The organism is Parabacteroides sp. HGS0025 (genome assembly GCF_000969845.1).
Lineage (GTDB): Bacteria > Bacteroidota > Bacteroidia > Bacteroidales > Tannerellaceae > Parabacteroides > Parabacteroides gordonii.
The window spans coordinates 2798753-2856423 of the sequence record NZ_KQ033902.1 but is presented as its reverse complement, the minus strand read 5'-3'; the positions used below and the strand labels follow the sequence as shown (position 1 = coordinate 2856423).

The window sequence follows — 57671 nt, the reverse complement described above, 5'->3', positions numbered from 1 at the left end:
ACGGAGCGTTGGGTAGGTTCGGTGACAAGCTGTATTAACAGGCCGTTATCTTTCCCTTTCTTTCCCAGTCCCCAGTGTTGGAACAGGTCGGTGGCAAACATGCGGGCGTCGTTATCACCGATACTTTCCACAGCGACAACGGCTACTTCTATTCCCAAGCTGTCTTCTACAATCTGCAAAAGGCGGTTGATACGGTCTACATCCTGCGGCTGGATGATCCCGTCCGGGTTGCTCACATGATTATACCGGTCGGAGAGGCGTACGTTGGGTATTGTCTCGACCGTATAATCCGTTGCAGCAGAAAGATGTAACGGGAAAAGAGACACCAGCAACAAACCCGTAAGCAGGAGAGCCAACAGATGCCGTCCTACCGGTATTTTATTCAGATTTTTCATTTGTTATCTGAACTTATCGGATTAAAATTCAACCTTTGGAGCTTTCTCCGCACCGCTTTCCGCACTGAAATAGGCTTTAGGCTGGAAACCGAACATTCCGGCCAATACGTTGGTCGGGAAGCTACGGATATATGTATTATAGGATTGTGCTGTTTCATTGAAACGTTTACGTTCCACAGAGATACGGTTTTCGGTACCTTCCAGTTGCGCCTGCAATTCGGAGAAGTTCTGGTTGGCCTTCAAGTCCGGATAACGTTCAATTACGAGCATCAGGCGGGAGAGGGCACTGCTCAGTTCGCCCTGTGCGGCCTGGAACTTCTTCATCGATTCTTCATTCAGGTTGGAAGGATCGATCGTTGTCTTGGTTGCTTCAGCGCGGGCACTCACTACACCTTCCAGTGTTTCTTTTTCGTGTGTAGCGTATCCTTTTACTGTATTTACCAGGTTTGGTATCAAATCCATACGGCGCTGGTACTGGTTCTCCACCTGACTCCAGGCAGTTTTTACTCCTTCATCCTGCGTAACCATTGTGTTGTATGTGCCTTTCACCCAGGAGTAACCGGCAAATAGAAGTACCACGACAATGGCAAGTGTAATCCACAAAGCTTTGTTCTTAAACATTTTCTTTTTGCTTTAATTGTTATACATAGTTCTGCAAAGCTATATAAAAAACAGGATAGTATAAAGTTTGGTTTTATAGAATTGAGGATTAGTTCGAATCTTTCATATCTAAACCTATTTGTGCTTACCTTTATAGACTCTGCCTATCTCCCGATAAATAAAACTTATCGCTTTCGTAAATATATCTTAATAAAATATATCTACATTTGTGCTAATTATAACTTAATCAACCAATAATTATGCGCAACACTAGTCTTACGAAGATGGCAGTATTTCCTGTCGGGCTACTTACGTTAGCTTTAACATTGCCTTCTTGCTCGTCTAACGACTACAAGAAACATGAAGGTGATAAGGCAAAACAGGTAGCATCTATCATTCGCAACAACGGATGTCTGGAATGTCACTCAGCCACCGCAAACATTCCTTTTTACGGTAAACTTCCGATCATCGGCCCGGTTGTACAGGCGGATATGAAAGAAGGAACGCATTATCTGGATCTTACCGCTATGATGACTGCCCTCGACAACGGACAGCCTGTTACCGAAGTGGATCTGGCTAAAGTGGAGAACACGGCACTCAGCGGCTCAATGCCTCCTGCCAAGTATTACACCATGCATTGGGGTACAAACCTGAATGACGATGAAAAAGCGGTTATTATCTCCTGGGCTAAAGAAGCCCGTAAAAACAAGTATGTATCGCCTACTGTAGCTGAAGAGTTTGCCAACGAACCGGTTCAACCGCTGATGGCTTCCATCCCGACCGATCCGGCTAAGGTGGCTTTAGGATTCGACTTGTATCACGATACCCGTTTATCGGGTGATAACACAATCTCTTGTGCTACTTGTCACGGTCTGAATACTGGCGGAGTAGACCGCAAACAATATTCAGAAGGTATCGACGGACAATTCGGTGGAGTAAATGCACCGACTGTCTACAATGCCGCACTTAACTTCGTGCAGTTCTGGGACGGACGTGCTGCCGACCTGAAAGAACAAGCAGCCGGCCCTCCATTGAATCCGGTTGAAATGGGTAGCCATTCATTCGATGAGATCTGTGCCAAGCTGGCTGACGATAAAGAACTGAGCAAACGTTTCCTTGAAGTATTCCCGGAAGGTTTCACAGAATCGACTGTTACCGAAGCAATCGCTGAATTCGAAAAGACATTGCTTACTCCGAGCCGTTTCGATAACTACCTGAGAGGTGACAAGAACGCTCTTACAGCTGAAGAACTGGAAGGTTACCAGTTGTTTAAAGACAACAAATGTGCCACTTGCCACGTAGGTATGAACCTCGGCGGACAGTCGTACGAATATATGGGTATCAAGGATAATTACTTCGATTACCGCGGTACCGGCCTGACGGATGGTGATAACGGACGTTGGTCTGTAACGAAGAACGAAGCTGATCGTCATAAGTTCAAAACACCGACTTTGCGTAACGTCATGCTGACACCTCCGTACATGCACGACGGTTCGATCACTACGATTGAAGATGCTATCCAGGTAATGCATGAATTCCAGATCGGAAAACATATTTCGGATGCTGAAACAGCTAAGATCGTTGCCTTCCTGAATACGCTGACCGGCGAATATGACGGGAAGTTGCTTCAATAATACAAATTAGTTATTATATTTGCACATGCCCTTTCGTCTGATCCATATCGCTCTCCTGTTTATTGCTTTGCAAAGCATAGGGGGAGCGTGGGGGCAGGAGGAAGGGCTTGCTTCTTATTATCATGAGCGTTTTCATGGCCGTAAATCATCCAGTGGACGCATTCATGACAAAAACGAACTGGTTGCCGCCCATCGTACGTATCCTTTCGGTACTTTCCTGCGTATCACCAATCTGGATAATATGAAGTCTGTGATCGTTTGTGTCACCGATCGCGGCCCGCACCGTAAAGGAAGGATTATCGATGTATCTGCCAGTGCAGCTAAATTACTGGGATTTAAGAAGAAAGGAATAGCCCGTGTCCGCCTGGAAGAGGTGCCTTGTGCAATCGATCTTCGTTACCTGGATCTGATCTATCCCAAATGTCCGGCTTACCTCGACACCGACCATTTGCAGCCTACGCCACCTTACCGCATGAAAATAAGACGCTAAAGGGCTTCTAATCAAAATCTAATTTCATTTAAGAGTATTCTAATCGATTACATAAGGCCAAAACACGGCCTGCTTATACCTTTGCTTCCAAAAAACAGAAGCAAATGGACAAACGAGTCATTCTCTTATCACTTCTTTTACAGGTATTTACCTTTACCTCCGGTGCTGAAAACCAACTAGTAAAACTTAATTTACAGGAAGCCGGACAGCGTTTTTCTACCTGCAACTTGGAACTGATTGCCGAACGTTATAACATCGACATGGCCGAAGCCGAAGTCATCCAGGCACGCCTCTTCGAGAACCCTGTTATCTCACTTGAACAGAATGTCTACAACCGCCTGAACGGCAAATATTTCGATATGGGACGCGAGGGGGAAGCGGTTGTCGAGGTCGAACAGCTTATCTATATTGCCGGACAGCGCAATAAACGTGTCCGTGTAGAAAAGCTGAATAAGGAAATGGCTGTCTATCAGTTTGAAGAAGTGCTTCGAACCCTACGAAGCGAACTTAACACCAAGTTCATCGAACTCTACTACACAGAGAAGTCTCTTTCCGTATACGATAAAGAGATCGACTACCTGCAACGGCTGCTCGGAGTAATGAAAGAGCAGAATGAGAAAGGAAATATATCATTGTTGGAGAAGTCGAGAATACAGGCGCTTCTTTTATCGCTGCAACAGGAGAGGAACGAGACTTCCAACCGGGTCATTTCCCTGCAGGGCGATATGAAGTTATTATTGGGACTGAATGCAACCGAAGTGTTCGAGCCTGTTTTCGACGAAGCGGTATTGAAGCAGGTGGATATTGCCTCTATTCCTTTTATCGAACTGAACAACCGCCTGGCCGAACGTCCTGATATAAAGATGGCACGCACCAATATACAGGTTTCCCGTGCCAATGTAAGTTTGCAAAAGTCGCTTGCCTTTCCTGAAGTCAGCCTGAAAGGAGCTTACGACCGGGCAGGTAATTTCTGCGACAACTACTTCGCTATCGGTTTGAGTGTCTCTGTCCCGATATTCAACCGTAACCAGGGAAATATCAAATCTGCCCGCCTTTCCGTCCTGCAAAACACGAACAGGGAAGAGTTGGCGCGTAAGCAGGCGGAGAACGAACTTTTCACCAGTTATGCACGTCTGGAGAAGGCCGTCAAGCTCTATAATACATCCAACTACGAACTGGAACGTGATTTTGAAAAGATCATCGACGGAGTGAACAGCAATTACAGTAAACGTAATATCAGCCTGCTCGAATTCATCGATTATTATCAGGCTTATAAAGAAACCTGCCTGCAACTTTATCAGACACAGAAGGATGTATTCCTTGCCATGGAAGATATCAACACTGTAACAGGTAGCGATGTATTCAACTATTAACGGATAACAAGATATAAATATGAAGAATAAGAATTGTATAGCATTAGCACTTTTACTACCCCTTCTTGTTGCCTGTGGCAGTAAGACTACCGGGGAAGAAGCCGGCACGGCCCCCCTTATGTTGACCGACAGCCTACAGAAAGTCGTATCTGTCGAAACCGTGCATGAGATCCCTCTCAACAACGAACTGATCCTGAACGGCCGTGTCAGCTTCAACCCCGAACAAGTGGCAAATGTGTATCCTATCTTCGGTGGAAATGTATCTGCTGTGAATGTGGAAGTAGGCGACTATGTGAAGAAGGGCGATATACTCGCCGTGATCCGCAGCAGCGAGGTGGCCGATTACGAAAAGCAACGCAAAGAGGCTGAACAGCAATCGATCCTGGCAAACCGTAACCTGGAAGCCGTAAAGGATATGTTCCGTAGCGGCATGTCGTCCGAGCGTGATGTGCTTCAGGCGGAACAGGAAGTGAGCAATGCGCGTGCCGAGCAAAAACGGATCGAAGAGGTTTATTCCATCTATCATATCTCTGGCAATTCAGTGTATGAGATAAAAGCGCCTGTATCCGGTTTTGTGATAGAGAAGAATGTAAGCCGTAACATGCAGATACGTTCTGACCAAACGGAGGAGTTGTTCACGATCTCCGGTCTGGACAATGTGTGGGTGATGGCCGATGTGTACGAAAGCGATATCAGTAAGGTACGCGAAGGAGCTCCGGTACGTATCACCACGCTGGCATACAGGGACAAGGAGTTTACCGGAACGATAGACAAAGTATATAACATCCTGAACGACGAAAGTAAGACCATGAGCGTACGCGTCAAACTGAAGAACGACGACTATATGCTTAAACCTGCTATGTTTACCAACGTCTATGTACAAAACAACCAGGAAGGGGAGGTGATGCCCTGTGTAAATTCCCGCGCCGTCATCTTCGAGAACGGCCGCCATTATGTCGTATGTATCGACGCAAATAATGAACTGCATGCCTGCGAAGTGACCGTGTTCAAGCAGACAGAGAAGAACTGCTACCTGCAATCCGGGCTGAAAGAGGGCGACCGTATCATCGACAAGAACGCACTTCTGGTTTATAACGCTTTAAAGTAACCGAACCATGCATAAATTCATAGATAACATAATAGCCTTCTCGCTGAAGAATAAATTCTTTATCTTCTTCTGCACCGTTATTGCCATTATCGCCGGTGCCGTCAGCTTTATCCATACCCCTGTCGACGCCTTTCCCGACGTGACTAATACCAAGGTAACGATCATAACCCAATGGCCGGGACGCAGTGCAGAAGAGATAGAGAAGTTTATTACCATCCCCATCGAGATAGCCATGAACCCGGTACAAAAAAAGACGGATATCCGTAGTACCACACTGTTCGGGCTCTCGGTGATCAATGTGATGTTTGATGATGATGCCGACGATTTCTACGCCCGCCAACAAGTATATAACCTGTTGAATGACGCCGACTTACCGGAAGGTGTTACACCGGAAGTTCAACCTCAGTACGGCCCTACGGGTGAGATATTCCGTTATACCTTGCGAAGCGATAAGCGTTCCGTCCGTGAGTTGAAGACATTCCAGGATTGGGTGATCGAAAGGAAGCTGCGTGCCGTTCCCGGAGTGGCGGATATCGTGAGCTTTGGCGGTGAAGTAAAGACCTTTGAAGTGAGTGTCAATCCGAACCAACTGATTAATTATAACGTAACAACACTGGAGCTTTACGACGCTATTGCCAAGAGTAATATTAATGTAGGGGGCGACGTGATCACCAAGAGTTCGCAGGCCTACGTTGTTCGTGGTATCGGCCTGATCAACGATACGAAAGAGATCGAGAACATTGTCGTGAAGAACATTAACGGTACGCCTATCCTGGTGAAACATCTGGCAAGCGTACACGAGTCGAGTCTGCCGCGTCTGGGTCAGGTAGGCCGGATGGATGAAGACGATGTTGTGCAGGGAATCGTAGTCATGCGGAAAGGGGAGAACCCCGGCGAGGTGATCGCGGCATTAAAAGATAAGATAGCCGATATACAGGAAAACGCCCTGCCGGAAGACGTGAAGATCGTCGCTTTCTATGACCGTGAAGACCTGGTAGATCTTGCCGTACGTACCGTAACGCATAACCTTATCGAAGGTATTTTACTTGTGACTTTCATTGTGTTGATTTTTATGGCAGACTGGCGTACAACGGTGATCGTATCCATTATCATCCCGTTGGCGCTGCTCTTTGCCTTTATCTGCCTGCGGGCCATGGGCATGAGTGCCAACCTGCTTTCGATGGGGGCGATCGACTTCGGTATTATTATCGACGGGGCGGTCGTAATGGTGGAAGGTCTCTTTGTGGCACTCGACAAAAAAGCGCGCGAGGTCGGTATGCCGGCATTCAACGTGATGAGCAAAATGGGATTGATCCGCCATACGGCAAAAGACCGGGCAAAAGCGGTATTCTTCTCCAAATTGATTATTATTACGGCTTTAGTTCCCATCTTCGCTTTCCAAAAAGTAGAAGGGAAGATGTTCAGTCCGCTGGCTTATACGCTAGGATTTGCTTTGCTGGGGGCTTTGATATTTACGTTGACGCTGGTGCCTGTGCTCTCGTCGATGCTGTTGAAAAAGAATGTGCGTGAAAAACATAACCCGTTCCTGTCGTGGGTAAATCGGGTATCCGTTTCTATATTTGACCGTTGCCATGCCCACAAGAAAGCGACGATCGGCATTGCTTCCCTGGTGGCTGCTGTCGGCTTGTGGAGCTTTACGCTGTTGGGTACAGAGTTTCTTCCCCAGCTGAACGAAGGTTCGATCTATATCCGTGCCACCTTGCCGCAAAGTATCTCGCTCGATGAGTCCGTCAAACTGGCCAACCAGATGCGTCGTGAACTGGCTTCTTATCCGGAAGTGCGCCAGGTTCTTTCGCAAACGGGACGCCCTAACGACGGTACGGATGCTACCGGCTTCTACAACATCGAATTTCATGTAGACATCTATCCCGAAAAGAAATGGGAAAGTAAACTCACCAAAGCCCAATTAATAGAGAAGATGGAAGACAACCTGGCAATCTATCCGGGCGTCGACTTCAACTTCTCCCAACCTATTACCGATAATGTGGAGGAAGCGGCCAGCGGCGTAAAGGGTTCTATTGCCGTGAAGGTATTCGGTAAAGACCTGTATGAGTCGGAGAAGAAAGCAGTGGAAGTCTACAAAGTCCTGCAAACCGTTGAAGGCATCGAAGACCTCGGGGTGATCCGTAATATCGGACAACCGGAGTTGCGTATCGAACTCGATGAGTCGCGCCTGGCCCGTTACGGTGTGGCCAAGGAAGATGTGCAGTCGATTATCGAGATGGCGATAGGCGGTAAGAGTGCTTCCCTGCTTTATGAAGATGAACGGAAGTTCAATATCATGGTTCGCTACGAATCCTCTTTCCGCCGGAGCGAGAACGAGATCGGAAAGATACTTGTCCCTGCCCGCGACGGCACAATGGTTCCCATCAAGGAACTGGCTGATATCCATACAATCACCGGCCCGCTGATCATCTACCGTGACAATCATGCCCGTTTCTGTGCCGTGAAGTTCTCTGTCCGTGGACGCGATATGGGAACGGCGGTAGCCGAAGCCCAGCAGAAAGTGAACAAACAGGTAAAACTCCCCGACGGCTATACGTTGAAATGGACGGGAGACTTCGAGAACCAACAACGTGCCACCAAACGGCTGGCACAGGTCGTTCCCGTCAGTATCGCCATTATTTTCGTGATCCTGTTCGTGCTGTTCGGCAATGCCCGCGATGCAGGGCTGGTGTTATTGAATGTGCCTTATGCAGCGGTAGGAGGGATCATCGCCCTTTTAATTACCCGCTTCAACTTCTCTATTTCGGCCGGAATCGGTTTCATCGCTCTGTTCGGTATCTGTATCCAGAACGGGGTTATCATGATCTCCGACATCAAAGGGAACCTGAAGGCACGAACGCCTTTGCCGGATGCCGTCAAACTAAGTGTGAAAGACCGGGTGCGTTCCGTATTGATGACGGCTTCAATGGCAGCAATCGGACTGATGCCGGCAGCGCTCAGTCACGGTATAGGTTCCGAAAGTCAGCGTCCGCTTGCCATTGTGATCATTGGAGGACTGATAGGGGCTACTTTCTTTACCCTCTTTGTCTTCCCGCTGATGGTAGAAGCTTTTTACAGCCGGATGCTGTATGATAAAGACGGAAAGTTATTACAACGTAGATTGTAAATAGTATATTTGCAGACGAAAGAATAAGTAATAAAAGATCAGATGGCTAAGATTTTATTGGTAGAAGATGAAGTGAATATCGCCTCATTCATAGAGCGGGGCTTACAGGAGTTCGGGCATGAGGTCAGCGTTGCCTACGATGGCATGGCGGCCTGGGAGTTACTGCGGAATGAGAATTTCCAATTCCTGATCTTGGATATTATCATGCCCAAGATGAACGGCTTGCAGCTGTGCCGCCAGTATCGCCAATTGTATGGATATCAGTCGCCGGTCATCATGCTAACAGCTCTGGGGACGACCGACGATATCGTTAACGGCCTGGATGCCGGGGCCGACGATTATCTGGTCAAGCCCTTCAGTTTCCAGGAACTGGAAGCCCGCATAAAAGCTCTTTTACGCCGGTCGGGAACGGATGCAGGTACAAGTACCCTGCAATGCGGCGATCTGAGTCTCGATCCGAACGGACACCGGGCAATACGTGGAAATACGGCGATCGACCTGACCGTAAAAGAATATCGCCTGCTGGAATACTTTATCCTGAACCAGGGAACAGCCTTGAATCGTCTGACCTTGTTGAAGCATGTCTGGGATAAGGACTTCGATACGAATACGAATGTCGTGGATGTCTACGTAAATTATCTCCGAAGTAAAATAGACAAGGATTTCGACCATAAACTGATCCGTACCGTTGTCGGTGTCGGCTATATGATGGAAGCATGAAGACAGGAAACAAGATCGCATTCTTTTATACGGCAATAACGGTCGGCGTCATTGCCATCGTCACGGTTGCTTTCTATTTCATCGCCACCAATTATATCAGCCGCCTGTATTATTCTTATCTGACGGAAAAGGCTTATGCCACCGCAGAGAAGCATTGGGAAAAGGATGAAGTAGACGAGGAAAGTTATGCCCGCATACAAAAACGGTATGAAGATACGTTGCCGGTAGCGACCGAGATACTGCTGAATGCCGATAGTATTGCCGAAACGCGCACTACATTATCGATCTATATGACGGAGAAAGAGATTGCCCGCCTTTATTCCGGCGAAGTGATCACTTTCCACGAAAAGGAGAAGATGGGGGCTGCCCTTTACTATCCGGATAATGAAGGCAACTTTATCGTCCTGGTGATATCCAATAACCAGTATGGCGGTGATATCCAGCAGCATATCGGCTGGCTATTGCTGGCTTTGATCGTTATAAGTGCCGTCCTGATCTATTTTGTCGGCAAGCTATATGCTACCCGCATGGTAGACCGTATCGATGCTGCCTACCAGAGTGAAAAGGCATTTATCAGCAACGCTTCGCATGAGTTGAACAATCCGCTTACGGCCATACAGGGAGAATGTGAGATCAGCCTGCTGAAGGAGCGTACACCTGCCGAATACCAGGCTGCATTAAAACGTATCGCATCCGAAACCAAACGCATCATCCAGCTGATGAAGCATCTTCTTTTCCTGTCCCACGGCGATAAGGAGATACTAAAGAATGCGACTGAAACGATCATGTTGGCCGACTTCCTGATGCAATTTGTCGGTAACCGCATCCGGTTTACTACCGATACTTTCGCTTTTTGCCTGAATGCAAATCCGCATCTATTGAAGATGGCAATAGGCAATATCCTGAATAATGCCTGCAAATACTCCGGAGAAGAACCGGTTGAAATGCGTCTGCGTGGTTCCGTCCTCGAAATCAAAGATACGGGAATAGGTATTCCACCGGAGGAACTGAAGCGTGTTTACCAGCCTTTCTACCGTGCCACCAACACCCGCGAGTTTGCCGGACATGGGATAGGACTGAGTTTATCCCTGCGCATTCTATCTACATATGGTGCTAAAGTAGACATCGATTCCGAGGTAAATAAAGGTACAAAAGTAACTATAGACTTTGGATAATAATAGATACCTTATTATTTGTTTGTTGGGAAATAATCTCTATCTTTGACGCAGTATTTAACAACTAAAACCCGGTTACTATGAGTGTAAAAGAAAATGCAGGAGAGTTTTTCCTTGATATTGCTAAATTGGTATTTGGAGGAATTATTCTCAGTGGTATTGTAAATGAACCTATTAATAAATGGGTTATCTATAGTTTAGGAGTATTCTTCTCATTTTTATTAATAATGATTGGATTTGTTTTGATTGATAGTTCTAAAAAGAAGGAGGTAAAGTCATGAATATCTATGTATATATGATCCTTTCGGTTATAATTGTAACCGTGTTATCTTTTGTCAAGTGGGTAGATATAAGGGATCGCAAACTGGAAGAAAAGAAACGGGAAAAAGAGAAACAAAATTCTAACGAATAATTTCATCGGGCCCTGCTAAATAATACTTAGCGGGGCCTGTTATTTTCAGATCTTCGGGACGTACTCCTTCCGCTTCTTCGGTAATCATCGATCTGCAATTTACCTATGATTACATTGTAGAAAAGTAGTGCTTTTATTTATAATTGTGACTGTCTTTTCAACATTCGGTACATTTAATCTGTTTTAATAAAAAACAAATAATATGTCATATAAGATCGCATTTTTTGGAGCTAAACCGTACGATATAGCTTCTTTCGATAAAGTAAACGAAAAGTATAATTATGATATCCGGTATTACAAAGGGCATCTTAATCCCAATAATGTCGTTCTGACTCAGGATGCCGATGCTGTTTGTATCTTCGTCAATGATACAGCCGATGCAACGGTTATAAACGCATTGGTCGAGAACGATGTCAAGCTTCTGGCATTACGATGCGCCGGTTTTAATAATGTAGACCTGGCAGCAGCAAAAGATAAGCTTCCGGTTGTACGTGTCCCGGCTTATTCGCCCTATGCAGTGGCCGAGTATTCACTGGCATTAATGCTTTCGTTAAATCGCAAGATACATCGGGCCTACTGGCGTACCCGCGACGGTAACTTCTCATTAAACGGCCTGATGGGGTTCGATATGCACGGTAAGACGATTGGTATAATCGGAACAGGAAAGATCGCAAAGATATTGATCAAAATACTGAAAGGTTTTGGTATGCGCATCCTAGCTTATGACGTCTTCCCGGATCATAAATTTGCCGAAGAAGAAGGAATCACTTATACGACACTCGACGAATTGTACCGCGAATCGGATATTATTTCGCTGCATTGTCCGTTGACGGAAGAAACCCGTTATCTCATCAACGACAGTTCGATCGATAAAATGAAAGACGGTGTGATGATCATTAACACCGGTCGTGGACAACTGATCCATACCAATGCACTGATAGAAGGGCTGAAAGAAAAGAAGATTTCGGCAGCCGGACTGGATGTGTACGAAGAGGAAGGTGATTATTTCTACGAGGATAAATCCGACAAAATTATTGACGATGACGTACTGGCACGCCTGCTGTCGTTTAATAATGTGATCGTCACTTCGCATCAGGCCTTCTTTACCAAAGAAGCCATGCAAAATATTGCAGAAACGACCTTACAGAATATCGAAGACTTCCGTCTGAATCGTCCGTTAGTGAACGAAGTTATTCTATAAACAGACTATTTTTTTATCGCTGATTTATTATATTTTTGTGGCCATTGTCCGGTGTGAACCGAGCAATGGCTTTTTAAATGAATGAATTATGGTAGTAGATAATCAGACAGGACTTGTATTGGAAGGCGGGGGGATGCGTGCCATCTTCACGGTCGGTGTATTGGACTATTTTATGGATCATAATATCTGGTTTCCCTATACGATCGGCGTATCGGCAGGAGCCAGTAATGGCATTTCGTACGCTTCCCGGCAACGGGGACGTTCGCGTTACAGCAATATAGATCTGTTGAAGAAGTACAACTATATCGGCTTGCGTCATTTCCTGAGTGGAAGAGGGTATATCGATATGAAATATCTGTTCTATACTTATCCGGAACAGGATTATCCGCTCGACTTCGATACCTATTTCAAGTCGAAAGACCGTTTTGTGATGGTCACCAGTAACTGTCTGACCGGGAAAGCGGAATATTTTGAAGAAAAGAAAGATAAAAATCGCCTGGTAGATATCTGTTGCGCTTCCTGTTCGTTGCCTGTATTATGCCCAGTGGCGTATGTGGACGGTATTCCGATGGTGGACGGCGGTGTTTGTGATGCCATACCTATCCAGCGTGCCATTGATGATGGTTTCCATAAAAACGTCGTTATCCTGACCCGTAATAAAGGATACCGCAAAAAAGACAAAGACTTTTATCTTCCCGGCTTTATCTATAAACAATATCCGGCTATACGCGAACAGCTTAAAGTAAGATACAAGCGATATAATGAAGTACTCGATTACATCGATCAGCTGGAAGCGGAAGGGAAAGTATTCGTGATCCGTCCGGAAAATAAGATAGAGGTAGGACGCACGGAAAGTAATACGGAGAAACTGGAAGCCCTGTATGAGGAAGGATATGCGCTGGCAGAGCGTTTAGTAGGGGCAGCCATTACGGCCGCCCGCTAATATATCATTATTCCTTACATTCTTTGTGTAAGTCTTTGCTCAAACGCATAGCACAGAAGTTTGGGCCACACATCGTACAGTATTCACCGTCAGTAACAGCACTTTCTTTATAATACTGCAAAGCACGTTCCGGGTCGAGCGACAGGTTGAACTGGTCTTTCCAACGGAAGTCGAAACGCGCCTTACTCAAGGCATTATCACGAACCTGGGCTCCGGGATGTCCTTTGGCCAGGTCGGCAGCATGAGCAGCAATCTTATAGGCGACAACTCCGTTACGCACGTCTTCTTTGTTAGGCAGTCCCAAATGTTCTTTAGGCGTGACATAACAGATCATGGCTGTTCCATGCCAGGCAATCTGTGCCGCACCGATTGCAGAGGTAATATGGTCATAGCCGGGAGCGATATCCGTAGTGAGCGGGCCTAATGTGTAGAAAGGTGCTCCGTGGCAGGCATATTGTTGTTCTTTCATATTCTCATGGATCTTATTCATGGGAACATGGCCGGGGCCTTCTATAATAACCTGAACGAATTTCTCCCAGGCAATCTTTGTCAAGTCTCCCATTGCATGTAATTCGGCAAATTGTGCCGCATCGTTTGCATCATAGATAGAACCGGGACGAAGACCGTCGCCGATAGATACTGCCACGTCATAGCGGCTCAAGATATCACATATCTCGGCAAAGTGGGTATACAGGAAGTTTTCCTGGTCATGTATCTGCATCCATTTGGCCATAATCGAACCTCCGCGTGAAACGATACCGGATAAACGGGTAGCAGTCAGCTCGATATGTTTTTTCAATAATCCTGCATGGATCGTAAAATAGTCGACTCCCTGTTCGGCTTGTTCGATCAGTGTATCGCGATAGACTTCCCAGTTAAGCGCTTCTACATCCCCATTTACTTTTTCTAAAGCCTGGTAAATAGGAACAGTACCCATTGGAACCGGACAGTTACGGATGATCCACTCACGGGTTTCATGGATGTTATCGCCGGTAGAAAGATCCATCAAAGTATCACCCCCCCATTTGCAACTCCAAACCGCTTTTTCTATCTCTTCACTGATACCTGACGACAAAGCGGAGTTACCGATATTGGTATTGATCTTTACCAGAAACTTTTTCCCGATAATCATCGGTTCGGCTTCCGGATGATTAACGTTAGCCGGAATAATAGCACGGCCGGCTGCAATTTCCTTGCGGACAAAGTCGGGAGTGATATATGATTTCAATCCCAATGCTTCGATCTGCTGGTTCTCACGGATAGCTACATATTCCATTTCCGGGGTGATGATACGGCGTTTGGCATAGTACATCTGGGTGATATTTTTGCCTTCCTTTGCCCGGTAAGGCAGATAATGTTTCGGGAAACGTATTTTATCCAAGCTTTTGTCTTCCAAACGGCTACGGCCATATTCCGACGACAGTTGGCTTAACTGTTCGATATCCTTGCGTTTGCTGCACCATTCTTCGCGGATACGTGGAATACCGGCTGTTATGTCGATATTTATCTTCGGATCGGAAAAAGGGCCACTCGTATCGTAAACAATCACCGGATTGTTTTTCTTAAAGGTCTTTTCACCGTTCTCTTCAACAGTAACCGTATCCAGCAATTTGATCTTGCGCATTCCCACCTTGATCTTATTGATCTCTCCCGGTACATATATTTTCTCCGATGACGGATAGGTTATACGCATCGTGTTCTTCTTGTTTGCCATTGATGTATATTTTAATATTTATTTATTTCGTTAATAAAGCGGCGTGTCTCTTCCACAGGATCATCCGCATTGATAATTGCTCCGGAGACAGCGATACCTGTTATACCGGTTTGCATCAGCGCCCCGACATCTTCCAGGCAAATACCTCCGATTGCAAATATCGGTATATTATAGCCGGCATCCTTACATTGTTGTATTATTTTTTGATATCCTTCCAATCCGAGGACAGGACTTAGTTTCTTTTTTGTCTCCGTGTGGCGGAACGGGCCCAATCCGATATAGGAAGCTCCTTGTTTGATAGCCCGGCTAATGTCTTCAAACGTGTTGGCCGTAGCTCCGATATAAAAATTCTCGTCCGGATAAAGCAATTCGTCTGCTTTCTTCCAGGCTTCGGCTACTGTAATATCTTCTTTTCCCAGATGAACAGCAGTTGCACCGCATCGCAATGCAATTTGTATATTATCGTTGATGCAATAAGTACATTTCGTTTCATGGGCACAGATTAATTGTGATATCTCCCGGGCAGTGAAGATATTCATATTATCTTTCATACGAAGCTGAACCCACGAACACCCTCCGTCTAAAACCATTTTCACTTCCTCATACTCTGTATATTTGGACGTACGGTGAGTAATGAACATCAGGCGTTCACCTTTTTCGCGGGGGATGAAACATCCTTTCTTATCCTGTTCATGTAATTTGAAATCTATCGCCATATATTTAATTGTTTGTATCGTTCAATAATAGAGCCTGTTTCTTTTTCTGAAGGATTATCACCCCATAAGGCTCCGAGCACTGCAACACCTCCGAAGTTGAGTAGTTCTATCAAGGGTATAGTTGTGTTGTCCATACCACCAAGAGCTATCACTTTTTGATTGATAATACCATCAGAAGACGCTTTATGTAAAACCTCCATCGGAAATCCGCTACCGTAACCTTCTTTTGATATACTCTGGAAGACAGGGCTAAGGAAAACATAATCCAGTTCACTGTTTCCCTGTACTTCCTCTAAAGAATGACAAGAGCGACTGATGCTTCCTTTAAATCCTTCCGGTCTCGTATGATTCCTGCTGTTCAGATGGATACCGGCCAGTTGGAATTCTATGGCCAGTTCGAAATGATCGTGCAGGACGATACGGGAATGGTATTCTGACGGTATTGCATCCAATAGCATACGCAATTCATCCATATTGCTTTGTGGCTTGCGTAGATGCAATCTCTCCATTCCTTCCCGGAAGAGCCGGGATATTATCCGGCTTTCGCCTTCAAAGAAATAAGGGGTGGTTATAACGATCAGTTTCATTGCTCCTTCATTTCTAATTTAATCAAAGGCACCGGGGAGAAGAAATGGTTCAAGGGTCCGTGTCCATGACCGGTTTTCACATCCTTTCCGGCAAGAATAGCTTTTGTAATATAGTCCTTAGCTGATTTTACAGCCTGTGGCAAGTTGTTTCCCAGTGCCAGGTAAGCCGCGATAGCAGAAGATAATGTACAACCGGTTCCATGACCGTTCGCTGTTTCAATCGTTTCTGCCGAAAGTCGGAGAGGAGGCCTATCTTCCGTGTATAAGATATCGGTCATTTTATCTCCCTTCAGATGACCGCCTTTCATCAGGATGGCACGGCATCCCATTGCCAGTAATTTATCGGCGGCCTGTCCCATCTCTTTTTCTGAAGTGATCTTCATCTCTGAAAGGAATTCCGCTTCATCTATATTGGGCGTTACCAACGTAGTACGTTTGAAGAGTTCGCGTACAATAATGTCTATGGCATCATCCTGCAACAGCTTATTGCCGCTGGTCGAGATCATGACCGGATCTAATACTATATAGGAAGGGGAATAGGTATCTATCGTGTTTACTACAATCTCTGCTGCTGTCTTATTATGTAACATGCCGATCTTTACGGCATCGATCGTTATATCTTCAAAGACAGCATCCAGTTGTCCTTTCAGTATCTCAGGAGAAATGGCCTGAATACCTCTGACTCCCTGTGTGTTCTGGGCAGTAACCGATGTTATGACGGAAGCGCCATAAACCCCTAATGCAGAAAATGTTTTAATATCTGCTTGTATACCGGCTCCACCGCCACTGTCTGAACCGGCAATTGTAAGTGCTACCGGATAGCGATACATTGTATCTGTTTTCATTATTACACGCAAAAGGAGGGAAAAGCCTTTATCTGTCTTTCCTACGGCGGCATTACCCGCATCAGGTTCACAGGGTATAATCTCAGCCCGTTTACAGTATGGCACCCCCTTTTCGTGTACAAAGGTAACAAGATTGGTAGGAGAAAACAAAAGTGAATTGTTAAATTTAAGAGAGATTTTATAGCCATAACGAAATAAACCCTTATATTTGTCCATGCAATCCGGGTTTAATATTGCTTTTCTTCCGGGTTGTAGTTTCCAATTTGCCATAATAATTAAATAGACAAATCATGCTGAAACAAACAGGTTTGTATGTTATTACGGGTGGACCAGGCACAGGTAAAACATCACTAATTGAAGAACTCGAAAGGTCGGGATTTAAAGCGGTAGAAGAGGTTGCACGCGAAATCATAAAAGAGCAGATGCAACAAGGCGGAGAAGCCCTTCCGTGGAAAGATACGGCATTGTATACTGAATTGATGCTGGAACGTTCCATTGACTCGTATCTGGCTAATGCCGGAAATGATGGTATATTATTCTTCGACAGAGGAATCCCCGATACGTTGGCCTATGCTGCGCTGATCGGGTTGCCGGACAAGGAGAATATAGAACAAGCAGTAGCTAAATACAGATATAGCAAACAAGTATTTATACTGCCCCCTTGGGAAGATATATATTGTACGGATAAAGAACGAAAACAATTGTTTAATGAAGCGATAGATACTTATTATGTAATGAAAGAGGTTTACGAAAAAGCAGGTTATACATTAATAGAAATACCTAAAGTTCCGGTAACGGAAAGAAGAGATTTTGTTATTGATAGTATAAGATTGTTTTAATTATTCTATACAGAAAGTCTTTTTAATGAGATTTGTTGTCAATTGGAATATATTCGGTGCAATTTGGAACATTAAGAAAGAATAATCTGTTATAATTTTGCGGAGTCTTAACGAGAGAGTTAATAAAAAGTGATGGGGAAAAAGATTGTTTTTATTCTGACATTTGTAATAATAGCTTTTGCTTCAAAAGGTCAGAACACTATAATAAATGGAGTTGTAACGGACTCAATTACAGGAGAATCGTTACCGTATGTTTCGGTTATACTTAAAGGTACAACGATAGGGGCAACAACTGATGATGATGGTAAATTCACATTGACTACATCTTCTAATGCCCGTACCTTATCCGTATCCTACCTCGGATACGAAGAAAAAGAGTTTAAAGTAGCCGTCGGGAAGAAGAACTATTTCAAAGTGGCTCTGGCTCCTTCCAGTATACTTCTTAATGAAGTATTCATCAGGCCGACAAAAGAGAAATACAGCAAGAAAGATAATCCGGCTGTTACTTTCGTGAAGAATATGATCGATAAACGCGAAAGTAATAACCCGCGCAATCATGATTACTTCAGCTACAGTCAGTATGAAAAGATGGTATTTGCCATGAACGATTATCACCCGAAGCCTAAAAAGGAGAACGGCAAAGGAGGTAAGTTCGACTTCCTTATCGATTATATCGATACGCTGGATGTCGGTAAGACAATCCTTCCGGTATCTGAGAAGGAAAAGGTAGAAGGTGTATTTTACCGTAAAGACCCGAAAGTGGAGAAAAGAGTCGTGCTGGGAGCAAAGGCAGCCGGTGTGGATGAGATCTTTTCACGCGACGGTATGCAACAGTTCCTGGGAGAAGTATTCCGGGAAGTAGATATCTTCAAGAACGATATACCTCTCTTCCTGCAACGTTTTGTAAGTCCGCTCTCTACGATGGGGCCAAACTTCTACAAATATTATCTGCTCGATACAGTCCAGGTAAACGGGCAACAATGTGTTGACCTGGGATTTGTTCCGTTCGTATCCGAAGGCTTCGGCTTTACCGGACACCTGTTCGTTACACTCGACTCCACTTTCTTTGTGCAGAAAGCTATTTTGAATGTTCCGAAGAACATCAACCTGAACTTTGTCAGCGGAATGACCATCGAACAGACATTCAAGCGAACGGAAGACGGTACGCGTATTATCACCAAAGACGATATAAATGTAGACTTCAAACTAACGGAGAAGTCGAAAGGTATGTATGCCCGAAGGTTGAATATTTATAGCGACCATTCGTTTCTTCCACCTGAAAAAGATGATATATTCAAAGAAAGCGCTCCGGTGATTACTTTGCAGAATGCTTATAAGCAACCGGATGATTTCTGGGATCTCAACCGTCCGGAAGAAGCCGGCACACGAAAACAGAACACAGTCGAGAAGCTGATGGCTAAACTGCGTGCCGTCCCTGTCTTTTATGTGACAGAGAAAGTTATCACTATCCTTACTTCAGGCTATGTCGGTACGAGTACCGATCCGGTAAAGAATAAGTTTGAGTTTGGGCCAGCCAATACCTTTATCAGTGGTAATGCTATTGAAGGTGCCCGTTTCCGTGTGGGTGGAACTACTACTACGGCATTCAGCAAGCGTCTTTTCCTTGAAGGATATGCTGCATACGGAACGACTGACAGAAAACTGAAGTATGATGCATTAGTGGAGTATTCCTTTAATGATAAAAAGGAATATCGGAAGGAGTTTCCGGTTAATTCTCTCCGGTTACAATATACTTACGATATCAATCAGTTGGGACAGCAGTATATGTACACCAACAAGGATAACATCTTCCTTGCCTGGAAACGTCAGAGAGACACCCGTGCCACTTATCTGAGAAATGCAGAGCTGGCATATTACCGGGAACATTATAACGGGATCGCTTATGGCGTGACTCTCCGTAATAAGAAAGAATACTCGACTGATTATGCCGTGTTCGACAGAATAGAGGAAGACGGTCGTATCACACCGATCAAATCGTATTCGATGACAGAAATGGAGTTTAAGTTCCGCTTTGCTCCGAATGAGAAATTCTATCAGACCCGTAACTACCGGTATCCGATCACTTTCGATGCTCCGGTAATTACATTGAGCCATATCACTGCAAGAAAAGGGGTGCTGGGGGCTGATTATACTTATAACCGTACGGATATCGGTATTCAGAAACGTTTCTGGTTCTCTGCTTTCGGATATCTTGATATTATCGGTAAAGCGGGTAAAGTATGGGATAAGGTGCCTTATCCGTTGCTGATCCTGCCGAATGCAAACTTATCCTATACGATCCAGCCCGAGTCATATACCAATATGAATGCGATGGAGTTTATCAGTGATGAATATGCATCATGGGATGTGACATACTTTATGAACGGGCTTATTCTGAACCGTCTTCCTTTGGTAAAGAAACTGAAATGGAGAGAAGTATTGTCATTCCGTGGAATGTGGGGAAATCTGACTGATAAGAACAATCCGTATTATGGGGGTAAAGATCTGTATCTGTTCCCGGAAGGTTCATATACGTTAGGTAATACTCCTTATATGGAAGCCGGAGTCGGTATAGAGAATATCTTTAAGTTCCTTCGCCTCGATTATGTCTGGCGTCTGACTTACCGTGATAACCCGAATATACAGCGTAAAGGTATACGCTTCTCGATGAAGCTATCGTTCTAAATAAAGACAAATAAAAAAAGATCCGTTGTCAATACTTCCAAGTTAATGACAACGGATCTTTTTTATGTAATGATTGCTTCTAGGATATTTTGAGTGCTTATCCTGAAAAAGTTTCACCTAGAAGAAACAAGTGTTTCACTATGATGGAACAACTGTTTCTTCTAGGTGAAACACTTGTTTCAAGCATACGAAATAGGTGAAACTCTTAAGAGATCAATGAAGGCAAACGCTAAAGCAAAAAAGTTAATTAGAATGCTTCCGTCATATTCATATAAACCTGTACTCCGTCGAGTCCCGGCTCTTTTCCTATATCCAGCCTGAAGTTCTTACCCGGTTGCATTTGTACACGTAATCCTGCGCCGAAGTTTAGCTTCCATTTATTCCAATCGAACGGTGTATTTCCGATCGTTCCGGTTCCCAGCCAGGCAACAAAACCACATTTAGCCCAAAAGTTTCCGCTTCTGTATTTTGCCGGGGAACCGAACATATGACGGTATTCAAGGATGCCATAGGCCATCGATTTATCCCTGTATTTGCCCCAGTAATATCCGCGCAGGTCGAAAGGGGAGCCGAATGAAGGTAATTCGGAATAAGGAACATCCCCCATGCCGATCTGGCTCTTTGCTATCCAAGCCAGCGTACTTCGCGGGCGAAAGACATTTGCAAAGTGACGGTATTCTAGTTCCAGTATTTCGTAATTGTATGCTCCTCCGAAATATTTTCCGAAAGCTTTGAAGTTTCCGCTTAACAATACCCCTTTTGTCGGAGTTGCCACATCGTCTCTCGTGTCGTACTGTATCAAACCTCCGAGGCCTACATTCAGATATTTTAGTTTGAATTCATTGAAATAAGGATCTTTATCCATCACTGGGTTAATATCCGAAGCTTTGGTGTAGTTGATGTCGAATAGTCCTCCTAAATAGAAGTGAGGACGAATTTCCCAGACAAAGCGAGGATACAACTGGAAGTAACTTCGGTGATAACGGGTCGTGGAGTCGCTTCTGTCGACATGCTCGATCGTCTCATACCCTTTACCGTAATAGTGAGCAGGTTCGTTCCTGTATCCGTAACTGGCATAAATGCGGAATTTGTTCTGATTGAAGAAGAAAGTACCGGCACCCGCCACGACGATTGTCCCGTTCAATGAAAGATTTATACCTGCCGGCAGAAAGGAGCGTTGCGAAATGGTATCATTCTTATTCAGTCTGAAACTGGCCAGCACTGCACCACCAACGCCCAGGGACGCTTCTGGCGTATAAGAAGGCCCTCCCAGGACAGACCACCATATTCTCTTTTGTGCACGGATAGAATCTTTGCGTAACTGTTTATGATAACGCTTCAACTGTTTCTCATTCAACTGCTGTCCATCAATAATAACAACCTCTTTAGGGACAGTATCGGATGGCACTGTATTCTGTGCCTTCCCAGGCAAAGCAGAAACAAGCAGGATAACTCCTGCGAAAACTATTACATGTTTAAACATCGACTGTTTTGTGTTTTAGGTTGCAAAAGTATGAAAAAGAAAACACATAAACAGCCTTTTGGGTTTGCAGCCTTTGGAATTTTTAAGGTTTCTGCACAGGAATTTTCAACCAGAACAGGGAACCTTCTCCTACACAGGACTCTACGCCAATACTTCCTCCGAATTTTTCTGCGATCATTGCACAGATAGGAAGGCCCAGGCCTGTACCTTGTGCAAAGGTGTTTAACTTTACAAAGCGATCGAAGATTTGTTTTTGTTTATCCTCAGGTATGCCTATTCCAGTGTCTTTTACATAGAAACGGATTTCTCCGGCAAGCTCATCCAAAGTATAACCGAATGAAATAGAACCTTTCTCTGTAAACTTTAGCGCATTGGTAAAGAAGTTGGTTATTACCTGCATTAAACGGTACGGATCTGTTTCGATCACGCAATGGGGGAGTTTCTGATCGAAAGAAATGTTGATTGCATCCGATTTGTTTTTAAGTTTCATCTGACTGCAAATATCTTCCATCAGTTCATTGACATCAGTTTGGGTATATAGGAAGTCCAGCGAGCCGGACTCGATCTTTGCCATATCGATAATATCATTGATCAACTGAAGCAAAAGCTCGTTATTAGCTGATATAATATGAATAAACTCCTGTTTCTCTGCCGGATCTTCTGCCTCTATCAGTAAATTGGAGAAACCGACGATTGCATTCAAAGGAGTACGGATCTCATGGCTCATATTAGCCAGGAACGCAGACTTCAAGCGATTGGCTTCATCCGCCTTTTTGACTTCATACATCAGATGCTCGATCCTTTTCTTGTCGGAGATATCTTCTATCTTCATTAATCCGCCCAGAATATTGGTTTCGGTATCGTCAAAAATAGGAATGGCACTGATTTCAACGGTTGTGTCTTCTTCTGTAAATTCATGACGGACAGCTTCTTTTTTAGTTATAGCCTCGCTTAAAGCACAGCGCGGGCAAGGCTCCTTACGTCCAAAAACAGTTTCATAACAGATTTTCCCGGGAGTATATTGCCGCCCTTTGGCAATCCCTTTCAGATTGGCTGTTGATTCCCATTGTACCTTATAATTTTTATCCGTATAGATCAATCCGAAGTTTATGCTGCTGAGTACCATATTCTGGGTTTTGGCTGCTTCTTCCAATTCCTCTTTAGCCTGGAGAAGTTTCTTCTCATATTCCTTCATTTGTGTAATATCCCAGCGGACAACCAGGAGCCAACGATTTCCTCCGTGGGAGACGATCGATTTACTTACTATGGTATTATGTGATACTCCGTCGGGAGTTGTATATTCTTCTTCTGCCCTGTAATTCTCTCCTTTACTGATTAGTTCTTCATCTATTTTGCGATATTTCATGCCCCGTTCGGCACCGTAGAGTTCGATATCGGAAATTCCAAGAACCTCTTCGCGCCTGGTACCGGATTGTATCTCTGCTTCTTTATTCCAATAGGTATATTTATAATTATCATCTATATTCTTTACAAAAACGGGAAAAGGAAGATTATCCAGGATATCCAGGCTGAAAGGATGTTCCTTGCCGGTTTCCTGTTCTTCCGACAATCGGACTTTATACGCTTTGTTCTCACGAGTAAGCCTGCGATTTGTAGATAATAGTAAGATTATTATAATGAATAAGACTAGAAGGACCGAAATATAAACGCTTATTTCCGGAGCAAACATCAAGAGAAAAAGATCTGTCACAATGAGTATTCCCATAACGATTTTATTATTCTACCCTTTATAATTTCATTGGCAAATGTATCATTTATATTTCAAATATTTCTTGATTATTATTGAATTTCATAATAATTCGCTATCGAAACACTATTTCTTAACACAATAAGCGACCGACTCTCCTTGTAATGTGAGAAAATAACTTTACTTTTGAAGATGTAAACAGAGAAGAAGTAAGTATGAAGAAAGTAGCTATTCTGGTAACCTTTTTGTTGATATTCTTACAACTGGTCAACGCACAAAAAGTAGGATTGGTTTTAAGTGGTGGAGGAGCAAAAGGTGCTGCACATATAGGAGTCATAAAAGCCCTCGAAGAAAATGGCATACCTATCGATTATATAGCCGGTACATCCATTGGCTCCATTATTGGCAGTTTATATGCTATGGGGTATTCTCCTGAAGAGATGCTGGAGTTGATGTTGTCTGAAGAATTCGGCTACTGGCAGACCGGGACAGTGGAGAATGAATATAAATACTATTTTAAAAGACCTGATCCGACTCCCGAATTCGGCCATTTCTCTATCGACATGACTGATTCGTTACAGATAAAAGCAAACTTCCTGCCGCAGAGCCTTATCAATCCGATCCAGATGAATCAGGCATTCATGGCACTTTTCTCTCAGGCGACAGCGAAAGCCGGATGGAATTTCGACAATTTGTTTATCCCGTTCCGTTGTGTGGCTTCCGATATTTATAGTAAGAAAGCGATCATATTCAAGAACGGTGATCTGGGTGATGCGGTGCGTGCTTCAATGACCTTTCCATTCTTTTTCCAGCCTATCTGGAAAGATAGTATTCCTCTGTTTGATGGCGGTATTTACGACAACTTCCCGGTAGGCCCGATGAAAGAAGCTTTCCATCCGGATTTTATCTTCGGATCGACTGTTGCCGGTGGGAATAACAAGCCGTCAAACAATGCATACAACCAGCTGGAAACGATGATCATGCAAAAGACGGATTACGACGTACCCGAGGAAGATGGCATGATGGTAAAATTCAGTTTCCCGACAGTTTCATTGCTCGACTTCCAAAAGGCCAAAGAGTTGATGGATATAGGTTATAAACGTACTATGGGGATGATAGACTCTATCAAACAAAGGGTTCCCCGCAGAGTTCCGCTTGCAGAAGTCAATATGCGAAGGGCGGCTTATAAGGAAAGTTTGCCTCCGTTGATCTTTCAGAATATATATGTAACAGGCGTTTCTGAATCGCAACGAAAATATATCGAAGCACAGCTGCATCGTGATATGAACCATGAATTCTCGATGGAAGAGTTCAAACGGGCTTATTTTAAAATGCTTACTTCTTCAAAGATCAGGGAGATTATGCCGCATGCGGTTTACAATCGCAGGGAAAAGAAGTTTGATCTTTATCTGGACGTTAAAATGAAAGAAGAGATCACCGTAGGTTTTGGGGGAAATATATCCTCGCATCAGGCAAACCAATTGTTCCTGGGATTGGGTTATCAATATCTGGGACGTTATGCAGCCGACGTAAACGCTAATTTCCAGGTTGGAAACTCTTTCAGCGGGATTATGCTGAGCGGACGAATTTATCTGCAAACCAAGATCCCGACTTACCTGAACTGGCAAGGAGTCTATTCCGATAAGAGATATCAGGAAAGCCAATCGCTATTTTATGAAGATGTGTTGCCTGCCTTCATCAAGCAAAAAGAATTGTATACGAAGATTAAGTTGGGATTCCCATTCCTGAACAGGGCTAAGTCTGAAATCGGATTTGCATACGGACAGTTAAATGATTACTATTTTCAGAGTAATAACATGTTGTTTCCTAATTCTAAATTTGACCACAGTTGGTATAACCTGTTCAGCGGTTCACTTAGTATAGAGCGAAATTCATTGGATGCCAAACAGTATCCGATATCCGGGCGGAAGCAGTTCCTGATAGCCCAGTATGTTACAGGGACAGAAAATTATGATCCTTCCCCTACATCGCAGAGCCAGTCGATCAGGAAAAAAGTACATAGCTGGTTACAATTGAAAGGGGAGTGGCAGCACTATGAAACATTAAGTAACCGTTTTAACCTGGGATTTCAGGGTGAATTGGTTATCTCCAGCAAAAACCTGATGAACAACTATACGGCATCGGTATTGCAGGCCCCGGCATTCACGCCTACACCGCATAGCCAGATTGTTTTTAATGAGGCTTTCCGGGCTAATCAATATTTTGCTGCAGGTGTTTCACCGATCTATAAGTTTAGCAAATTACTGCATTTCCGTCTGGACTTGTATGGTTTTGCCCCTTTGTATGAAATAAAGAAAGAAATCAATGAGGAAAACCCTTATATAGCGGTTCCTTATTATGGAAAATTTCTTCATTCATTTAAGTACATGGGAGAGGCTGCTCTGGTTCTTCAATTGCCTTTTGCCTCTATCAGTCTGTATGCCAATGGGTATAGTTATCCGGCAAAGAATTTCAACTTCGGGCTGAACATCGGTTACCTGATCTTCAATCCAAAAATGTTAGATTAAATTGAAAAAAAGATGTACTAAAGTCTTGCAGGTTTAAAAGAAAACACTACCTTTGCACTCGCAATCACGAAACAATGGCCGCGTAGCTCAACTGAATAGAGTAGCTGACTACGGATCAGCCGGTTACAGGTTTGAATCCTGTCGCGGTCACGGAATAATAAAGAAAGCGTTGAAGTAGTAATATTTCAACGCTTTTTATTTGTTAGGGTTTATGTTTGTTACTGGCCTATAATTTCAGCTTTTCTTTCTGTAGCGCATTGTTCAATATAGATTTATTGAGAGACTTATCCTTCTGATTTACCAGCGACAACGCACATCGCCTGATTACGTTGGTAATGGCGCCTCCTGAGAGTTCTGTTTCGGCTGCCATGATTATTAGTTCTTCATCTACACCACCCGGCCAGTTTTTCAACATCTTCCGCCATATTTCCGCACGCAGTTCTTCCGTTGGCATCGGGAAATAGATCACTGACTGGAAACGACGGGAGAATGCTTCGTCGATATTTGAACGCAGGTTTGTTGCCAGAATGATCATGCTGGGGAAATCTTCTATCCGTTGTAAAAGATAAGCGACTTCCTGATTGGCATGCCGGTCGTTGGAAGTGTTGGTAGAGGTACGTTTACCGAACAGGGCGTCCGCTTCATCAAAGAAAAGGATCCAGTTCCTGTTTTCGGCAAGATCGAATACTCTGGCGAGGTTCTTTTCTGTTTCCCCGATATATTTGGATACGATCATGGAAAGGTCTATCCGGTAAACATCCATATTATTTTTTTGACCGAGCAGGGTTGCTGCCAATGTCTTTCCCGTGCCCGGCGGCCCATAAAACAATGAACGGTATCCGGCTTTCAGGATACGGGACAATCCCCAGTCTTCCATGATGGTCTTGCCGGAAGAGATCCAGGTATTGATCTCTTCCAGCTCGGTTGCCACCTGGTAATCCAGTACCATATCGTCCCAGTTCAGTTCCGTAGTAATGCGTTTGGCGGGAAAACCGATATTATAGTCCGGTTTATATTCTTTATCCAGTAAGACACGGCTCAGAAACTCTTCCGATATCCGCAATTGTCCGCTCAGGAACGGTTCCCCTTCACCGGCACCTTCCAGACGGAGAATGTTTTTCGTATAGAACCAGTGATCCTTCTGAAAATATTCGATGACAGCCTTCCGCCTGTCCGTATTTTCCCCTGCAATAACGAATACAGCCGTTTCTCCGGTAGGAAGAAAGCCACCATGCGACAAGCCTTTCCAACCGCCAAACTCTGTGTATTGACGGTCGAAGTTCTTGTTCTGCACAAAAAAGATATCCAGTATCTGCGGACAGATGTGTGGCATCAATGCCAGCATCACGACAATCCGCTCCTGAAAGGTAATCTTTTGTACATCTGCCACTTTTTCCATCCAACCGTTGGAGGGTAGGCGAATCTGTTCCAGCGAAGTGTATTCACACTCCTGCTGGAAATAGTGCTGTATGGCAACCGTCAATACCTGATTGAACCAAACAATATATTCGTTCATCCTTTCCTTATCTTACAAGCTGTTAGCCTTTGAACCCATTACATCCGCTTCATGTTCCAGGCCAGCATTGTCGTTGACGGGCATTCCTCCGACTTCCGTTGTTGGTTCTACACGCCCCGCCATTTGTTGGGCTACATGCCAGGCCTCATGGGGCAAATGCTGTTCCTGCCCCGGAGCCACGTGGATATCCGTTCCTTGCGTATAGGCAAGGGCCTGTACTGTAGCCGGCTGGGATGAATTATAATGTACTTTTACATCATCCAGGGAATAGCCTGAAAGGTTTTCCACACCGGCTTTCAGGTTATCGGGCAGTCCGGTATTGTTCGGTTTCATTTGCAAGGATTCGTCCTCGTCCTCCTCTAGTTGGATCGCTTTGTCGAATTTGCCTTGAAGTGTGTCGTCCTCGTCTTCGCCAATCCGCTGCAATGGTAGATTCATTGAGCGGTTGTCGACAAATTGCAAAGATCCGCTACCATCCAGTTTTTGCTGGATGGTGCGGGCTGTCTTTTCCTGATATGCTTTTTCTGTTTTCATACCTGATGTTGTTTATTGTTGTACAAAATCTGTTTTAAAACGTTTGCTTATCGTGCCAGATAATTTGTATATAATTTTCCAACCAGGGATAACGGATCTGTTTGAATGACCATGGAACAGATTCCAGCAAGATATCATATCCCCGCTCTTCTATGGTCAGTAACCATTTTTCTTTCTGCTGTTCCAACCGCCCGTTGCGGTGAATAAAGGTTTCCTGAAAACCCCTCATAGAAGTACCGTCCATTTTCCTCCAGTTTGCTTTTACTGCCTTGATCAAACTTTCGGCCGTATCCTTTTCTTCTTGGGTCAATTCTAACTGTTTCGGTAGTGGGATGTGCATCGGCAGGTTGACAAGCAGGCGGTTAAACACCAGTTCCATTTCCTGATATGTCTTTTCTTCCAGACAGGTCAGGTATTGCAGCAGGAATACAGCACGGATTTGCGATGCCGTGTCCTTAAATGCTTTCTTATCTTTGTCCAAATAATCAAGCATAACAAATAAACGTGGAAACCACGGGTTAAACAGACAAAGCCCTGCGTTAGTGATAAAGAAGTTATTGGGAACTTCTCTCTGTTCTTCTTCATTAAAATAAGATCTTTCTTCCATAACATTTAATATTTGTTTAACAATATGTGTTGTTTCTTTTCTTTCAACTTCAGTTTTCTCTTGCTGGGTAGGAAGCGGTTGTGCGAACGAGCGCATTCCTTCCGTCATATTCGATGTTTCAGTAAGCTGTGTTATCGGTGTTCTATTCGATTTTCCTGTATAAACAAGATACAAATACGACAGAAATTTGTGTTCTGTTTCTTCCTTTGTAAAACTTCTTTTACCTAATGTGTCTGTGTCTTGCATATAGAGTAGAAGGGCTTGCGAAAAAGCTGTTGAAAGAACCATACTTCCTCTGGTCAGGAAAGGGTAATCGTCTATTTTGTCCTGTATCCATTGCATTGTCTGTAACAATACCGATGCCTGATAAAAATTCACCCGCGTAATGCTTTGCAAGAGTTGAGATACAGAGATATCGGCAGAAAGGAGAGGAATCATTTTGCTCTCTTTGGGTTGTTTTCGGAGCAAATGAATCCAGTCCAGAGGCTTTTCTACAGCCATCTTTTGCAACAACTCCCGTTTGCTGTCCTGAGAAACTGTTGTATCTTCCAGCCAATTGATAAACCCCTTATCAGTATTCCAACAACTTTCCAGCAATGTTTGAAGGATATTAAAATCGCTTTCGCGGTGTTCCTTGTCTTTACAACTTTTCTCCGCCAGATATAGTTCTGTCGTTACTAATTCGATGGCATCTTCATTGTCGGTATCTGTAATAATCTGATAGATCCATCGTAACAGTTGCCTGATATTATCCGCTTCGGTTTTGCCTTGACATCCGTTGCCTATCCAGAGAAGCACAGCTTTTCGAATGGTAAAATCCAATTGAACACTGGTAACCACATTCAGCCAGTCGATCTTCGGTGCATGGCTTTGTAGATAACTTCTCATTTGCTCCACCATTGCCATTGCAGTGAATGAAATGGAAACAAGCAGTTGGTTTATGATAGCCATACTGGTTATCTCTGTCAATGTAGAAATTAATGCATCCTCTTTGACTGCTACTGTTTGTAGCCAATGTGTCAGTTTCTCCGGATTCTTTTTTGCATACAGAGTAATCAATATCCGCTTGTCTGTATCGCTTCGCTGTGTATCTTTCAGGAAAGCAGCCAGGGTGGAGATATCTGCCGGATAGCGGTTTTCCTCCTTTTCTGATGACGGTATTTCTTTTCCTTCCTTTGCAAGCGGTAACCGAAGGAGCGACAGGTTCAGAAATATCCGGTACAGTTCCCGGTTGAAATAGCTGTCATGCATGGGCGAGCCATCGGGATTATGCGGCTGTTGGTCGTAGATTGCATTTAATACTTCTATATAATCGGTAGAACTGAATACTTCCAGCAGGAAACCGACAGTCAATTCCGCTTTGGAGAAGTAGAACGAATAGGTTTGCTTGTGGATAAACGTGAGCAACCGATGATGTAAGTGGCGGATAAAATCGCTCTTGTCGCCGAAGATAACGAGACCATTGAACGGATAATACCGGATAAGCCACTCGTACAGGTAATGCCAGTAGGGCGGAAGATCGACTTCGGCGTGTTCTCCGGCTTCAACCTCCATGATCCGTTGGACGGATATGGTATCGAGTAGTTCTGCCATACTTAGTAGTGCGGTATCATTTTCTGCTTCGTGGATGAAACGTATGGGAATATCCGGCTTTGCCACCAAAAGTCTTACCAGGAAACGGCGTTTCTCATGCAGGGTGGCTGCCGGTTCGGAAAGTGCAGCGACATAAAGCCGGAGAAATACCTCTTCGTTATCCGCTTGCCAGAACAGACGCTGCAGAGCATTCTCTTTATTCAGACACAACTTCGATATCTTATTGATGCAGGTTGATGATTGTGTCGCTATCCATTCCAGTTCTTCTGCCAGGTTGAAACTTTCGTCCGACCATTCCGCTTTCGGATAGCCGTACTCCAGATAGAAAAGCAGGTTTTGCAACCGGGAAATACCGGTACTTTCTTCCAGGTTTCCGGCAGATATATTCAACAAAGGCAAGGCTCTCTGTAATTTATCCCGGAGCCTACGCGGAAACTCCTGGTAGAAATCCTCTTCCAGGATATCGCCCAGATCGAGATCGAGTAGTTCTATCTCATGTAGTACCTTTTCCTTATCATAAACGGACAGGCATTCTTCAACCACTTTTTCCACACAGGCATGGCAAAAGTTGTCCCAGTTGGCATACAATCCGTATGTAAACTGTTCATCTACTGCAGTGAACCCAAACGATATGTTGTCAATACGTATCATCCAGTGTATTCTTATCTTTATCCTTTACCTTTTTTAATATTTCGTTCATCGTATCCTGCAGCATCTCTACGTCATCCATATATTGTTTAGCCAGCGCCTGTCGCCACAGTCTGTAACAGTCTTCGAACTCCTGCATGAAGGCAATATTCAACCAGTAAATAGTACCACTCAGATGGGCGGGTAATATGGAACGCAACAAATCACGGCAGACTTCGCGGAAACGAGGTGACCAGAAGCGAGCCGTCCACGAGGGCAATACGAGCGACAGTGTGAACGGATGGGATTTGGAAAGCACCGGTTCGACGATGTAGAGCGTTTCACATGCATGGTTGAGTTCCTGCAGGTAATAGCGCAGGATGTTGGCAAGCGAATTCAGTTCAACCTTTTTATTGGTTCTCCCGAGGTTCATCCAAATATTTTCCTCCCGGTTGCGGAATACCAGCATATACTCATTCTCATCGGCTAGCACGAGCCGGTAATTATCCAGGAAAATGCCTCCCCGGAACAGGCCGCTACTGATAAAGTTCTGGTTGAATACAGGCAGTTCCATGCGTAACCTGCTGTATTGTTCGAATTTTTCATTCTCGTCTTCCGGCTGCTTTTCATGAACAATAGGTTCCATATGGCAGTTTTCGAGTATTCGTTCATCAATCAGCCTGGCGTTTATGAAGTTTCGTGGAATTTTTCCTTTTCCGTTTGTTTTCATCAACATAAGATTATGGCTGGCCAGAACGTTTCCTACCGAACGGTTCTCGTTCCAACTGATGCCAAGCAGACGGCAGAACCATTCTTTCGCCACTGCTACATTTTCTTTTCCATCCGAATCGGTAATATTCCTTGCTTGGGCGCGATTCTTTGTCAGATAAGCGATATACCGGAGGAAACCTGCACGGCGACGCAGTATTTCTTCTTTTGTTTCACCATAGTTATCAAATTCCTCCATCCATGCCGGTTGGCTTTCCACACAGTACAACTGGTCGAGGAAATCCATATAGCGGCTTTTTAGTGCATATATATTATGGGAGACCGGGTAATCTATATCTTTTGCTTCAATGGAGAGTAGACGATCCAACTTTTTTACTTCAGACAATCCCTGCTCGATTGTCTGATCGTACAGTTTAAGATAGGCCTCGAAGGAAGTAAGAGGCTTCCGATCCGGGGAGAGGTTGTAGCATGCCGGGAAATCCCGGGCGATGGGGTAGTGAGTGAATATGTCGTGGTTAGTGCCTTTCAAGCCTGCCCATTGATAGTTCCGTTTTTCCTCCGGGATATATACCTTAGTATTATAAAGTTCACTTAATTGTTTTGTGAACTTCTCCATATCAACCTGTACCTGAGAACATCCGCAATAAATATCTACCTTCAAATCGTCTTTCTTGCGGGGTATTTTAAGACTATATCCTCCGGAGAAATTGGTCAGTGGCTCGTTGTTCTTCATCAGATAGCAGACGCTGAACGATTTGATGCCCTTCACCTGCCAGAGTTTATTATACAGTTCATATTCGGTATTCTGCTGCCGGGGGATTACAACACGTACGGTATCGTCTGAACCCTCCAGCCATTCTTCGAGCGGCATGCCGGAGATTTCCTGTTCTTCCGGGGTGGAGATACTCACTGCACCGGATAAATAACGCAGGATGATCTGATAGATTTCTACCAGCATGAGGGTGGCATCCTGTCCCGGCTCGATTTCGAATCTCGCATGAAACTCCAGTTCTTCGGGTTTCACGACAATGACCTGGTTAAGATATTCGCACAGGTTACGGTGTTCGTTGTAGACCATCTGAACCCTCTCCACCAAGGCCTCACTTTTTACTTCTTTATTAAAAGGAGGAAGAACGATCTTGACGGTGTAACCACCGGTAGCCGGGTCACACTCTACCCATACATTCTCCAGTTCGGGGATATGGGAGAAGAACAACCTGCGGTAATCTTCTGTCGTGACGGGAGCCGTGGTATAGACTTCGCCGGGAGGGAAGAGGCCGAAACGCTTCGGGTTGAAGTTTTCACCTTCCCCTGTCAGGTAGTCTGCCAAATCGAAGCCCAGCTTGTAGCTTGTTTCCGTCAATGCATAGTTGGCTATGTCTGCCAACGTCACACCGGGATCATGGACGTTGAAGTCCGTCCATACTTTTCCCGACAGGCGCTGCACTTCTTCCAACGTCTTTTTTTGCAGGTGTGAGTACAGGTTCTCACCTTCTTCCTGTTGCCTGATATATGGTTCTTTGCCATCCATCTTCGTATCTTCTCGTTAGTTACAACGTATTATCCTTTGTACATTTCTACAATCCGGCAATGTATTTCTCCGGAGGGCAACCGTTTCTTGCTGCGCATTTGCAGGCAAGGCTTACCGCCGTGATCTAACCAGCGAAAACGAATACTGCCCGACCAGCCCCACCAGTGCTTTTCCGGTGACTCTATCCGCTGCTCCATGAAGTTCAGCCAAATGGCGGTGACACGTGTCAACCGGCAAAGCTCCGTGCCCGGTTCGCGGAAAGAAGCGTAGATGCGGTAGACACGGCAGCCGAAACCTTCGCGGGAAACGTCGAGCGGCAGGTCGTGCCACTTTTTGTCGGCAGGGACGGTCAGGTAATCTTCGCCGGGGGTTACTCCACCTCCGCCTTTCGTTTTGTAAGCCGATGCGGTGACGGTCTCTTCCACCATCAAGTTGCCATGCAGGAGAAACGATTTATCCTGTGCTGCTTCCATCACCACTTCGGTTTGTCCATTCTTTATGACCAGTTTCTTCTCGGGTGTGACGGAGAGTGACCATACAGGCAGTTTCGTTCCGGTAGCGGACTTTTCCGTATAAAAGCCGATATCCAGGTTACCGTCCTGTTTCGGATAGAATGCCCAGCCTGTATCGGTTCTTATCACTTGCTCGTCTTCCACCAGATTCAGTGTGGAGTCGATCAGTTCGGCGAACTGTTCCTCGGTAGGGATATCGCCTTTTTTGAAGTATCCCTTCAAGGTGTTCCTGTTTTTACGGTTGTTCGGGTTCATAAGCTATCTTATTATGAAGTTACCCCCAATTTCGGCATTTTCGATGCCGCCGTGGGGAGATAGTAATTCTATTGTTATTTTCGGATGTAGCACGCTCCACGGATGTTCGCCTTTGAAGGCCGGATGCTTTTCGTCGATGATTACAAACGGCGTGCGCTCCAATTTGACGTTAAGTGCAATCAGTCTCATCAAATCTTCGTGGTTTGCCATGCGGGCATGCAGTTCATTGTAGGAAAAATGTTGCCGGAGAGCCGGTATTTCTCCTTTCCGATACCACGGTGCGAGGTAATTCTGTGCCAGCACCACCAATTGGCGGACGGTTTTGCCTTCATCCTGCACTTTGTCCCATAAAATAGCTTTGCAGTGAACCTTCACCTGTTCATAAACAGGGTTGATAACGCGCAGGGAAACAAACGAAGGCGTATATTGACGGATCACCCGCCGTATCTCCGCCAACTTCCAGGCCGGAGAAAGAAAATAACGGTTGTCTTCCGTACGGCTGAAAACGACGAGGTCGATTTCCGATATCTTTTTCTCCCTCGGTATGGAAAGGCATTGTACCTTGTCCACTTCGGGGAAGTTTTCCAGAACAAGACGTTCGTAATCTTTTATCGTGATAGCCCGATGACGGTTACTGATGCGTGAACTCTGGTGTATGGCTACATCGTTATTCGTTTCGGCAGGCCTGCCGCCGAAGCCGGGTAGGGGTTGTGCGATGCTTTCTATCCGCTCGTCCGGCTCGATTGTGCCTTGTATTGTTTCTGCAGGTAGTGGAGAACCGTCTCCATTCTGCGCTGTGAGCCGGATATAGTTCGTCCGGATATGGCGTATGGCAAGGCTGGACGACAAGTCACCTGTTACGGTGGCGCGAAGCCATGCACGACCTTGCTTATCTGTATGACTGTCTTTTATCTTTTCCGGCAGCCTGATTTCTATGAAACCGCTTTGTGTCAATCCCTGGGTTTCTTCGACACGGATAGCGTCGGTGGCGATGGGAGACCATACGTTCCCGTTCCAGAATTCCCAGGTTAGTTTGGTGGCTTTGCCCGGCTGAGGACTGTTGAACGATTTGTTTTCTTTTGGCAAGACCATGTCGAGGTACATCCGTACGGTTTGTTCTCCTTTTGCACGGAGGAAGGCGAAGTACAGTTGGTTGTCTGCTGCAAATGCCGGCAGGAAGGGGTGTTCTTTTACGTCGTTTACAGGGAATACCTCTTGTTCAGACAATGCCGTGATGCGGCTCAACCGGATGGATGAATTCGCCATATCGGTCAGTGTCGTTTCTTCCGAAGCGATGTACGAAAGTTCCACATCTGCCAGCTGGGGGGCAACGGGTTCGGGAGGTAACTCCTTAAGATCCTCCTTTTTGCATCGGCTGTTATGGATCATCGTTTCGGTAAAGAGGGTGCGGTAGGCATCCGTACCGAAGCCGATAGAGGGAGCCTGCAGGGTGGCACGGAAGAAGCCGTCACGGTCGCGGCGGTATTCGTAAGGGACAGATTCACTACGTGTCAGTAGCTTCTTCTCTGTTAAATCAAAGATTACCAGGGCATCATTGAACGAACGGTCTGCTTTTTCCCCGGATGTATCGATGGAATCGGGGGTGAACAAATGTTGCCTGATACCTTGGCAGGATTTCCATTTTCCGCCTTGTTGCCATTCGGTGGAGATGGTGAATGAGTTTATGTCGATTACTTGTCCGGCGGCAGCGGTATAACTTTTGTATAGTTTGTTGAACTCTGCTTCTGTTTCGGGCAGTTTCTTCCACTTGCCTTTCAAGCGGACTTCCTTCAACGGTTTGAGCCCCATTTCTTCGTTGCCGAAAAGGAACCAGGCTCCTTTTTCCGATTGCAGGCCGAAAGGCTGGAAGGGTTGCGAGGTGTCGACTTGCCCCAGCTCGTTGTAGAAGGTGAAGTTATGGATGGCAGATACGTTCGTCTCTATCTTTACGGCATCGAATTTTAGCTTGGTTGCCCAATCGTAAGGGCACGGGGTTTTGCTTGCCAGTATCCGAAGGGAGGGATGTTCGGTTGTCACGCCATGTGTATCTTCAGTGCAGGGAGCGGGGAGGATACCATCACCTGGAATTGTGATTTCGAAACATAACCAGTGATGGTTGTCTTCCATTTTGATCTTACAGGTGCACGATTGCTCTGTCCAGCCTTCTGCATTGCTGAATTGCAGGGTGAAACTTTTATCCGGTATACTGGGGAGCAGATCGGAAACCGTACCGGCAGTAATCCGGAAGTCGATGTTGACTTTCCTTTCGCCTTCGCCCAGGACGAACATAGGAGATTCTACTATCCAGCCCAGAGGTAATGTTTTACTACATTTATCGGAGAAGAGTGCTTGTGCTGTCGATATGTCCGGGTTACAGATTGCTTGTTTGCGGATAGAGATGTCTTTTCCGTCTCCCCGTTCGATAAAGATGGCGTTCGCTTCGGCGCATTGCATAGGGGTGATGTATTCGTTGCGCACGGTTTGATAAAGCAGGTCTTCGCCGGCGGTATTCTGTCCGGCCGGGAATGCCTGTTGGGCAGGTAGCGTGAAGCCGGCTGTGTTTTCTGCCGGGGTGACGATGATGTAGGTGTTGTCTTGCACCGTTCCTAGCGGGATAGCGTGCAGGATGTCGCGGAGGTAGAGTTCCGGCAATGTGGCGAAGCGGCGGTTGAATGTTTGGGTGATGCCTCCGTAATTACGCAGGTAGGTGAGCAGGAGGGACAGGGCACCGTCCATATTGCCATCGTTTTCGATCTGTGCCAGGTAGTAATCAAAATGTTCCTGTATGGAGCGGATGGTGTGAAGCGTCCGGGACTTCTCCAAGAGGTCTTTCAGTTGCCGGGCGACCTGGATAGAGGAAGAAGCATTGTTAATGGTTTTCCAATTTCTGTCGATATAGCGGTTAAGTCGGGCTATCCATTTCTTAACCTCGTCTAGCAGGCTTTGGGTATCGGTCGATGGTTGTTGTCGGGCAATGTCCACCAATACGGTCAACACATGGTCGGCCCACAGGCTAATGAGCATGCCCTCCTTGCCGTCGTCGTTACGATAACGGATGCCGTTGCTTGCTTCTGCCAATCGGGGAAGCAGTTCGCGCCAGTCGCTCTCCAATGCCGGGAAGTTGTCGAGGCGGGGAGAGGAGGTTTCGTAGGTGGGACGGAGGAGGCCGCTTAGCCTGTAGGGTGTTGCCATGTTCTGATCTGTTTTCAGGTTCTATTCAATTCTTATTCTATAACGGGACGATCATCTTCGCCACCGCCACCGGGAATGACAGGTTTGTCGTCACCGCCCGAAGCTGTGCCGCCACTGTTACTGCTGCCGGCAATTCGCGAATAAGTACCTACAAGGCCATTTATATTGGTGATGAAAGTGGTTATTGCATCCGAGGGTTGCACGATGGCATAAGCATTTACCGTCTGGATAATTTCACCGTAGAGCGTGTTGGCAGCCTCTACTGCATCGGCCGATTTGACATCACTTTGCGTCATGCGATCGCTCATTTCCGTTGTTTTACTCAGGAATGCATTTTCAAAAGCAATATTTGCTGCGCGAAGGGATTCCACTTCGGCTGTCAATCCCAGTGCTGCAATAGCCGCTTTGTTCTCCGGCTGATCCAGTAGAGTAAGCATACCCTTTACTTCGGCAGTCTGCTTGGTATACTCATGGTTACGAATCCCCTTATAGGGTGAGAGTTGTGGAGAAAGCAGACGTGCCGCCTTGCCGGTTGCTTCTACGGTAGAAGTGAGATAAGCGTTTGTAACATTGCTGATCACTCCTGATGCATTATCGCGTGTTTTATCCGCATTCTTCAGGTCGATAGTAGCAATGAAGGAACGTTGGCGGTTGACGATGGAGACAAGTGTTTCTACTGCCGTAGTGTAACCAACCGTTAGGTTTTCTATGTGTAAAACTGCCGGAGTGGCGGTAGTGATAAAACCAAGCACCTTGTTGTGGAAGTCGCTGCATGAGCCGATAGTCATCTTGCTCATACCAAAAGATCTGATCTGTGTTGCCATAATCATTATTTTTTAATATAAATACTTTGTTCTTTTGCTCCCAACGATCGTTTTCAGACTGTCCGAGCCCTCCGAAGATACGAAAATAATCGTTGACACGACTCCCTAGGGCTTGAAAATGTTGCTGACGATCGTTTTTATCTCTTTTTATCCTGCGGTAGTACTGAAAATGATCATTTTTATATCTCCGCAGAGCCCTGGAGTATCGCCAACGCGTATTTTCACTACTTCCAAGGGATTGGGAAACAAAAAAACAATCATTGGCTTATTTTAATTAGCAATATGGAGAGGCGGAACAATATTTATAGGCGCTGCTGCTGTCACATCATCTGCCTGTAAAAAAATTCCAGCAGACATTCCTGGCGGAGCCGGTAAAGGACCGGCATATGGCGCAGGGTCTGGTAGAACATTATAATTAATTATTGATCCAGGATTAGCCACTGCATATCCGGCTATAAAATTCTCGACAACATTCATTGCAACATTAGCCGCCGGAGTTAAAGACATCATGTTTTCAGGAATACATGGGGCTCCGAATCGATCGGCAATTAAATGTGCTCTTACAAAATTAGGTGCAAGTCCATGTCGGTTCATAGCTACAAAAGGAGCTTGCATATTAACAGTAGCTCCCGCATTACCTCCATAAAATTCATTAAGCATAATACGCTGACAAACAGAAGATGGTCTATTATCTTCTATTTTGACTTTTTGTTTCCCTATGGAAACCGCTGATCTCTGATTGGTTAAATTTCTGGAAGTTTTAACCAAAGACGTATCAATAAACGTTTTCATAAATATGTTTTTTTATATATTCAAATTCGTCCCTTCATTCAGATAAAACGGATACACCATATTGTTGCGGCTATTCGTACGAATGATGGTATAGGTGATCAGGATCAGCAACAATCCTTTATCCGAACGCTCTTCGAACGACACCTCTTCCAACGTGATACGTGGTTCGAAGAGGGTGATAGCCCGGGCGATATCTGCCCGCATCCGCACCAGGGTTTGCGTATAGATCGGCTCGAAGGTGTAGCGGCGCAGCGGGCAGCCATAATCGTATCGGTTTACGCGCTCACCGGGCGAGGTGCTGAACAATACACGCAGGCTCTGTTCGATATCCTCTTCGTAAGCTACCATCTTTACCCCGTTTTCCGTCAACTGAGGAGGAAAATTCCAACCTCGCCCCAGAAAGACATCGGCATCCAACAGGTTCTTCAGTTCATCCATCTTCTTTTAGTTTTTCAGTTTCCGGAGACTTATCCTCCAATGATTACCGTGGGACATCCGACGACAATCGTTCCGCCATGTGCGGTGCTGTCACCCATCCGGGCTGCCGGTCTTCCGCCTATCATGACGGTAGACGAGCCTTTCACGATCGTGTCCGGCGGTCCTACGCAGACACACATGTCGCCCACGACGGCTGCCGGCATTTTCCCTATCAGTACATTCGGCACAGCCGGTCCGATTACCGGACCGCCCACATGCGGTATCGGCGAGGGAAACGCCGGGGTTTGCATCGGGCAGGTGTGCATATCAGTTATTCTTGCTGCCGGTGGCATATTGTTCTCCTTTCTTTATTAGTTTATCATTACCATAGCACCCTTAACGGTGGTCTGCCCACTAGCGGATAGCTCTGCCGTGGCGTTACCTTTCACCGAGGCACCTACCTTAGCCTGTACTTTCACATTCAGCCCTTCCAACGTGACATCCTGCTTGGCATTGCCGCTGAGTTTCATCGTGGCATCCAGCGTGATGTTGCCTTTCGCTTTCAGCTTGATGTCTTTGGATGACGAGAGGGAGATACCGTCGCTGTCCATCACGATCTCGTTCTTGTGCTGATCGGTCAGTTTGATAGACTTCTTATCATCATTGATCTCTATACTGTTTTTACCGGGGGTGGAAACAGTTATGATTTTCTTCTCCTCGTTAAACTCTATCCGCATGTTCTCACGGGTGACGATGGCTTTCGTATTGTTTTTGGCCTCATATTCGTAAGGAGGTCTATGCTTGGCACCATACAGGCTTCCCAGTATCACGGGATGGCCGGGGTCTTCGTTCATGAAACCTATCACCACCTCGTCTTCCGGTTCGGGCAGGAAGAAACTGGCTGAATTATTGGTGGCATACAGGGTCGACAGCCTTGCCCAGAGCAAGCGGTTCTTACCTTTCAGCCACGGTAATTCTACCTGTATACGGCATTCTTTCAACGGATCGCCGTCCAGCTTCTTTACCACCGCTGCATGAATACCTTGCAGACCGGGCAGGAAGCCGGAAGCGGAGGGAGAAACCACATCTGCTTCATCAGTAATATTTACGGGCGAGATACCTGCACCTGCCTTAGTGATCCATTCATTGTCCTCGATGATATGCGTTACTGATCCGACAAACATATTGCCGTTGAAGCGTTTACCCAGGCCTTTCAATTCGATCAGGCAGCCCGGCACTACTTTAGCGGAACCGTAGAAACTGCATGAACCCTGGTAGCGTGCCAGTCCGGCTTTCAACGCCATGCCGTCCGCCCATTGCTTCAAAGCATTTTCTTTGGTCGGTGCATCGGTTTGCAACAGCAGATTGTCGCCCGTAGCGATATTCTTCGGTTGCAAATCGCCCTGCCGGTTGAGCGAAGGGAGGGAAGCGATTGTTTTCACCGTCTTTTGTGTATTGGGATCCCATGATACGGCTTCATATTGCGTGAACTGGTCGTCGGCGGACAGTTCGAGGTCGAAAGCAGTCAGGTCGTTGCCATAGGTTACGGTCAGTACAGGCGATGCACTGACGTTAGGCTTCTTCACCTGTATCTTTTTCCCGGCGGTGTAGACGAACAGGCCGTTGGCATCGGCACGGGAGAGAGCGAAGTCCCAGTCCGAGCAATAATACTGCACAAGGGTAGGATGCGTGTAAGGTGTGGCATCTATTTCGACACTGCCGTAATCGGCAAGCGCTTCCTTAATAATATCACTGTCTGTCTTTTTCTCGAAGATGCGGTTTTTACGTCCCTGCGTAGCGGAGTAAGCATTATCGCGGCATTCCACCAGCATGTAGGAACGATGATCCTTACCTGTGGTGATGCGTATTCCGATGATGATGCCGTCAAACAGCGTTTCCTCTTTGTCCATGCTGCCGGCGTTCACACGGATCGGGGTACCGGGTTTGAAAGAGTCGGAATCGCTCTCGTCGAACGTTTGCTTATCCATGTTGCCGGCATTGAACTTTAATGTAGCCTTACCGATACGGTTCAGTTCCAGATGTACCGAGGCGGATACCAATGAGAAGGTATCTTTTAACCTGCTTCCATTGCAATAGACGGAACAAGCCAGTACACGGTCTTTGTTTACAGAAGGTGATTCTGCCATAATTTTATTCTTTTTTTAACATCGGCAGCAGGATATTCGTACCGGCAGGTACGTCCCTGTAGCCGTTGAGATTATTAAATCGGGCGACTTCGCCCACCAGGAGCGGGTCTCCATATACTTCGTTGCAAAGGGCGGACAGGGTCTGCCCTTCCTTTAATGTAATCAGTCGCGACACGTCGGGCGAGCGTTTGGAGAAGCGTTTCTTCTCCTCTTTCTGACTACAATACCCCATCAGTGTCACTTTCAGTTCGGCACAGAGCGGGATACTGTCGAGGTCGAACAGGGTGTATTCTGTTTCGAGTGTCTTAAGTTGTCCGAAGAAGGTGATGTCGCCATACTGTACCTTGACGAACGAGGGACGGTGGCCTTCGCTATTGTAAAAGTACAGGCGTTCTTCGAGGTCGTTCACGACGTCGCGCACGGGTTTCTTCTCGTCGTCATCTTCCATCGCGGCGGTCTGATCCAGCAGACATTCGAATGAGAAGGTTTCCGGTTGGTAACGCACATATACGTTCGACCCGTTCAGGCTGCCCAGTTGCTTGTCTTCCGCATAACGGATTCCTTTGTTGAGCTTCACCTTGCTCGGGTTGATGGGTAGATCCAGCGCAGATTTGTATTCGCTGCTGAAACTATCGTCCGTATAGGCTGTAATGGTCATTTTCCCCATTTCGCTTTTGTCTTTTTATACGTTATTACCGTTCGTTCTTTTTCCGCTGCCACCGTTGTGCGGCCAAGTGTCCGCTTTCTCCGGCAGACAGCCTGTCCAGTACACGGTCTTCTATCTTTCGGATGATTTCTTCCGAAATTTCTGCATCCGTGATGATCCGTTTTTCTATCACGGTACGAATGCGCATTTCTTTGATGATGACAGGCATAAGGTTTCTATTTATAGTATACGATCTATCCGGTTGCAGGTCAGGACTACCGTTTCTGTTGCCAATCCGCTCTTTTCCGCATCCAGTCCGCCGGGTGTCCATTGTATAGGATATGCGTATGCACATTTCCAACCGATCAATGGATTCCCTTTTTCGTCCAGTAATTTGATTATTACGTCATACGGTATAATACGCTTGTCTTTATCCGTTTTGAGACATTTATTAACCCACTTAAGGAATGTATCATTATTCAGGGGAGTCGCAGGACGTTTGAGCGTAATGTTTCCGTATGTGACTTTAGCCGGCATTTTTATCCATATACCTGTATCATTCGGTTTTTCGTGCGTTTCAAGCCGTATATCCAAACCGGAAACCTCTGTGAATGAAGTCTGGAAATGATCCAGCTTACTTTGAAAATCCACCAGAAAATGGAAACTTACAGGAGGTGTCCAGTTTGTTACAGCGTTGTCCGGCATATTACATTATTTAACCGTTACTCCTTCGTGTGCCAATATCAATGTCTCCATCGCCGGTGAATTAGCGTCTGATTTGAAGCCTTCCACCGTTATCTTTTTGGGCCATGCATTTGCCACTTCCCAGGTCTTTACAGGACTGCCGCTTTCATCCAGCAGGCTGATGGTTACTGTTTCACGTTGGATGATGTTCATATTGACTTTGTTAATCCAATCCCACATGGCTTTGTCATCTTTGAAAACACCTTTCTTCAAAGTCACGTCACCGGCTTTCTTCAGTCCGGGCATTTTCATCTTCGTAAATATTTTACTGTCGCCTGCGCGATAAGTCAACTCTTCATATTCCGCTTCAAGACCGGAAACTTCACTGCACGACATATCTCCTACATTGGAGATAGATACTTTGAAATAAAAACTGGGTAACGGCCACATTTGCGTGCTCGAACTCTGTGCTGAACCATTATCGTCTGCCATAATATTAAACTTATTAAATTGTTAACTTTTGATTTAATTCTTAATTCTCATTTTTAGTTAGCTTTTCTGCATTTGCTGCTGGAAGGTGATTTCGATAAATTCTGCCGGATGCGAAATAGCTACCAGTACTGTGATGCGCATAATTCCTTCGAGGATATCCTCAGGAGTCATGGTATCGCCTAAACCTACGTGTACGCTATAAGCATCTTCCGGTGTAGCACCTGCCAGTCCACCGCGTTTCCAGACGCTACGCAGGAAGCTCTCTATCATACATTTCATGTTGATCCACGTGTTGGCGTCGTTCGGTTCGAACACATAAGCACGGGCAGCATTCTTTACCGACTGCTCCAGAAAAGTCATCGTACGGCGTACATTAATATAACGCCAGTCCTGTGAATTACCATCAAGCGTGCGTGTTCCCCATACTTTGATACCTTCGCCGGGGAAGGAGCGGATCGCATTAATTGCTTTTCCACTCATCGGCATGTTCAGCTCTTCCTGGTCTGCATTCGTGATAGGGATTGCAGGTTTATTCACGTAGTTGACAGATACATTAGCCGGAGCTTTCCATACACCGCGCGTATTATCGACCATCGTATAGACACCGGCCATAGCAGCCGAAGGAGGGAGGAGATTCAGATGGTCTTTCACTTTCTTTACCATCAGACTGTATTCCGGCCAGTTTTGCAACAAGGCGTTATGGAGTTCTTTATCGATTTCTTTAACTGCATTGTCGTTTTTCAACTCTTTTTTCCGGGTTAAAAGTCCGGATACATATTTATCTAATGGGAACACATCCCCTTCTTTAGGGGGTGTCCAGTTGAAGAAAGGCGATAATAATGTCGGAGGTTCCTTCCATTTGATATTATCCTGGGTAATGTCATTATCCGATAAAACAGAGGTTTCCAGCCAAGGATAATAAGCGGCTGCAAACTGAAGGTTATTCGAACCTATTTTGTTGCGGAAACAAGTTGCCGGATCTTTCTCTTCTTCGTCTCCTTTCATGGGTACATCCAGCAATACGAAGTATTTCTTGCTGTCGCACAATCCCAAAAGGTTAGTGTAGATGTCTTTCCAATCTGTTACCTGTAAGGCTTCGGGAACAACCAACATTGTGATATCCTGTACTTTTTTCAGTTCAGGGAAGACGCTATCCTTAATAATACTTTTGTCAAGAGACCCTGTCTTATAATCTCCTATCGAAACCACATAGCATGTTCCGCCGCCATTGGCAAAGAACAGCACCATGTGATAATACAAAGTGTAAATTGCGTCTGGAGACTTTACCTTCAAAGCCTTTTCCTTTTTTTTGTCAGGTAAACAAATCAGATAGTTACTCTCATCATCTCCTTTTATTTCTTCAATAGAAAGTGTAAACTTCGGTGTCGGTGCACCACCAAAATAATTGTTGAACTCCGTCATTGATGAAATCCGCATCGGCTTATTCAGCAGAGACGTTGTGCCGTCCTGTGCTTTCTCTGTAAGACCGATAAAAACAGGGATGGCTGTTTCGACTTCCACAACGGAATTGCCGAAAGCGTTCTTCTCTTTTATGTAAACGCCGGGGGTCTTGTATTCTCCCATGATTCTTATTGTTTTAAGTTTAACAACGGGTTATTAACTCTTTTGCATTTGCTGCTGGAAAGTTATCTCGATAAATTCGGCCGGATGCGTGACGGCTACCAATACCGTAACGCGCATAATGCCTTCCAAAATATCTTCAGCAGTCATGGTGTCTCCCAGTCCGATATGCACTTCATAGGCATCTTCAGGAGTAGCTCCTGCCAGTCCGCCGCGTTTCCATACGCTTCGCAGGAAGCTTTCTATCATGCATTTCATGTTGATCCACGTACCGGCATCGTTTGGTTCGAACACATAAGCACGGGCAGCATTCTTCACGGACTCTTCGAGGAAGAGCAGCGTGCGACGTACATTAATATATCGCCAATCGAGGGAGTTGCCGTCAAGGGTGCGTGCTCCCCATACTTTTATACCTTCACCACGGAAAGGACGGATTACATTGATGGCTTTTCCGTTCATCGGTGCATTCAACCCGGCCTGTTGCTCGTCATCGATATCCTCTGCCACGCTGTCTACATAGCTCAACGTTACATTGGCAGGGGCTTTCCATACGCCACGACTTCTATCTACCATCGTATAGATACCGGCCATAGCTGCGGAAGGAGGGAGGAGGTTCAAGCTTTTCAGTAGACCTTTAATCATCTGCTTGTAAACAAAAGAACTGTTAAGCAACGCCAGATGGAAGGTTTGTTTGTCTTCGATATCGATAAATGAAGGTTTCCAAATTACTTTTATCTTTTTGGCTACAACTTTTTCTTCATTGTCCTTTATATCTTCTATTTTTTCAATTTTACCAATGGCCTTTTCTGTTTCACCTTCAGTTGGATAAATATCATCGCCTTCATTATTTTTATTAACCTCATCGAACTTAAATTCATGCTTCCTTACCGTCTTTGTTTCACCTACTTTCAACTCAAATTCATCACCATAATATGCATTTATAATATTGGAAAAGCCGGGATCGATATTGGAGAACTTACACCAATAAATATAACCTTTGTCACCCCATGTGAACATGTTGCCGTCCAAATCGCGCTCACCTAATACAGAAGTATTCAGCCAAGGGAAATAAGCAGCACCGTACGACAGGAAGCTTGAACCGATGTTCTCCCAGAAAACATTCACCTGACTGTCGATACGTGTATTTTCATCCGCTTTCGGATAAATATCAAGCAGGGCGAAACGGTTTTTCATATCATATCCACAATGAGAAAGCATTTGTTGCTGTACATCTTTGAAGTTATTTTTATTCGATAATTTTACGGCCTCCGGTATTACTACCATTGTAATTTCCTGTTCCAGCTTTAATGTATCCAATGCCTTAATCATGGCATCTTTGTTTAATGTATCTTTGTAGTTGCCCACCGAAACGATATAGCAAGCACCACCACCGTTGGCAAAGAATAACTGTATATTATAATATAATGTATATGCATGAGTCCCGTCAATGCAAAATGCATAGTTCACTTGAAACGAAGTTTTCTTTTTCTCCTGACCAATCTCAAAATCATCTTTTTCTTCTGTTTCAATATCAAATTGGAACAAGGATGATGATGGTTTTAGTGTGGCTTTATCAGGTATAACGCTAGCCCCATCCATCTTTGCATCTGGATGATACTTTACAATATCCACATCGAACTTTAGTTCCGGTGCCCCACCAAAATACTGTATAAACTCCGTCATCGACGAAATTTTCCAGGGAACATTTTTCAGGTCGTCATTGCCGTTTCGGGCCTTTTCGGTATAACCGATGAAAGCGGGAATAGCTGTTTCGGCTTCCACTACCGAGTTGCCGAAAGCGTTTTTCTCTTTGATATAAACGCCAGGTGTTTTGTATTCGCTCATAAATTAGATTTTTTAGATTAGTAATTATAGTTTCTATAAATAAATTATCTCCCTAAGAATATCCGAACGATCGGCAACAAACTTATTGAGTCGTGGAGAAGTAATAAACCTGCTTATTATTTTTCGCCCATTACCGTTGGGCGAATTATCATAAACAGATAGTCTAAAATCATAGTGTTCCTGTACCTTTATTTTCTTTTCGGAAACAATACGCCATACATTTTTTTGCGATATTATACCATGTTCATATTTCTCAGGAGAATGGAAAGATATAACTTCTCTAGGCATAGATTCTAATATCAAATGCTCTCCACGAAGGTCAGTTTCGTCTCTGAAGATAAACAGATATTCCCAGTAATAAGAACAAGAACAAAACTTGATAGTATATTTTTCTTTTGGTTTAAGTACGATCCGGCAAAATTCACCTTGAAGTTTTGTTTTGCCGGATACCGGAGACATGCTATACTCTTCATCTATTATGATATCTCTATCCAGATTGATTTGATAGAGTATTTGCGGATTATATTCCTTTATTGCAACCTGAAGCATAAAGACCGGATCGGTTACTATTACAGCGAGCTCCATTTCTTCGTTCTCAATGCTTTTGGTGTTATCCTCTTCTGTCAGCCATTGCCACTCATTATGATTTGTTTGTATAAACAAGACCCCACGTCGTCTCATTAACTCCTTAGTTTTGGGCATAGGCTCTAAACGAAAGTGTCTGCTTGTGGGTGGGTTGTAATAGTCATGTTCCAGGCGTATAGTAGCAATTGCTATGTACTTACTCATATTTGCTCTTATTTAGTTAAACGTATATTCGGTTCACTGGTAAGACTGCTACTACCACTGACTTCCGCGGCATTAATCGTCAACCTGCGTAACTTACACATTATCGACGGATAATACTGCCCACCCAGCGTAGTCCAGGTATTATTGATATCTTGTGCCGACAGCGTTACAATTTCTATTGTGTACTTCTGTCCATTCAAATCAAAATAAGGGCGGGATTGTATAAAAGTGAGCGTTTCTGATAAGACCGACAGTGATTCCGCATAGCGTTTTTCATCATATACGGCAGCAAGCATCAGATCCAGATTCAGTAATAGCGGCGGATAGCTCCGTTCATATTCAGAATCGTTCCGGCGAATACCTCCCGAGATACCTCCAGCCGTCTCCCGTTCTATATTGACTAACGAAATAATCAACTTACAAGGTCTCTCTTCTAAGCCGTTGCCTATAAAGCCTACTTCTGCTATTCCCTCAGGTTGGGGAAACTTCCTGCGCAGATATTCATCCAAGCGGGCAGCAAAATGTGTCAAAATCATCCTTATCATGGCATCATTGGTTTTATTGAAGCGGAAAGATATTAAAAAGATAAAAGACTATGAAATGAAATCCGTAGACGACAAAAAAACGGTGATGAAATGCATAAAAAAAGGCATGAACGGAATTCAGAGTCCCTTCATACCCATCATATATCGGTAAGATCAATCATGCTTTTCATGCTCGTTAGGTACAAAATCAAATATTCTCTGCATGCTGTTTCAGATATTCGTTTGGGGTAAGATTTGTCTTTCGTTTAAAGCTACGATAAAAGGCATCAGTGGATGCAAAGCCCGCTTCATTAGCCAAATCTGATAATTTCTTTCCTGAATGTATTTGTTCCAGTAAATAATCAATGCGAAAATCATTAATCCAATGATTGTAGTTATTACCTGAACAAGTATTAATGCATGATGACAGATATGAGTGATTGGTCCCCAACATTTTTGCCAGTGATTTAAGTTTTATATCTTTATTGAGATACAGCTTTTCGGAACTTACTTTCTTTTGGGCGGCACGAAAGAGTTTTTCTTCAGAGCTAAGCGGCTTTCTATTTTCTGGTATTACCGATGATTTAGGTTGTTCTACTTCTTTTTCCTTATTTAGTATAACCGATAACCGCTTCTTCCGTTGCTGATAAATGTAGCCTATAGCACATATAAAAAAGAGGAATAAGACTGCACAAGCGGATGAGACTGCAATTATGCGATGTGAATTAATCAATAAAGCTTCCTGCATCTCGAGTTTGTGCATTAAATCTTTAATTTGCAAACGATCCATAAGATTTTTACTTTCACGTTCCTTATTGACCTTGTTAATGATTTGCTGGATGGAGTCTCGACACACTAATAAATCTACGGCTTTTTCATATTGCTTGGTAGCCCGACAAAAAGAGCTATAGCGGGTGAGGGCATTGGCTTGGATCTCCAATTGATCTGGATTTTTGATTGACTTTCTCATTAACGGCTCAACTATAGTAAATGCTTCATCTGCTTGTTGATAATTTCCGTTTTGTTGATATAAAGTTGCTAAAGATGAATAAGGTTGCAAAAAGTTAAAAGGAAGAGAAGAATTTACATTTTTCTTTTTGAGATGTTTAGCCTGATTTTGATATTGTTTATTCGCCTTTTCTAAAAAAACAAGAGCTGAATCAATTCTATTTTCTGCAATATAGGTTTCAGCAATACTACAGTTAAGAGTCATTCCTTGTCCTGTTTTCAATTTTTGATTTTTAGTTAAACAAATTCGTGCACTATCAGGTTTTTGAAGTTCTAAATAACACGTAGATAATACAGAATAAGCAGAAGGTATATATGATGCTAAAGAATCTAGTCCTATTTCATTAGCATAATTCACAACTTCCTCATATTGTTTCGATTCATAGAAAAGGTAAATTAATCTAATTACACATTGTCTACTTAAATCAGGAAGACGATTTTCAATAGCCAGTTGATAAGCTTCTTTATATAAGGAGATACCTTTTTCTTGATCTCCTAATATCGCAAATTGATTGGCTATAGTAAAAAGGTCCTTTATGACAAACTCGAATTCACCTGCAATACGATGCTCTGCCAATAACTCAAACCAAATGGGTAGATATTGTTCATGTAATCCTCTTTTACATAACAATTCAGCTTTTATTTTCTTTATTTCCCATTTTTCTTCCCGCGAAAGCGAATAATTTCTCTCTAGTTCTTTACTCAACTGAATTCCTTTTATATCAGCATCTTGGTCTCTTTGCTTATTTAATCTATCATAAATATCTAGTAATCGGAATAGCATTTTTTTCTTATCTTTCTTAGATGCGGAAGGAAGGGATTCTAACAAGAGCTTTTCTTGTTTTCGCATTCTATCTATTTCTTTTTCATCTCGACTGGTTACCTGAAGTAAAATTGTAACTTGTTGTTGGAATGGCAGTTTTTGTACATCTTGCCATAAAGAGTCAAATGAGAGAGATAAAATAGATGTAACCGCTAACTTTTCATCTAATGAATCATTTTTCTCCTGAGTCTGATTTGTACAACCGATATATATGAAGAATATAAAAAGAAATAGAAGGAATGCTCTCATTTGTCTTATTAAGTCAATTCAATAGCACCCGAAGCACAAGCACCAGCACAATCTCCACACCAATTACAATCCCATTGACTACTAATTACAATTGTTTTATCTTTAACTTTAAGTATTCCGCGCTTACAAGCGTCCACACATTCTCCACAAACGTTACATTTTGAATCGTCAATAGTCCATAATGTTATAGGTATATCCTGTCCAGTTTGTTCTAAAATTTTTCCTTCATTGTTTTCCATAATACTGTTTTTTTTAATTGTTTATCAAAACTACATATTCTATTTAAAATAGCAATCCGATTTGTGCCGTTATTTTTCGTGAATCAGTATAAATTACATCTCGAGGTGTCTTTTCAAAATCAAACGTCAGCTGAATAAACCAGCGAAAAGAAGCTGATCTGGTATAAGTTACAGAAGAATGTAAACCCCAACGCGACATCGTTTCATAATCGAACACTTGTTGTAATCTGCTGTGATTCTGCCATAAGGTGATTTCCGGAGCATTTTCTTCAGGTGACAGCTGCTTTTCTTCCATAATCGATCCACCACCTTTCCCATATTGAGCTCCCAGAGATAAGTCGAGTGAGGCATTTGGTAATAAAAAATTTTGAACAAATGTAGTATGGATTGTAAACCGGTGAATCGGCTGTGTATACTCTGCCGGATAGAATAATAAAGCTGTTTTCGCCTGACGATAACTAATACCTGAAAGGATATAAAAATAGGAATGCCAGGCATCACGTAACCGATAATACCCATAATTCAAAGCATATCGGCTTGTACGCCGGGTAGAGCGAAGTAATCTTCCATCCGATTGCCAGGTATCCGATTCCACTTGATGCTGCAATGGATCAAAGTTATCAGCATGACTAAATGTAGCCAGCCATTCCCATTCATGCCTGCAGCCGGGGAACACCTGCTGTAACTTACCTTTATACTCCACCTGCCAGTTATCCGTTTCGCCTTCTTTCTTATTTTTTATACGGTCACTCTCTACTGTCTGTCCGGCGAAACTCCCACAGATCTCCTGGTATAATTGGAAAGAACCACGATTCAAGTCAAACTGTAAAGCACCACCAACCTCTTGTCCGGTATAATACCAATTCACATTTTCGCCCCATGATAAGGTTTTAAAGAACCCCAACGGATAAGCTACCAGGACGGGATAAGTTGTATGACTACCCATATTTTGATAATCTACGGTCTCTTTTCGACGGACATAAAGCAGTGACGCGCCCAAATGTAAATTCCCGCACAGATATCCCACACCTGGTGTAAGGCGCCACTCCATCCACTGATTTTTATTTCGTGGATCAATATCTTTGGCAGTCAGCTGTACTTTATAATCCGCTTTTACACCCAGCAACCATTGCCGATGGATCGGCAGAGAAAAACCTCCCGACAATTGATATTGCTCCAAACGCTGCTTTCCACTTATGGAGTCACACAAGTTTATAGCCTGCCAATAGTCACCTGTCATTCCATTCCAGTTCTGTTGTCGATTCTGAAACTGGGTGTAACCGATCTTACCATAAAGCGACACTTTATTTACAGTCTGAAATGATTCGCTATATACAGAGTACACATCCGCAGAAGCCGGAAGACTGACGTTCCCAAAATTTCCTTTGTGATGGCCGTAACTTGCTTCCGCCACAGAGAAAGAGCGGAAACGATTAAACGACAATCCCACAGGGTTAGCGCCGCCCAACCAGCTATTGTGTCTATACACTTCTTTTATCGAAGGTATATACAACGTATCCGTTTGAGCAGAAACCGTCGTGGATAACGAAAATAATAGTCCGAACAATATTTCCCGGCTCCTCATGGCCATTATTTTGTTTTTAGGGTAGCAAATGTAACTTCCATATCTTCGGCGGAATTATTTGTATCCTGATAAATAACATGTCCGTCTGCCATTCCTGTTTTCTTTCTGATAATCGACCGGCCTGAATACCTGTCTCCCGGAATATAACATTTCCCGTTATCAAGTTCATTAGGCACTCGCTTAGGTGAATTGATATCTTTCACACACTCTATACAGTCTATTACCCATTCCTGAGGAACCATCAGATAACGCTTGTCCTGATTAGCCGCCTGGGGACGCGGTTCGCGATTATCCAGATCTTGTACATATTCTTCCGGTGAATCCTGCAAGCTGAATACCATAAATGTAGGGCCAAAAACCGGGAGAGAGTACATTACTAATAAAGGATTCAGATTTGCGAGCAACGTCATGGGTTTAACACCGGTAGTAATATTTTGCCGTTCAAGACTCACATCCCAAAATCCCCAATCGACCCCGGACAGATCGACAGAGTTAGTGTGTTGAAACTCTCCGCCCGTATGATCCACGGCATTCGTGGCAATGGTTGTTTCTTCTCCCGGTGCCAAAGGATATTCTTTCCCTTTTCCAGGAAACTGCCAGGTCAGATCATTTACCGGAATCCGTTTCATATCCGTATAATTCATCCAGGGAGATTCCAGATTGCTACCCGGATCCACAATTCCGACACACAAACCATCCAGATAAATTGTCTGATCTGAATTGTTATATAAGGTCACATACTGATCTGCCTGATATTCTTTATCATTCAATCCCATGCAACCACCAAAGTAAATCTCTTTAATGACAAGAGCATTTATTTTAGCCTGTGATAACGGTAGCTCTATCACACCTTGTTCCTGGTCTGAAAGCAACGATAAAGATTCTATTCTTCCGCTAAAAATCAGTCCGGAAGCGGCTTGATAATGTACCGAAGCAGCATAGTAACCCGGTTCAACGTTGAATGAAGCCTTTCCTGTAGATGAACAATGCACAGAATACACAGTTCCCTGATCTTTATTCGTCAGTGCAACTTCCATTTCTTCATAAGGCAACGTTGAATAACCTTCGGGAGCAACTAGCTGGATATAAATACTGGAAGATTGTTTCTCATCTTCCGAACAGGAAGCAAAGAATAAAACTAAAGCAAGTAATAAGTAAAAACCTTTTTTCATTTGATGTTTTTTTTATATTAAAAACTCTTTTAAAACCGGATCGTCATCTCGGCTCCATAATATAAACCAGGATTTTGAATCGTATATTGTTGTGTGCTACTGGTGTATTTCTTTGGATTCGATTGCGTAAAATTATTGGCACAAAAAGCAACTGATACATAGCGCCCTATCTCTTTCGTTACCCGAAGATTCAACAGGAAATAGGGGCCGAACGAATCTTCCTGATACCGGGTCAGTGTGCCAGCATCCAGCACCAGATCAGCGAAACGTTTATCGTTCGCCATTTCCGGAGTGAAGGGATGTCGTACTCCATCACTATCCATATAATATACTGGATTGAGACGTTTACGATGTTCTATATCGGTCATCGGATCTCCATCGAGCCGGTTCCCATTATCGTCGATCAGGTAAACGGGATTATTGTAACTGCTTTCCATGCCACGGCGTTGTTTATCCATCCATACGGCCTGTAAAGTTAAAGTAGTGATCAAACCGATGCGGGGTAACTGGGTGATGAACTGGAAACGGGTATTGAATTGTTGCCAAACCCGCAAATTGGCGGCCAGGTGATCTGCTTCATAAATACCGACATACGGATATGGCTTGCCATTCAGCTCAACCTGGGGATACACTGCTGACAATGCCGTGTTTTTTTCATGTAACTTTAAATAACTGCCACTGATAAACAGTGAAGTATGCAAAGTATTCCAGTGCCCCATATCGAATGTATATTCAATGCCTTGTTTCAATTGCTCAATACCATTTTCCGGGGAAGTGAAAGTGGCGAACGTTGCAAGGGTAGTGTAGGAGAGAGGCTTCCCGTTGTTCACTACCCCATCGGGAGTCAGTTCGGGATATTCCCCTTTACCGGTTAACGGATCGTAACGTCGGTATGTAAAAGGTTCAGCTTGTTCCGTTGTGCTGAATCCATTCTGAAGATGCTCTCTGAACCATACAATATCGGCAGTCATTTGTCCTAGCCGCAGGTTAAGTCCCAACTCCAATTTTCGGTTTACCGGTAAGCGCAAATTTGGATTAAAAGTATGATCGGTCACAAAAGTATGCATCACAGTCAGTCGCTCGTTATTCTCCATATCATTATAAGTAAAGCTATTTTTATCGGTATAGGATTTATCCGGATACAAATAGGCTAAGACCGGCATCTTACGCATCAGTCCCCAACCTGCGCGTATACTAAGGTGTTTCAGTAGTGGATTTTCATTTTGTTCCAACAGAATCTGTCTGACGTTGATACGCGGATCTGCTGTCGGGGCATAACGCAATGCCTCTGTTTGCAGTTTGGTGAAACGTACACCAGCTTGTATTTCAGTTCTCATCTTTCCTGTATGGAAAGTGACCTTATCTTCTGCGAAAGCTGTATATTGATGTACAAAGGGAATACTCCGAAAAGAACGGGTACGCATTCGGATCATTTCCAACGACGGGCGGAGAGGGTCGAACTGAATACCTTCTCCACGGTTACCCTCTGTCCCCATTTCCAGACCAAGCATAAAATGATTATATACATTATTCGATAGTGTACTTCTGAGATTGGCCGTAAGTGACGCATCTGCGGATAACGGTTTCCCTTCCACCGAAAGATCGCTGAAGTAGTTGGGAGCTAAAAATATACCGGCCTGCTCACCCGGCTGACGGGTATAAGTTGTTACCTGCTGCGTGCTTGAGTAATATATACTCGATTCATTCTTCTGGTAACTATAGGTCAATCCGGCATGATATTCCAAGTTTGAAATCCAGGATTTATTTAAATCCCAGCGTCCGTTTGCCGAGAATGAAAAGCCCCGGTTAAAGGCTTTCTGATATTCACCGTCAATAGTGTTGCGACCTCCGCCTCCTTTATCCAGTGTCCAATATCCCCGCAAATTAAAACGAAGTGATGCCGTAGCAAAGTCTTTCGCATGAGCTATTTGAATACCTATCCGTTGAAATGTTTGTTCCGGCAGTCGGGGATCTTGCGATGAAAGTGCATAATCTGCTCCCAGGTAGAGAATACCTCCATTCGCTCCCATAGCCATACCTTTACCTATAGAAGCAAGTTTCTCAGTTGCCGTAAAACGCAATCCCACCGTATAAGGTTGCAATCCGGCTTTCGAGTTTACCAATACAACGCCGCTGGTAGCATCCCCATAGCGGGCCGAAGGCACTCCGCGTATCACCTCTACAGATTCTATGGAAGCAGGTGAAATCGAACGGACATCAAATCCTGAAAGAGCAGAACTGTTAAACAGGCTACCTTGACCTTCAAGTCCCAGTTGCTGCATATTCATATTATTGTTCATTCGCACTCCATCTACCAGTATAGCGGTTCCCAATGCATTTGTCGCATTCTCGTATGTAGCACTACGGACTGTGAAGACAGCAGGAGAATTCAAATCAGGATTACGGGTAAGTACGCCAGGTAATAATTGGGACAAGTCTGATAAATCAGTCGCTTGTATATGCCGGATGGCATCGTGCCCAATCAAGGAACTGGTACCCGGTGCATCTGATGGAGTAGCCGTGACTACCACCTCCCGGAGCCGGATATTACGCAGGGTATCAGGTACTGTTATTTTCTCTTGCCCGTTAATTATTAACGAACAAAAGACAAAGAAAATTACCTCAAAAGCTTTCCTGCAGCTATGCTTATTCATCTTCTCTTTTGTAGATTACCTACTGTTAAAAGCCTTATGGCAGTACAAAATAAGCTATTTTATTTTGTTCACTTATCGTCTGAAAATAAAAAAACAAAGAAACCTGCATTTATAAACTTTAGTAAGTACATTTGCATTCAGAAATGTTTTTATGTTATCATTATTATTTCAGATTTTAGTTATTTGTACTTCCTTATTAGCCTGGGGTGTTTTAAGCATCGCCGGGATTTCTTTGTTACAATATGGCAGATATAACAAAAAGACCATACTTACAACTTTCATCACGCTGGTACTCTGTGTTGTATCCTTTTACAACAGTTGGTATGAAGGACTCTTCCTTTTCAGAAAGATTGCCCTTATTTCCAGTTTGAACAGCTGGGCTTTCACATTGCTCACTCCCTTGTTTTATTTGTATTTCCGTTTTCGGATAACTAATCGTTTACCGGATGCCCGGCAATGGAGACGACACTTACTTCCTCCGGGAGTATTAACTGTTATTTATGTAGCGATGACATTATTCAATCCGGTACCTGATAAATTGATCTATAGCTGGCATGAATTCGGACTTGATCGCTCTGCCTGGTGGGTCTCTTTCCGTATCAGTTGTTATTTGCTTCTGGCGGTACAATTGTTTGTTTATCTGCCTCGTCTTTTAAGCAGAATAAACGATAATACACCGCAAATACAAATTATTAAAAGAGAGTTATTATGCGTTTTATGTTTCATATTCATTTCTGTAATGAGTATGCTTACTCCGAGTTATATATGCAATATTCTGTATAATCTGTCACTTATTCTTATTGGTGTATATTTATTGAAACGGTCCGTATTTTACCGGACTGTAAAGCGTAAAATAGGCTTTTACCTATTACCTTATTTTTTCATCAGAACTGAAGCTAATCCAAAAGATAAAATAGAAGTATCTACTCAATTCAACCAGGAAGAGGGAGAGCGGATAATCAGTCTATTAAAATCACCGGATATCCTGCACAATCCAGATCTGACCCTAAAAATACTTGCCAGTGAACTTGGCACGAATGCCACTTCATTAAGTCATTACTTTAATCAGCAATTAGGAGTTCGCTTTTCTGATTATCTGACGGCTCTTCGTCTGGATGAAGCAGAATCATGGTTAAAGGATACCAATATAAAGGTAATAGAAATTTCCGAGTTGGTGGGCTTTCAAACTTCATCTACGTTCTATCAGGCTTTTAATGCGCGACATCATATGCCACCTTCCCAATGGAGAAAGAAAATGAAGCTTAATTCCTAATGAAGATATTCCGATATTATATATTTTATTCTTAAATCATAAATAAAAAAGCACTTAGCTCAACGTTTAATAATCTGATAATAAGAATAATATAAAAATAATTGAATAAGAAACATTCTGGAATTACAAAACCTGGCTTCCTACTTATTTTTGTTGACATAACCAAGGCTCATTAAGCCTATAAACATGAAACAAAATGAACACACTCAATTTTAAGGAACAAACACAGGTAGAAACGGCAGCTAATGCATCAAGTTGCACAGATAAAAACACATTAGATAATATCTTTATCAAAATTCAGGATCACTTCCGTAAAATATCATTTAGTGATATTCTTTATATTGAAGCATCGGGAAGCTACTGTAATTTCTATTTACAGACAGGTAAAATAACAGTATCATACACACTGGCTGAAACGATGCAACATCTATCGGAACTTTTATTCCTCCGGGTACATCGTTCTTTTATTATTAACAAGAATCATGTCACCAGTTATATAGGTAATACATTTTATATCGGCGAACATATGATCCCTATCGGCA

47 protein-coding genes, 1 tRNA gene and 1 riboswitch (2 of these 49 running past the window's edge) are annotated in these 57671 nt (G+C 44.1%); of the genes, 16 read left to right on the top strand and 32 right to left on the bottom strand.

From position 1 onward, the window contains the following. Both HMPREF1212_RS11195 and HMPREF1212_RS11190 read right to left on the bottom strand, forming a co-directional pair. Positions 1–395, bottom strand: partial view of a TPM domain-containing protein gene (locus HMPREF1212_RS11195; protein WP_046149408.1) — the start only. 595 nt of this gene lie to the left of the window's left edge; only the first 395 of its 990 coding nucleotides appear in the window; its start codon is at positions 393–395; the stop codon falls past the left edge of the window. Between the two features lie 21 nt (positions 396–416). Continuing rightward, on the bottom strand, positions 417–1016 hold the full coding sequence (locus HMPREF1212_RS11190) for a LemA family protein (RefSeq protein WP_046149407.1): 600 nt from the start codon (positions 1014–1016) through the stop codon (positions 417–419). A gap of 239 nt (positions 1017–1255) precedes the next feature. Here HMPREF1212_RS11190 and HMPREF1212_RS11185 point away from each other — a divergent pair, with 239 nt between their 5' ends. The 10 genes from HMPREF1212_RS11185 to HMPREF1212_RS11140 all read left to right on the top strand — a co-directional run bounded on the left by HMPREF1212_RS11185 (position 1256) and on the right by HMPREF1212_RS11140 (position 13184). Continuing rightward, entirely contained in the window at positions 1256–2629 is a 1374-nt protein-coding gene (locus HMPREF1212_RS11185; RefSeq protein ID WP_046149406.1) for a cytochrome c peroxidase, read from the top strand. Between the two features lie 25 nt (positions 2630–2654). Then, entirely contained in the window at positions 2655–3119 is a 465-nt protein-coding gene (locus HMPREF1212_RS11180) for a septal ring lytic transglycosylase RlpA family protein (protein WP_046149405.1), read from the top strand. Between the two features lie 104 nt (positions 3120–3223). Continuing rightward, positions 3224–4492: a TolC family protein gene (locus HMPREF1212_RS11175; protein WP_046149404.1), complete on the top strand. Its 1269-nt coding sequence runs from the start codon at positions 3224–3226 to the stop codon at positions 4490–4492. Positions 4493–4511: 19 nt separating this feature from the next. Continuing rightward, positions 4512–5600, top strand: coding sequence for an efflux RND transporter periplasmic adaptor subunit (locus tag HMPREF1212_RS11170; protein ID WP_028729353.1), 1089 nt, complete (start codon positions 4512–4514; stop codon positions 5598–5600). Positions 5601–5607: 7 nt separating this feature from the next. After that, positions 5608–8733: an efflux RND transporter permease subunit gene (locus tag HMPREF1212_RS11165; RefSeq protein ID WP_028729352.1), complete on the top strand. Its 3126-nt coding sequence runs from the start codon at positions 5608–5610 to the stop codon at positions 8731–8733. Positions 8734–8775: 42 nt separating this feature from the next. Then, positions 8776–9453: a response regulator transcription factor gene (locus HMPREF1212_RS11160; RefSeq protein ID WP_028729351.1), complete on the top strand. Its 678-nt coding sequence runs from the start codon at positions 8776–8778 to the stop codon at positions 9451–9453. Further along, positions 9450–10628, top strand: coding sequence for a sensor histidine kinase (locus HMPREF1212_RS11155; RefSeq protein WP_046149403.1), 1179 nt, complete (start codon positions 9450–9452; stop codon positions 10626–10628). Before HMPREF1212_RS11160 ends, HMPREF1212_RS11155 begins: the two co-directional genes overlap by 4 nt. Before the next feature lie 80 nt (positions 10629–10708). Further along, the gene (locus tag HMPREF1212_RS11150) at positions 10709–10909 is read left to right on the top strand and encodes a DUF6722 family protein (RefSeq protein ID WP_046149402.1); all 201 of its coding nucleotides are present in this window, start codon (positions 10709–10711) and stop codon (positions 10907–10909) included. Between the two features lie 333 nt (positions 10910–11242). Continuing rightward, positions 11243–12241, top strand: a complete 999-nt coding sequence (locus HMPREF1212_RS11145; RefSeq protein WP_028729348.1) for a 2-hydroxyacid dehydrogenase — start codon at positions 11243–11245, stop codon at positions 12239–12241. An 88-nt stretch (positions 12242–12329) separates the two neighbouring features. After that, positions 12330–13184 (top strand): patatin-like phospholipase family protein, encoded by an 855-nt coding sequence (locus HMPREF1212_RS11140; RefSeq protein WP_046149401.1) that lies wholly within the window; start codon positions 12330–12332, stop codon positions 13182–13184. A 7-nt stretch (positions 13185–13191) separates the two neighbouring features. On the opposite strand, the gene thiC is transcribed toward HMPREF1212_RS11140, so the two are convergent. The 4 genes from thiC to thiD are packed head-to-tail and all read right to left on the bottom strand — an operon-like array spanning position 13192 to position 17046. Then, entirely contained in the window at positions 13192–14898 is a 1707-nt protein-coding gene (thiC, locus tag HMPREF1212_RS11135; protein ID WP_028729346.1) for a phosphomethylpyrimidine synthase ThiC, read from the bottom strand. A gap of 11 nt (positions 14899–14909) precedes the next feature. After that, positions 14910–15614 (bottom strand): thiamine phosphate synthase, encoded by a 705-nt coding sequence (locus HMPREF1212_RS11130; RefSeq protein WP_046149400.1) that lies wholly within the window; start codon positions 15612–15614, stop codon positions 14910–14912. Continuing rightward, positions 15605–16201 (bottom strand): thiamine phosphate synthase, encoded by a 597-nt coding sequence (locus HMPREF1212_RS11125; protein WP_046149399.1) that lies wholly within the window; start codon positions 16199–16201, stop codon positions 15605–15607. The genes HMPREF1212_RS11130 and HMPREF1212_RS11125 overlap by 10 nt, the downstream gene beginning before the upstream one ends. Continuing rightward, positions 16198–17046: a bifunctional hydroxymethylpyrimidine kinase/phosphomethylpyrimidine kinase gene (gene thiD, locus HMPREF1212_RS11120; protein ID WP_046150348.1), complete on the bottom strand. Its 849-nt coding sequence runs from the start codon at positions 17044–17046 to the stop codon at positions 16198–16200. Before thiD ends, HMPREF1212_RS11125 begins: the two co-directional genes overlap by 4 nt. A gap of 22 nt (positions 17047–17068) precedes the next feature. Continuing rightward, positions 17069–17165: riboswitch (TPP riboswitch) on the bottom strand. A 171-nt stretch (positions 17166–17336) separates the two neighbouring features. Here thiD and HMPREF1212_RS11115 point away from each other — a divergent pair. Together HMPREF1212_RS11115 and HMPREF1212_RS11110 are read left to right on the top strand one after the other, a co-directional pair. Beyond that, a complete protein-coding gene (locus HMPREF1212_RS11115) occupies positions 17337–17885 on the top strand; it encodes an AAA family ATPase (protein ID WP_046149398.1) in 549 nt (182 codons plus the stop codon). 132 nt (positions 17886–18017) lie between these two features. Next, entirely contained in the window at positions 18018–20570 is a 2553-nt protein-coding gene (locus HMPREF1212_RS11110) for a DUF5686 and carboxypeptidase-like regulatory domain-containing protein (protein ID WP_046149397.1), read from the top strand. A 247-nt stretch (positions 20571–20817) separates the two neighbouring features. Here the strand turns inward: HMPREF1212_RS11110 and HMPREF1212_RS11105 are convergent, their stop codons facing one another. Both HMPREF1212_RS11105 and HMPREF1212_RS11100 read right to left on the bottom strand, forming a co-directional pair. Beyond that, positions 20818–22053, bottom strand: coding sequence for a BamA/TamA family outer membrane protein (locus HMPREF1212_RS11105; protein WP_046149396.1), 1236 nt, complete (start codon positions 22051–22053; stop codon positions 20818–20820). A gap of 82 nt (positions 22054–22135) precedes the next feature. Next, positions 22136–23779 carry a PAS domain-containing sensor histidine kinase gene (locus tag HMPREF1212_RS11100; protein ID WP_046149395.1) on the bottom strand — a complete coding sequence of 548 codons (1644 nt, stop codon included), beginning with the start codon at positions 23777–23779 and terminating at the stop codon, positions 22136–22138. Between the two features lie 197 nt (positions 23780–23976). Here HMPREF1212_RS11100 and HMPREF1212_RS11095 point away from each other — a divergent pair, with 197 nt between their 5' ends. Beyond that, the gene (locus tag HMPREF1212_RS11095) at positions 23977–26289 is read left to right on the top strand and encodes a patatin-like phospholipase family protein (RefSeq protein ID WP_046149394.1); all 2313 of its coding nucleotides are present in this window, start codon (positions 23977–23979) and stop codon (positions 26287–26289) included. 76 nt (positions 26290–26365) lie between these two features. Continuing rightward, positions 26366–26439, top strand: a tRNA-Arg gene (locus HMPREF1212_RS11090). A 76-nt stretch (positions 26440–26515) separates the two neighbouring features. Here the strand turns inward: HMPREF1212_RS11090 and HMPREF1212_RS11085 are convergent. The 24 genes from HMPREF1212_RS11085 to HMPREF1212_RS10970 all read right to left on the bottom strand — a co-directional run bounded on the left by HMPREF1212_RS11085 (position 26516) and on the right by HMPREF1212_RS10970 (position 55856). Next, the gene (locus tag HMPREF1212_RS11085; RefSeq protein ID WP_046149393.1) at positions 26516–27805 is read right to left on the bottom strand and encodes an ATP-binding protein; all 1290 of its coding nucleotides are present in this window, start codon (positions 27803–27805) and stop codon (positions 26516–26518) included. Positions 27806–27817: 12 nt separating this feature from the next. Then, on the bottom strand, positions 27818–28339 hold the full coding sequence (locus HMPREF1212_RS11080) for an eCIS core domain-containing protein (protein ID WP_028729336.1): 522 nt from the start codon (positions 28337–28339) through the stop codon (positions 27818–27820). Between the two features lie 34 nt (positions 28340–28373). After that, positions 28374–31190, bottom strand: a complete 2817-nt coding sequence (locus HMPREF1212_RS11075; protein ID WP_046149392.1) for a contractile injection system tape measure protein — start codon at positions 31188–31190, stop codon at positions 28374–28376. Beyond that, positions 31177–33426: a hypothetical protein gene (locus HMPREF1212_RS11070; protein ID WP_046149391.1), complete on the bottom strand. Its 2250-nt coding sequence runs from the start codon at positions 33424–33426 to the stop codon at positions 31177–31179. The genes HMPREF1212_RS11075 and HMPREF1212_RS11070 overlap by 14 nt, the downstream gene beginning before the upstream one ends. Before the next feature lie 29 nt (positions 33427–33455). After that, positions 33456–34193, bottom strand: coding sequence for a hypothetical protein (locus tag HMPREF1212_RS11065; RefSeq protein ID WP_046149390.1), 738 nt, complete (start codon positions 34191–34193; stop codon positions 33456–33458). Between the two features lie 3 nt (positions 34194–34196). Further along, complete coding sequence (locus HMPREF1212_RS11060) at positions 34197–37385, bottom strand: hypothetical protein (RefSeq protein ID WP_052724975.1); 3189 nt, start codon at positions 37383–37385, stop codon at positions 34197–34199. 32 nt (positions 37386–37417) lie between these two features. Then, positions 37418–38209: a DUF6261 family protein gene (locus HMPREF1212_RS11055; protein ID WP_046149388.1), complete on the bottom strand. Its 792-nt coding sequence runs from the start codon at positions 38207–38209 to the stop codon at positions 37418–37420. Positions 38210–38479: 270 nt separating this feature from the next. Further along, the gene (locus HMPREF1212_RS11050; RefSeq protein WP_046149387.1) at positions 38480–39001 is read right to left on the bottom strand and encodes a DNA/RNA non-specific endonuclease; all 522 of its coding nucleotides are present in this window, start codon (positions 38999–39001) and stop codon (positions 38480–38482) included. A gap of 12 nt (positions 39002–39013) precedes the next feature. Beyond that, a complete protein-coding gene (locus HMPREF1212_RS11045; protein ID WP_046149386.1) occupies positions 39014–39439 on the bottom strand; it encodes a GPW/gp25 family protein in 426 nt (141 codons plus the stop codon). Positions 39440–39468: 29 nt separating this feature from the next. Continuing rightward, positions 39469–39771 (bottom strand): PAAR domain-containing protein, encoded by a 303-nt coding sequence (locus tag HMPREF1212_RS11040; RefSeq protein ID WP_046149385.1) that lies wholly within the window; start codon positions 39769–39771, stop codon positions 39469–39471. 18 nt (positions 39772–39789) lie between these two features. After that, complete coding sequence (gene vgrG / locus HMPREF1212_RS11035; RefSeq protein ID WP_046149384.1) at positions 39790–41565, bottom strand: type VI secretion system tip protein VgrG; 1776 nt, start codon at positions 41563–41565, stop codon at positions 39790–39792. A gap of 4 nt (positions 41566–41569) precedes the next feature. Further along, the gene (locus tag HMPREF1212_RS11030) at positions 41570–42232 is read right to left on the bottom strand and encodes a CIS tube protein (protein WP_046149383.1); all 663 of its coding nucleotides are present in this window, start codon (positions 42230–42232) and stop codon (positions 41570–41572) included. Positions 42233–42257: 25 nt separating this feature from the next. Then, positions 42258–42440, bottom strand: coding sequence for a hypothetical protein (locus tag HMPREF1212_RS11025; protein ID WP_046149382.1), 183 nt, complete (start codon positions 42438–42440; stop codon positions 42258–42260). Positions 42441–42451: 11 nt separating this feature from the next. Beyond that, entirely contained in the window at positions 42452–42916 is a 465-nt protein-coding gene (locus tag HMPREF1212_RS11020) for a phage tail protein (RefSeq protein ID WP_046149381.1), read from the bottom strand. 6 nt (positions 42917–42922) lie between these two features. Continuing rightward, positions 42923–43387 (bottom strand): phage tail protein, encoded by a 465-nt coding sequence (locus HMPREF1212_RS11015; RefSeq protein ID WP_046149380.1) that lies wholly within the window; start codon positions 43385–43387, stop codon positions 42923–42925. A gap of 57 nt (positions 43388–43444) precedes the next feature. Next, complete coding sequence (locus HMPREF1212_RS11010; protein WP_046149379.1) at positions 43445–44971, bottom strand: phage tail sheath family protein; 1527 nt, start codon at positions 44969–44971, stop codon at positions 43445–43447. Between the two features lie 33 nt (positions 44972–45004). Further along, positions 45005–46813, bottom strand: coding sequence for a phage tail sheath family protein (locus tag HMPREF1212_RS11005; RefSeq protein WP_046149378.1), 1809 nt, complete (start codon positions 46811–46813; stop codon positions 45005–45007). A gap of 33 nt (positions 46814–46846) precedes the next feature. Further along, positions 46847–47602: a hypothetical protein gene (locus HMPREF1212_RS11000; protein ID WP_046149377.1), complete on the bottom strand. Its 756-nt coding sequence runs from the start codon at positions 47600–47602 to the stop codon at positions 46847–46849. 8 nt (positions 47603–47610) lie between these two features. Next, entirely contained in the window at positions 47611–48147 is a 537-nt protein-coding gene (locus HMPREF1212_RS10995) for a Pvc16 family protein (protein WP_046149376.1), read from the bottom strand. Between the two features lie 187 nt (positions 48148–48334). Further along, positions 48335–50206 (bottom strand): helix-turn-helix domain-containing protein, encoded by a 1872-nt coding sequence (locus tag HMPREF1212_RS10990; RefSeq protein ID WP_082099872.1) that lies wholly within the window; start codon positions 50204–50206, stop codon positions 48335–48337. An 8-nt stretch (positions 50207–50214) separates the two neighbouring features. Continuing rightward, positions 50215–50445, bottom strand: a complete 231-nt coding sequence (locus tag HMPREF1212_RS10985; RefSeq protein ID WP_046149375.1) for a 4Fe-4S dicluster domain-containing protein — start codon at positions 50443–50445, stop codon at positions 50215–50217. A 43-nt stretch (positions 50446–50488) separates the two neighbouring features. Next, positions 50489–52036: a DUF6850 family outer membrane beta-barrel protein gene (locus HMPREF1212_RS10980; protein ID WP_232430080.1), complete on the bottom strand. Its 1548-nt coding sequence runs from the start codon at positions 52034–52036 to the stop codon at positions 50489–50491. After that, complete coding sequence (locus HMPREF1212_RS10975; RefSeq protein WP_046149374.1) at positions 52036–53202, bottom strand: DUF4876 domain-containing protein; 1167 nt, start codon at positions 53200–53202, stop codon at positions 52036–52038. Before HMPREF1212_RS10975 ends, HMPREF1212_RS10980 begins: the two co-directional genes overlap by 1 nt. A 29-nt stretch (positions 53203–53231) precedes the next feature. Continuing rightward, positions 53232–55856 (bottom strand): TonB-dependent receptor plug domain-containing protein, encoded by a 2625-nt coding sequence (locus tag HMPREF1212_RS10970; protein WP_028729314.1) that lies wholly within the window; start codon positions 55854–55856, stop codon positions 53232–53234. A 508-nt stretch (positions 55857–56364) separates the two neighbouring features. Between HMPREF1212_RS10970 and HMPREF1212_RS10965 the strand changes: the two genes are divergently transcribed. Both HMPREF1212_RS10965 and HMPREF1212_RS10960 read left to right on the top strand, forming a co-directional pair. Further along, positions 56365–57129: a helix-turn-helix domain-containing protein gene (locus HMPREF1212_RS10965; protein WP_232430079.1), complete on the top strand. Its 765-nt coding sequence runs from the start codon at positions 56365–56367 to the stop codon at positions 57127–57129. 196 nt (positions 57130–57325) lie between these two features. After that, a protein-coding gene (locus tag HMPREF1212_RS10960) for a LytR/AlgR family response regulator transcription factor (protein ID WP_028729312.1) crosses the window boundary here: on the top strand, positions 57326–57671 show its 5' portion. It continues 56 nt past the right edge of the window; 346 of the gene's 402 nt are visible here — the first part of the coding sequence; the start codon lies at positions 57326–57328; its stop codon lies off the right edge, out of view.

Coding starts and splice junctions, on each gene's coding strand:
- HMPREF1212_RS11065 (WP_046149390.1), bottom strand. CDS start 34,193: ATGAACCCGAACAACCGTAAAAACAGGAACACCTTGAAGGGATACTTC.
- HMPREF1212_RS11150 (WP_046149402.1), top strand. CDS start 10,709: ATGAGTGTAAAAGAAAATGCAGGAGAGTTTTTCCTTGATATTGCTAAA.
- HMPREF1212_RS11050 (WP_046149387.1), bottom strand. CDS start 39,001: ATGAAAACGTTTATTGATACGTCTTTGGTTAAAACTTCCAGAAATTTA.
- HMPREF1212_RS10965 (WP_232430079.1), top strand. CDS start 56,365: ATGACATTATTCAATCCGGTACCTGATAAATTGATCTATAGCTGGCAT.
- HMPREF1212_RS11005 (WP_046149378.1), bottom strand. CDS start 46,813: ATGAGCGAATACAAAACACCTGGCGTTTATATCAAAGAGAAAAACGCT.
- HMPREF1212_RS11030 (WP_046149383.1), bottom strand. CDS start 42,232: ATGGGGAAAATGACCATTACAGCCTATACGGACGATAGTTTCAGCAGC.
- HMPREF1212_RS11020 (WP_046149381.1), bottom strand. CDS start 42,916: ATGCCGGACAACGCTGTAACAAACTGGACACCTCCTGTAAGTTTCCAT.
- HMPREF1212_RS11015 (WP_046149380.1), bottom strand. CDS start 43,387: ATGGCAGACGATAATGGTTCAGCACAGAGTTCGAGCACGCAAATGTGG.
- HMPREF1212_RS11175 (WP_046149404.1), top strand. CDS start 3,224: ATGGACAAACGAGTCATTCTCTTATCACTTCTTTTACAGGTATTTACC.
- HMPREF1212_RS10970 (WP_028729314.1), bottom strand. CDS start 55,856: ATGAATAAGCATAGCTGCAGGAAAGCTTTTGAGGTAATTTTCTTTGTC.
- HMPREF1212_RS10975 (WP_046149374.1), bottom strand. CDS start 53,202: ATGAAAAAAGGTTTTTACTTATTACTTGCTTTAGTTTTATTCTTTGCT.
- HMPREF1212_RS11145 (WP_028729348.1), top strand. CDS start 11,243: ATGTCATATAAGATCGCATTTTTTGGAGCTAAACCGTACGATATAGCT.
- HMPREF1212_RS11000 (WP_046149377.1), bottom strand. CDS start 47,602: ATGAGTAAGTACATAGCAATTGCTACTATACGCCTGGAACATGACTAT.
- HMPREF1212_RS11190 (WP_046149407.1), bottom strand. CDS start 1,016: ATGTTTAAGAACAAAGCTTTGTGGATTACACTTGCCATTGTCGTGGTA.
- thiD (WP_046150348.1), bottom strand. CDS start 17,046: ATGAAAACAGATACAATGTATCGCTATCCGGTAGCACTTACAATTGCC.
- HMPREF1212_RS11110 (WP_046149397.1), top strand. CDS start 18,018: ATGGGGAAAAAGATTGTTTTTATTCTGACATTTGTAATAATAGCTTTT.
- HMPREF1212_RS11010 (WP_046149379.1), bottom strand. CDS start 44,971: ATGGGAGAATACAAGACCCCCGGCGTTTACATAAAAGAGAAGAACGCT.
- HMPREF1212_RS10985 (WP_046149375.1), bottom strand. CDS start 50,445: ATGGAAAACAATGAAGGAAAAATTTTAGAACAAACTGGACAGGATATA.
- HMPREF1212_RS11140 (WP_046149401.1), top strand. CDS start 12,330: ATGGTAGTAGATAATCAGACAGGACTTGTATTGGAAGGCGGGGGGATG.
- HMPREF1212_RS11040 (WP_046149385.1), bottom strand. CDS start 39,771: ATGCCACCGGCAGCAAGAATAACTGATATGCACACCTGCCCGATGCAA.
- HMPREF1212_RS10995 (WP_046149376.1), bottom strand. CDS start 48,147: ATGATAAGGATGATTTTGACACATTTTGCTGCCCGCTTGGATGAATAT.
- HMPREF1212_RS11180 (WP_046149405.1), top strand. CDS start 2,655: ATGCCCTTTCGTCTGATCCATATCGCTCTCCTGTTTATTGCTTTGCAA.
- HMPREF1212_RS11085 (WP_046149393.1), bottom strand. CDS start 27,805: ATGAACGAATATATTGTTTGGTTCAATCAGGTATTGACGGTTGCCATA.
- HMPREF1212_RS11115 (WP_046149398.1), top strand. CDS start 17,337: ATGCTGAAACAAACAGGTTTGTATGTTATTACGGGTGGACCAGGCACA.
- HMPREF1212_RS11130 (WP_046149400.1), bottom strand. CDS start 15,614: ATGGCGATAGATTTCAAATTACATGAACAGGATAAGAAAGGATGTTTC.
- HMPREF1212_RS11070 (WP_046149391.1), bottom strand. CDS start 33,426: ATGGATGGCAAAGAACCATATATCAGGCAACAGGAAGAAGGTGAGAAC.
- vgrG (WP_046149384.1), bottom strand. CDS start 41,565: ATGGCAGAATCACCTTCTGTAAACAAAGACCGTGTACTGGCTTGTTCC.
- HMPREF1212_RS11055 (WP_046149388.1), bottom strand. CDS start 38,209: ATGGCAACACAGATCAGATCTTTTGGTATGAGCAAGATGACTATCGGC.
- HMPREF1212_RS11155 (WP_046149403.1), top strand. CDS start 9,450: ATGAAGACAGGAAACAAGATCGCATTCTTTTATACGGCAATAACGGTC.
- HMPREF1212_RS11125 (WP_046149399.1), bottom strand. CDS start 16,201: ATGAAACTGATCGTTATAACCACCCCTTATTTCTTTGAAGGCGAAAGC.
- HMPREF1212_RS11045 (WP_046149386.1), bottom strand. CDS start 39,439: ATGGATGAACTGAAGAACCTGTTGGATGCCGATGTCTTTCTGGGGCGA.
- HMPREF1212_RS11080 (WP_028729336.1), bottom strand. CDS start 28,339: ATGAAAACAGAAAAAGCATATCAGGAAAAGACAGCCCGCACCATCCAG.
- HMPREF1212_RS11075 (WP_046149392.1), bottom strand. CDS start 31,190: ATGATACGTATTGACAACATATCGTTTGGGTTCACTGCAGTAGATGAA.
- HMPREF1212_RS11165 (WP_028729352.1), top strand. CDS start 5,608: ATGCATAAATTCATAGATAACATAATAGCCTTCTCGCTGAAGAATAAA.
- HMPREF1212_RS11185 (WP_046149406.1), top strand. CDS start 1,256: ATGCGCAACACTAGTCTTACGAAGATGGCAGTATTTCCTGTCGGGCTA.
- HMPREF1212_RS10980 (WP_232430080.1), bottom strand. CDS start 52,036: ATGGCCATGAGGAGCCGGGAAATATTGTTCGGACTATTATTTTCGTTA.
- HMPREF1212_RS11100 (WP_046149395.1), bottom strand. CDS start 23,779: ATGGGAATACTCATTGTGACAGATCTTTTTCTCTTGATGTTTGCTCCG.
- HMPREF1212_RS11160 (WP_028729351.1), top strand. CDS start 8,776: ATGGCTAAGATTTTATTGGTAGAAGATGAAGTGAATATCGCCTCATTC.
- HMPREF1212_RS11095 (WP_046149394.1), top strand. CDS start 23,977: ATGAAGAAAGTAGCTATTCTGGTAACCTTTTTGTTGATATTCTTACAA.
- HMPREF1212_RS11060 (WP_052724975.1), bottom strand. CDS start 37,385: ATGGCAACACCCTACAGGCTAAGCGGCCTCCTCCGTCCCACCTACGAA.
- HMPREF1212_RS11170 (WP_028729353.1), top strand. CDS start 4,512: ATGAAGAATAAGAATTGTATAGCATTAGCACTTTTACTACCCCTTCTT.
- HMPREF1212_RS11105 (WP_046149396.1), bottom strand. CDS start 22,053: ATGTTTAAACATGTAATAGTTTTCGCAGGAGTTATCCTGCTTGTTTCT.
- thiC (WP_028729346.1), bottom strand. CDS start 14,898: ATGGCAAACAAGAAGAACACGATGCGTATAACCTATCCGTCATCGGAG.
- HMPREF1212_RS10990 (WP_082099872.1), bottom strand. CDS start 50,206: ATGAGAGCATTCCTTCTATTTCTTTTTATATTCTTCATATATATCGGT.
- HMPREF1212_RS11025 (WP_046149382.1), bottom strand. CDS start 42,440: ATGCCTGTCATCATCAAAGAAATGCGCATTCGTACCGTGATAGAAAAA.